Source organism: Pseudomonas sp. NFACC14, from assembly GCF_900106885.1.
Lineage (GTDB): Bacteria > Pseudomonadota > Gammaproteobacteria > Pseudomonadales > Pseudomonadaceae > Aquipseudomonas > Aquipseudomonas fluorescens_AA.
Window position 1 is genome coordinate 227016 of the sequence record NZ_FNOA01000001.1, and the last position, 55024, is coordinate 282039.

A 55024-nucleotide genomic window follows, 5' to 3' on the forward strand; every position below is an offset into this window, starting at 1 on the left:
GGATCTGCACCGACCCCCGGGGTCATCTCCAGGCCACCGGGCGCGACGCCCGTGGGCGCAAGCAGTACCGCTACCACGCGCGCTGGCGTGAGGTGCGCGACGCGGACAAGTATTCGCGGATGCTGGAATTCGGACGTGCCCTGCCGCGCCTGCGCAAACGCCTGGAAGAAATCCTCGCCACACCCGGTTTCAGCCGCGACAAAGTCATGGCCACGGTCATCACCCTGCTGGACATGACCCTGATCCGCGTCGGCAACCCCCAATACGCCCGCACCAATCGCTCCTACGGCCTGACGACCCTGCGCAACAAACATGTCGAGATCAACGGCAGCGCCATCGCCTTCCAGTTCCGCGGCAAAAGCGGCATCGAGCACCAGATCACCGTGAAGGACCGGCGCCTGGCGCGGATCATCAAGCGCTGCCAGGAGATTCCCGGGCAGAACCTGTTCCAGTATCTGGACGAACACGGCGAGCGCCACGCCATCAGTTCTTCGGACATCAACGCTTACCTCAAGACCCTGACCGGCGCCGACTTCACCGCCAAGGACTACCGCACCTGGGCCGGCAGCGCAGCCGCTCTGGCCGGGCTGCGGGCGCTGCGTTGGGAAACCGAGACCGAAGCCAAGAGACACGTCACCGAGATGGTCAAGCAGGTCTCCCGACAGCTGGGCAACACCCCGACCGTCTGTCGCAAATGCTACATCCACCCGGCGGTGGTGGAAGGCTTCCTGCTCGGTGCCCTGAAGGCATTGCCCAAACCACGGGCCCGCAAAGGCCTCAGCGAAGAAGAAGCCGGATTGACGCTATTCTTGCAACGGATGACACAAGCCGCCGAGGCATGCGAGCAGGCGCAATCGGTTTAACGCGATTCACCCGCAACGAGCCAAGCAGGCGGAACATCGGCAGACCAGCGGACTCCCAATTCTACGGCGCAACCAGGCGCAGACTTCAAAAGGGTGAAATCGACAGGAGCTTCAGATGTCCGAACACATTGTCCATTTCCATTGCCAGATCGATCAGGGCACCACGGAACGCTTTCGCGACAACTGCCTGGAGGCCATCGAGAAAGGCGCCGACTCGCTGATGCTCAACCTCTCCACCGTCGGCGGCAGCACCAACTTCGGTTTTACGCTCTATACCTTCATCAAGTCCCTTCCAGTGCCCGTGCGTGCGGTCAATGCCGGCAACATCGAGTCGATGGGCATCGTCATGTTCCTGGCCGCCAGCGACCGCACCACCACCCCGCACTCGCGGTTCCTGATTCATCCGATGAACTGGTATTTCGGCCAGAAATCCGTGGACCATTCACGCCTGCGTGAGTACCTGTCCAGCTTGGACAACGACGTGGCGCGGTACGTGGAGATCTACGTCAAGGAAACCGCCGGTGCCGCCACCCAACTGGATATCTTCAAGTGCCTGTGTGCCGAGGAACGGGTGATTCCGGCTGAAAATTCCCTGGCCTTCGGCATCGCGCACCGGGTCGAACAGGTGGTTTTTCCAACGGATGCCAAGCATTGGAAAGTCAGCGGCGGCGAGGACTGAGTTAAGTGCCCGGCGCGACAACAAGCACAAAAACAAACAGGCTCCATCCCCGTGTTTATAAACACTTCAGACTTGTACAGTTTCAAGCGAAGCGGCTGTATAAGTTTTTTATTCAATCGCTGACCATTCGTCGCCAGCGAAACGCTTTTATTAAACTTCCTTCGCCACTTTCCTTTCACAACTAATGCGAGGCACGTTGCTCGCTTAACCACAATGAGGATTCTCGAAATGGCTAATAGCGGAAACAAAAACCCAGGCAACTTCGCCAACGATCGTGAGAAAGCATCGGAGGCCGGCAAAAAAGGCGGGCACGCTTCGGGCGGCAACGCCGGTGATCGCCAAAAAGGCTCTGACACCAGCCGCAAAGGCAGCCAGGGCGGCGGCAGGAAGTCGTAATCCGCAATACCGTTGGGGCGCACGCCTGCTGCGCCCTGGCGCTTAATCCAATGAGGTCTAGCATGGGCAGTCATGACCGCTTCATCGTCAGTTTCATCGCCAATGGTCAACCGGACAATCGTGTACTGCAAGCCGATACGCAGACGCTCAATGCCCGCGAAGCCGAAGCCCTGTTGAAGATCACCTTCGACGAACTCAAGGACGTTGAGTTGAGTGATATACAAGTTCAAAAAAGAACCCGTCCTACTGAAGAGGAACATGGTGTTCCAGGACACTTCAAACAGCCCTAGTCAATTTTCTATTTATTGTTACCTGCGCTTCTCATCACCACATCCAACTTATTCTTGCGGCGAGGATTTTTACATCCTCGCCTCACTATCCCGCGCCTGTTCAATGAGCATGTCCGGCGCTGGGATCCTTGATCTGCCACACCTGCCCCTTTTGCCAGGCATCCGCGCCGGGGTCTATCGGCGGGGTATCAATACCCGCCCGGGCACGCTTTTTCGCTTCACTGTCCACGTCCATCCGGCGGTCGCGCTCGCGCACCAGCTGCGGGTCGATCTGCCCATCGGCGGTGAAACCCATCATCAACTGCGGCACGCCATAAGGTAGCTCGTTGCCCTGTTCGGTGTGCCAGGTGTGCCAGGTCTTGCCATAGGTGCTCACCAGGTTCTCCATCAACCGGGTTTCCGCCACTTGCGGGATGCCCGGGGCGATCAACTGGCCGGATTTCACTTCGTGCACATGGCTGTGCCACAGCTGTTTCTCGCTGGCCGGCAAACCTTCGAACAAGCGCTGGCTGATGATGTACTCCACGCCCATCAGCTTGGCACTGGAGGTATTGCCATCGAAGATGACGCACTGGAAGACCTCCTCGTTCAACGCCGTGCAGTAGTGATGCGCTTCCATCTGCCCGGACATCCGCCCGTTATAGAAATGGAAGCCATCGAGGTAGGTGTCCAGGGCCCGTAATGGCGGTTTGTCCTGCATGATCCGCGCCCCGGTTTCCAGCGTCGCGGTCGTCGGGGTCTTCGCGGCGCCAAGTACATTAACAGGCGAATCGCTCGTGCCGCCTGCGCAGCCGGTCAATCCAAAAACCGCTGCCCATAGCCATTTCCAGCCGCCATAAACACTTCGATCTGGCATGTTATCTCTCCTTTGCATGACTGATCATGAGAAAGACAGTGCCTGGGGCGGGTTTGATTTTCCTGGCGCCCTACCGACGAACGGCTTGCCTCATCCGGCGCTATAAATATGAAATTTCATATATTCGATTATCCACATATACTCCGGCGCAACCCACCCCGCGCCTATCGGAACCGAATCGATGAAAGTCCTCTTCATGTGCACCGCCAACAGCTGCCGCAGCATTCTCAGCGAAGCGATGTTCAACCATCTGGCCCCGGCCGGGTTCGAAGCCGTCAGCGCCGGCAGCTTTCCCAAGGGCCAAGTGCTGCCGCGCAGCCTGAGCACCTTGCAGGAGGCCGGGATCTGTATCAAAGGCTTGTGCAGCAAGGGCAACGACGCTTTCGAAAGCAGCCCGCCGGACGTCGTGATCACGGTGTGCGACAACGCCGCCAACGAGGCCTGCCCGGTGTATTTCGGCCCAGCGCTCAAGAGCCACTGGGGCCTGGCGGACCCGTCGGAGGTCAAAGGCAACGATGATCAGGTCGGCCAGGCGTTCCACAGCACGCTGGACCGCATCGAAGCCCGCTGCCGGGCCTTCTTCGCCCTGCCCTTCGACCAGTTGGACGCCCAGGCCCTGAAAGCCGAGCTGGACCGCATCGGCACCCTCTGACCGCTCAATTGGCGTTATACGTCTGCTTCACCGTCTCGACCCAGCTTGGGTCCAGGCGCGACTGCTCGGTGTCCAGGCCCAGCGCCTGCATGTTCGCCAGGTGCGCGTCGGCTTCGCGCGCGAGGGAGCCCTGGGCACTGGAGTTGGCGTCCAGCTGATGCATCTGGGCCAGTCCCAGGTGATAGAAGCGCAGCAGCTTCATGGCGGTGGGGTCCCGGGCCTGCACACCGGCCGTCACCTGGTGCATCACGTTGGTGATTTTCATCAGGCTGCGCTTGAGCTGCCAGCCGTACACCGCGGCGGCCATCCACGGCTGCGACCAGAAATACTGGCGCATCAGCACAGCCATCGCCAACACGGCGACAATCACCCCGCCGAGGTTGAAGCGAAAGTTATCACCTGCGGGCGTACCCAACAGCATCACGGCCAGGCTGGACAGCAGCATCGCCAGGGCCAGGAACACCACCGCGATGATCAGGGTGCTGCGGCGGGTCTGCCTGCGGTAGGTGTCGCCATCCCACGGTTTGATCTCGAACATCGCGGCGCAATTTCCTTGTACGGCATCAAAAGAGTCACGCATTATCGCCTGCCCGGTCGATTTAGCTATGCTGGGGCTCATTTTGTATGGCCGCCGACTCGCCGGGCCCGGATCGAAGTCCATGGCGATAGCGCAAGGATCGTGCGATCTTTCGGCGTGGACGTTTTTTTCAAGATGCCGTCGTCGTGTGCATGGCATCGTTTTCAAGGAAAGCTGAATGACTCAAAGACATGTAATCAACGCCTCGGTAAGCCCCAAGGGCAGCCTGGAGACTTTGTCCCAGCGCGAAGTCCAGCAACTGAGCGAAGCCGGTTCCGGCAGCATCTATACCCTCTTTCGCCAGTGCGCCCTGGCCATTCTCAATACCGGCGCCCATGTCGATAACGCCAAGACCATCCTGGAAGCCTACAAGGACTTCGAGATCCGCATTCACCAGCAGGACCGGGGCGTACGCCTGGAGCTGCTGAACGCGCCAGCCGATGCGTTCGTCGACGGCGAAATGATCGCCAGCACCCGGGAAATGCTCTTCAGTGCCCTGCGCGACATCGTCTACACCGAGAACGAACTGGACAGCCAGCGCATCGACCTCAGCTCGTCCCAGGGCATCAGCGACTACGTGTTCCACCTGCTGCGCAACGCCCGCACCCTGCGCCCTGGCGTGGAGCCGAAAATCGTCGTGTGCTGGGGCGGTCACTCGATCAACACCGAAGAATACAAATACACCAAGAAGGTCGGCCACGAACTGGGCTTGCGCAGCCTGGACATCTGCACCGGCTGCGGCCCGGGCGTGATGAAAGGCCCGATGAAAGGCGCCACCATCGCCCACGCCAAGCAGCGCATCCATGGTGGTCGCTACCTGGGCCTGACGGAGCCGGGGATCATCGCCGCCGAGGCGCCGAACCCGATCGTCAATGAGCTGGTGATCCTGCCGGACATCGAGAAACGCCTGGAAGCCTTCGTGCGCGTCGGCCATGGCATCATCATCTTCCCGGGCGGCGCCGGTACGGCGGAAGAGTTCCTGTACCTGCTGGGCATCCTGATGCACCCGGCCAACGAGGACCTGCCCTTCCCCGTCGTACTCACCGGGCCGAAAAGCGCCGCGCCGTACCTCGACCAGTTGCATGCGTTTGTCGGTGCGACCTTGGGCGAGGCCGCGCAGAAGCACTACCAGATCATCATTGACGACCCGGCCGAAGTGGCCCGGCAGATGACCCAGGGGCTCAAGGAGGTCAAGCAGTTCCGCCGCGAGCGCAACGACGCCTTCCACTTCAACTGGCTGCTGAAGATCGACGAGGGCTTCCAGCGCCCGTTCGACCCGACTCACGCCAACATGGCCAGCCTGGGCCTGAGCCGCGACCTGCCCGCCCACGAACTGGCCGCCAACCTGCGCCGGGCGTTCTCGGGGATCGTGGCCGGTAACGTCAAGGACAAGGGCATCCGCCTGATCGAAGAACACGGTCCTTACGAGATCCACGGCGACGCCGCCATCATGGAACCCCTCGACCGCCTGCTCCAGGCCTTCGTCGCCCAACACCGCATGAAACTGCCGGGCGGCGCGGCGTATGTGCCGTGTTATCGCGTGGTGACCTGACCTCTCTGAGGACCACAGATCCAATGTGGGAGCGAGCTCGCTCGCGATGGCGTCGGTACATTCAGCTCTGATGCAGGCTGAATCACCGCTATCGCGAGCAAGCTCGCTCCCACAGGGGGGATTTGTGGTGGCTGCAATGCCGGTGAATGACTCAAAAAACTGTGGGAGCGAGCTCGCTCGCGATAGCGTCGGTACATTCAGCTCTGATGCAGGCTGAATCACCGCTATCGCGAGCAAGCTCGCTCCCACAGGAGTTTCGCGGCGGTCATAGCATCGAAGGCAGTCGCATCAGGCCGGCCTCATCCACCTCAATGCCTAGCCCGAGGTAGTCCTTGATCTGCGGATGAAGGGTGACCACGGGATGCGTGTGCGTTGCCGTCACCACCATCACATCGGCCCCGGCGGCCTCGCCTGCCCGAATACCGGCCTCGGCGTCTTCAAACACCAGACATTCCTGGGGCGTCACCTGCAAGCGCTCGGCCGCCAGGCGATAGCAGGTGGGGTCGGGCTTGCCGTCGCTCACATCCTCGGCGGTCACCATCACTGCCGGGCGCGGGATCCCCGCCGCTTCCATACGCCGCAAGGCCAATGCCATGGGCGCTGAGGTGACGATTGCCCATCGCTCTGGCGGCAGGCTTTTCAGAAATGCCAGCGCACCGGGCACTTGCACTACCCCTTCGACGTCTTCGATTTCTTCCCGGGTAAGCTGCTCGGCCTCGGCCTGGGCATCCACCCCTGGCAGGTGCTGGCGGGCGATGGTGTCGATGGCGCGCACGCCATGGATGGTCGGCAGGAACGTCGCCACGTCCAAGCCATGGCGCAGGGCCCAGCGTGTCCAGATCCGCTCGGTGGCGGCGATGGAGTTGAGCAGTGTGCCGTCCATGTCGAAGAGGAAGGCGCGGTAAGCAAGGTTGGGTAGAGGGCTGGTTGGCATCGGATCCTCGGTGGCGGCATGACGGGTAACGACCACTGTAACATCGCCAGGCACCGAACCCTTGTGGGAGCGAGCTTGCTCGCGATAGCGGTGGATCAGCCTGCATCGATGCCGAGTGTGCCGACGCCATCGCGAGCAAGCTCGCTCCCACAGGGGTGCGGTGGTGGGTTGATTACACCAACCGCTCGATCGGCTGATGCTGCCAGACCCGCTTGTAGTAAAGCGTCTGCAACAACAGCATGCTCAAGTAAGCCACCGGGAACGCCATCCACACCCCTTGCAACCCGAAGTGCGCGTCCAGCAGATACGCGGCCGGCACTTGCACGGCGACGATGCAGAAAATCGAGATAGCGACCGGCACCAGCACCGTGCCGCTGGCGCGCATGATACCGCCGACGATCGCCTGGAAGCCGAACACCAGCAAGCTCCAGAGCATGATATGCAGCAAGTGTTCGGCCTGGACCCGGGCCGCCGGATCAGTGATGAATAGCCCCAGCAGCCAGTGGGATAACAGATAGCCCAGGAGCACCAGCCCACCGGTGAGCCAGAGGTTGAATGCAAGCCCCGTGCGCAGGATCGGCCCCAGGCGCTCCAGGCGGCCGGCACCGATGGCCTGGGCGCCGAGGATCGAGGCAGTGATGGCAATCGACAGCGCCGGAAACTGCACGTAATTGACGATCTGCGTCACCGCACCGTAGGCCGCCGTGGCCTGGGAGCCGTGGCGATTGACCAGCGCCAGGATCACCAATTCCGACAACGAGATCACCACCATCTGCAACCCCGTGGGCAGGCCGATGCGCAACACCTTGCCGAGGATGTCCCTGTCCAGGCGCATCGCCGCGAACAACGCACGGTCCGGCGCCAGGGCATGCTCGCGGCGACGCAGGCGCCACGCCAGCATCAGCATCGCCGACGTCGTCCCCGCCAGCCCCGCCCATGCCGCGCTCTGGATGCCCATCTGCGGCAACCCCAGCCAGCCGCGGATCAACGCTGGCGTGAGCAGCAGCCCGACGCTGGTGGACACCAGCAGCGCCAACATCGGTGACACCGTATCGCTCACCCCGCGCAGCAACTGGGTGAACAGCACGAATACCAGCAACATCGGCAGGATCCACAGCATGACCCGGGCATAGGAAACGGCGTCCTCCAGCACATCGGCCGGCGTGCCGAGCCCTTGCAACGCCTGACGCGCGAAGACACTGCCAAGCACCGCCGCCACCAGGCCAATGATCGCCCCCAGCAACAAGGTCGAACCGGCAATCGCCTTCACCGTACCGGTTTCGCCGGCGCCATAGGCCTGCCCGATCAACACCCCCGCCCCCGCGCCCAGGCCGATCACCAAGGCGATAAAGAAAAACACGATGGGAAACATGCCCGACACCGACGCCAACGCCTGGGTGCCGAGCATCTGGCCGATGTAGATGCTGTTGAACGTGCCGGACATGGACTGCAGGAAGTTGGACAGGACCATGGGGATCAGGAACAGGAGATAGGTTTTCCAGAGGGGCTGGGTCGGCATGGGGACTCTGATGGCAGTTCGAAAATCCGATGCGGGGTAATTTAGCTCAATCCATCGATTCTGTTTCAGAAGATGTCCGTTTTCGTGACGAGGGCGCTTGACTGCGCTGTAGGAGCTGCTGAAGGCTGCGATCTTTTGGTCTTCCACTGGATATTCAACGAGCCTTGGAAGGATCGCAGCCTCGCTTCGCTCGGCAGCTCCTACAGCGCAGTCCACCGGGGGCTAGCGCCCTGGCCAGGGGATCTCCATAGGTCAGGCCACCTCGACAATTTCCCGATCTCGTCTATCCTTAGATAGCACTGTGCCATTATTTTTATCGAAATCGGACGACTGGTCCTCAAGACCATGCCGGCTTTGCAGATAACCAGTTATTCGCAAATTACCTGTCAGCACCACTGTTCAAGGACCGAACCATGACGTCGTACTCTCACGGTCATTCCCTTTCCCGAGCACAACCACGCATTCTCTGGAGCGCCGTGCTGGTGGCCATTGCCGCGAGCATTGGCGTGCTGGCGCTCAATGGCACGAGTGGGCAAAACATCGGTTTGAGTGTGGCGATCCTGGTCTTGGGCGTCGGTGCTGGCGCATGGGGTGCGCGCTCGCAACGCCAACAGTTCGACAGCGCCCTCGCCGCCGCCATCGCCCACCACGACCTGCAAGGCAGCGCGCACCAGGCCCATAAAACCCACGCACAACTCAACGACGTCATCCTCGGTGCCATGCCGATCTGGGCCAAGCAGGTCGAAAGCTCCCGGCAGCAGACCGAGACCGCGATCGTTTCCCTGACCGGCCGCTTCACCGGCATTTCGTCACGCCTGGAAGACACCGTGCAAGCCTCGCAATTGGCCGCCGGTGAACTGGCCGGCGGCAGCGGTGGCGGCGCCGTGCAGGTGCTGGCCCAAAGCGAAGGTGAACTGGTCAAGGTCATCGACTCCCTGAAGGCCACCCAGGCCAGCCGTGACGAAACCCTGGCCCAGGTGCGCAACCTGACGGCCTATACCGGCGAGCTGCGGACTATGGCCGCCGACGTCGCGGCGATTGCCGCGCAGACCAACCTGCTGGCCCTCAACGCCGCCATCGAAGCCGCCCGTGCCGGCGAGGCCGGGCGTGGGTTTGCTGTGGTGGCCGACGCCGTGCGCAGCCTCTCGAGCAAGTCCAGCGAGACCGGCCAGCAGATGTCGGCCAAGGTCGACATCATCAACACCGCCATCACCCAACTGGTGCATGCCGCTTCCAGCGGCGCGGACCAGGACAGCCATTCGGTCAGTGCTTCCGAGCAAAGCATCCAGCAGGTGCTGGAGCGCTTCAAGAGTGTCACCGGCCGATTGGCCGACTCGGCCGACATGCTGCAACGGGAAAGCTTCGGCATCCGCGATGAACTCACCGAGGTGCTGGTCAGCCTGCAATTCCAGGATCGGGTCAGCCAGATCCTCAGCCACGTGCGCGACAACATAGAGGACCTGCATGTGCATCTGCAGCAGGCCAGTCAGTCGCCCGACCAGGCCGTCTCCATCGATGCCCGCCAATGGCTGGCGCGCATGGAAACCACTTACGCCACCGACGAGCAACGCCGCAATCACCACGGCGACTCGAGCGCGCAACAGACTTCACAGGAAATAACCTTCTTTTAGGAGAGCCGCTCATGGCTAAAAGTGTATTGGTTGTCGACGACTCCGCGAGCGTTCGGCAGGTGGTCGGCATCGCGTTGAAAAGTGCCGGCTATGACGTGATCGAAGCCAGCGATGGCAAGGACGCGCTGGGCAAGCTCAACGGCCAGAAAGTGCACCTGATCATCAGTGACGTGAACATGCCCAACATGGACGGCATCACCTTCGTCAAGGAGGTCAAGAAGCTGGCCAGCTACAAGTTCACGCCGATCATCATGCTCACCACCGAATCCCAGGAATCGAAGAAACAGGAAGGCCAGGCCGCCGGGGCCAAGGCCTGGGTGGTCAAGCCGTTCCAGCCGGCGCAGATGCTGGCGGCGGTATCCAAGCTGATTCTTCCTTGATAGCCGGAGGCTCCCATGCCGTTGCACTACGAAACACGGGATGACACTGCCCAGGTGCACATCGACGGCGAACTGACGATCTACACCGCGGCCGAGCTGGCCGCGCAGTGGCTGCCGCACTTGGGGGCAACGCCGCGAATGGCCCTCGATCTGTCGCAGATCACCGAGATGGACGGCGCTGGCCTGCAACTGCTGCTGATGGTGCAGCGCGAGGCCTCCCGGGCCGGGACCCAACTGACACTTACCGGCCAAAGCCAGGCCGTCACGGAGACACTTGCCCTGTGCAACCTGGTTGCCTAGGACGTCGGACACGACAAAGGAAATGAGCGTGAGCATCAATCTCGATCAGGCACAACAGACCTTCATCGTCGAGGCACGGGAACAGCTGCAGGCGATGGAAGAGTCGCTGCTGCAGCTGGAAACCGACCCCGGCGACGATGACGCCATCGGTGCGATCTTCCGGGCGGCCCACACGATCAAGGGGTCGGCCGGCCTGTTCGGCCTGGAACCGATCGTCAGCTTCACCCACATCGTCGAAGACGTGCTCGACCGCCTGCGCAACGGCAGCGTCGAGGTGGACGCCGGCCTGATTGCGGTGTTGCTCAAGTCCAGCGACCACATGCTGGAACTGATCAACGTGGCCGCCAACCAGGGCGGAGCGCTGCCGCCACCGGCCCTGCAACGGGAAGTGGAGCTGTGCCAGATCCTGCAGGAATACCAGGCGCCCTCGCCGGCCGCGGCCCCAACGCCTGCGCGGGACACCGAAACCCGCGAACCTGGCGAAATGCGCCTCTGGCACCTTTCCCTGCGTTTCGGCCAGGACGTGTTCCGCAATGGCATGGACCCGCTGTCGTTCCTGCGTTACCTGCAAACCCTGGGTGAAATCGTCGACCTCACCACCCTGACCGACACCCTGCCCGCCGCCGATGCCTGGGACGCCGAGTCCTGCTACCTGGGCTTCGACATCGCGTTTCGCTCGGCCGCCAGCCACGGGGCGATCAACGAAGTGTTCGATTTCGTCCGGGAAGACTGCGAGATCGAGATCGTTGCCCAGGATGACGACATCGCCCCCCCGGCCAACACCGGCCTGATGACCACATCACCGGAACCGGCCGAGGAAACCACTGCGTTGGTCGCCACCGGCGAGTTGCTGTCCGACCAGCGCAAGACGCCGCGCATGCCCGCCCAGATCGCCACCGACAAACAAGCGGTGACCAGCGACAGCAAGGCCAAGGACACCTACGTACGGGTCAACGCCGACAAGCTCGACGAGTTGATCAACCTGGTGGGCGAACTGGTCATTGCCAGCGCCGGCGCCAGCCTGCTGGCCCGCACCTGCCACAACGACCCGTTGCAGGAAGCCACCTCGTCGGTCTCCGGGCTGGTGGAAGAAATTCTCGACGGCGCCCTGCGCCTGCGCATGATCCCCATTGGCGAAACCTTCAACCGCTTCCGTCGGGTGGTGCGCGATGTCAGCCAGGAACTGGGCAAGGATATCGACCTGATCATCAGCGGCGCGGAGACCGAGCTGGACAAGACCGTGGTGGAAAAAATCGGCGACCCACTCATGCACTTGCTGCGCAACGCCATGGACCACGGCATTGAAACCGCCGAGGCGCGGCTGACGGCCGGCAAACCGGTCAAGGGGCACTTGCACCTCAACGCGTATCACGACTCCGGCAGCATCGTGCTGGAAATCGCCGACGACGGCGCCGGCCTGAACCGTGACCGGATCCTGGAAAAGGCCCAGGAACGTGGCCTGGTGCAGCCAGGTGCCAGCCCCACCGACCAGGAAATCTACAACCTGATTTTCGAACCCGGCTTTTCCACCGCCCAGGCCGTGACCAACCTTTCGGGGCGGGGCGTGGGCATGGACGTGGTCAAGCGCAACATCACCCTGCTGCGCGGCACCGTCGACCTGGACAGCCAGCCCGGCAAGGGCACCGTGGTGCGCATCCGCCTGCCACTGACCCTGGCGATCATCAATGGATTCCTGGTGGGCATCGGTCAGTCGACCTATGTGATACCGCTGGACATGGTCCAGGAATGCATCGAGCTGAGCGAAGACGATGGGCTCGCCAGCCGCGAGCAAGGCTACCTCGACCTGCGCGGCGAGGTGCTGCCCCTGGTCTACCTGCGCGATCACTTCAGCCACGAAGGCCCGGCCGCGCGTCGGCAGAACGTGGTGGTGGTGCGCTACGCCGAACTCAAGGCCGGGCTGGTGGTGGATGACTTGCTGGGTGAATTCCAGACCGTGATCAAACCGCTGGGCAAGCTGTTTGGCGCCCTTCGCGGCATCAGTGGCTCGACCATCCTGGGCAGTGGCGCCGTGGCGTTGATTCTCGACGTACCGGCGCTGCTCACCGAGATCGCCCAGACAGAAAACCGCTACACCCCGACTCAATTACAACAAGCCAACGCTCGCTGACGCTTTAGCACTTCCATGGAGAGGTACTTCCCAATGAAATGGTTCTACGATCTTAGAATCGCCACCAAACTGATCACTTCATTTCTTGTGGTGCTGGCCCTGACAGCCGTCATGGGGGTGTTCGCGATCATCCAACTGGGCGAGGTGAACAGCACCACCGTCGAGATCCGGGAAAACTGGATGCCATCCATGCGTGCTGCCTCGGGCATGCGTTTCTACGGGGCAAACTACCGCCTCAAGGAAAACCGCCACATTACCGCCGATTCCGAACAGGAACGCGCCACCATCGAGCAAGAAGCCGAAGAATCCAAAAAGGCTTTCGAGACACGCCTGGCGACCTATGAAAAACTGCTCTCCAATGCAGAGGACCGCCAGCTGTTCGAAACCACCCGCAATGACTGGGTCGCTTACCTCGCAGTCAGCAAGGACCTGCTTGCACTGTCTCGGCAAAACCTGACCGAGCAAGCCCATGCACTGCTCAAGGGCGAATCCAAGCGTCAATTCGAGCTGGTGGTCAGCGACCTGCAAAAACTGGTGGAACTCAATGACGCCGGCGCCAGCGCCGCCAGCGAGCGTGGCGCAGCGCTGTTTGAAAAATCGCGCCTGTCGATCATCGTCGTGCTGATTGCCGCCCTGCTGGTGGGCCTGGGCCTGGCGCTGTTCATCTCGCGCATCATCTCCCGCCCCTTGAAACAGGCCGCGACCGTCGCCGAGCAGTTGGCCGAAGGCAACCTGAACGCAAAAATCGAAGGCGGCTCCAAGGACGAAACCGGCATGGTGCTCAACGCCATGCAGAATATGGTCGGTAAGCTCTCGCACATCATTGGCGAAGTGCGTAACGCCGCGGACAACCTGGCCAGCGCCTCCGAAGAAGTCAGCGCCACCGCGCAATCGATGAGCCAGGCCACCAGCGAGCAGGCGGCCAGCGTCGAGGAAACCAGCGCGTCCATCGAGCAGATGAGCGCCAGCATCAACCAGAACACCGAGAACGCCAAGGTCACCGATGGCATGGCCAGCAAAGCCGCCAAGGAAGCCACCGACGGCGGCGAATCGGTGCAGCAGACCGTGGTGGCGATGAAGAAAATCGCCCAGCGCATCAGCATCATCGACGACATCGCCTACCAGACCAACCTGCTGGCGCTCAACGCAGCCATCGAGGCAGCCCGCGCCGGTGAACACGGCAAAGGCTTCGCCGTGGTCGCCGCCGAAGTGCGCAAGCTGGCCGAACGCAGCCAGGTGGCCGCCCAGGAAATCGGCGAGCTGTCTTCCAGCAGCGTCGATATGGCGGAAAAGGCTGGAAACCTGCTCAACGAAATGGTCCCCTCGATCAACAAGACCTCGGACCTGGTGCAGGAAATCAGCGCCGCCTCCGAAGAACAGGCCGCCGGTGTGGCGCAGATCAACACCGCCATGACCCAGCTCAACCAGGTGACCCAACAGAACGCCTCCAGCAGCGAAGAGCTGGCCGCCACCGCCGAGGAGATGAGCAGCCAGGCCGAACAGCTGCAACAGGCCATGAGCTTCTTCACCTTGGACACGCCGCCCAAGTCCGCTGTGCAAGTTGCCAGGGTCGATAACACTCCCGGTTCCTCCGGCCGCAAACCGGCGCGGGCACCGGCACCGATCATGCCCAAGGCGTTTGCCTACAACATGGCCACCGCCCCGGACGAATCGGAATTCACCCGGTTCTGATGGCCCGGTTCCACAGGCTTGCTTAAAGGAGAAAAAGCAATGGGCGCCATCGCGACCACACGTCAGACCGCCATCGCGGTCGAGGAAGAAGCGCAATACCTGACGTTCATGCTCGGCACGGAGATGTTTGCCATCGGCATCCTGTGCATCAAGGAAATCATCGAATACGGCAACCTGACCGTCGTGCCGATGATGCCGACCTTCGTGCGCGGGGTGATCAACCTGCGGGGCGCGGTCGTGCCGGTCGTCGACCTGTCGGCCCGTTTCGGCCGGACGAATTCGGCGATCAGCCGGCGCTCGTGCGTGGTAATCATCGAGGCGTCCAGCGCCGACGGCCAGGCCCAGGACATTGGTCTGCTGGTGGACACGGTGTCGGCGGTGCTGGAGATCCCGGCTTCGCAGATCGAGCCGCCACCGAGCTTCGGCGCGAAGATCCGGGCCGATTTCATCAGTGGCATGGCCAAGGTCGATGGCAAGTTCGTCATCGTACTGGAGGTGGACCGCGTATTGTCCATCGACGAAATGTCCCAACTCGCCGAAGCCAGCCCGAACGCGCTGGAAGTGGATGCCCCGTGAACACCGATACCTGCAAGGAACGCACGGCGAACGCGCTGGCGCTCAGTGACCGAGAATTCGGCCAGTTCCAGTCCTGGCTGTACCAGGCCGCTGGCATCAGCCTGTCCGAGGCCAAGAAAGCCCTGGTGGCCGGGCGCCTGTTCAAGCGCCTCAAGCACTATGAGCTGGACAGCTACGGCGAGTATTTCAAGCTGATCATGAACGGCCAGCGCACCGATGAATTACAAGTGGCGCTGGACCTGCTGACGACCAACGAGACCTACTTTTTCCGCGAGCCCAAGCATTTCGATTTCCTGCGCCAACACGTACTGCCCCACGCAACGCCGGGCAAGACCTTCCGCCTGTGGAGCGCCGCCAGCTCTTCCGGGGAAGAACCCTATAGCCTGGCCATGACCCTGGCCGAAGGGCTGGGCACCACGCCCTGGGAAGTGATCGGTTCGGACATCAGCAGCCAGGTGCTGGCCAAGGCGCGCTCCGGGCATTACCCGATGGAACGCGCCCGTACCCTGCCCCAGCCGCTGCTGGTGAAATACTGCCTCAAGGGCACCGGCAGCCAGCAAGGCACGTTCCTCATCGACCGGGCGTTGCGCAACCGGGTCAACTTCATCCAGGTCAACCTCAACGACACCTTGCCGGAGCTGGGGGAGTTCGATGTGATCTTCCTGCGCAACGTCATGATCTATTTCGACCAACCCACCAAAAGCAAAGTGGTCGCCCGCTTGATCCCCCGACTCAAGCCCGGCGGGTATTTCATCGTCAGCCACTCGGAGAGTCTCAACGGTGTGTCCGATGCGTTGAAACTGGTGGCGCCCTCGATTTACCGCAAACCATGAACGCCGCCATCAGAGCAGTGGCCGAGGAATACCTGGCGCCAGGGGAGTTTCGCTTCGCCACCTGCCCGACTCGCCTGCGCACGATTCTCGGCTCTTGCGTGGCGATCACGCTGTGGCACCCCGAACGCAGGATCGGTGCCATGTGCCACTTCATGCTGCCCAGTCGAGTGCGCTGCTCCACCGCACTGAACGGCCTCTACGCCGACGAAGCCATCGAACTGTTCATCCGTCAGGCCCGGGCGCACCGCACCGCCCCCGAGGACTACCAACTCAAGCTGTTCGGCGGCGGGGAGATGTTCCCCGAGCTGCAACGCCATGTGCCCTACGGCGATGTGGCACGACTGAACGTCAACGCCGCGCTGGAAATGGCCGCCCTCTATCGCCTCGACCTGATCGCCCAGGACATGGGCAGCACCGGCCACCGCAGCATCATCTTCGACCTGCGCAGCGGCGATGTGTGGGTCAGGCACCAACCCATAAGGACCCGGCACTGACCATGTCAAAAAAGATCAATGTACTGCTGGTGGATGACTCTGCCGTGGTTCGCCAGGTGTTATTGGCGATTCTCAGCGAGACACCGGACATCCACGTCATGGGCGCGGCGTCCGACCCGATTTTCGCCATGGACAAACTGACCAAGGAATGGCCCGACGTGATCGTGCTGGACGTGGAAATGCCGCGCATGGACGGCATCACTTTCCTGAAGAAAATCATGAGCGAACGCCCCACCCCGGTGGTGATCTGTTCATCCCTGACGCCCCGGGGGGCGGAAACGACGTTGCAGGCGATGGCCGCAGGCGCGGTGGAAATCATCACCAAGCCCACCACCGGGCTGAAGAACTTTCTGTTGGAGTCGGCGCCCGAATTGGTGTCGGCGATCCGTGCCGCCGCCCAGGTCAATGTGCGCAACCTCGGCAAGCGTCCCGCCCCGACGGCGCTGGCGCCGGCGATCAAACTCACCGCCGACGCCATGCTGCCCGCCGCCAACGGCCATGCCATGGCGCAGACCACCGAACGCATCGTCGCCCTGGGTACCTCCACCGGCGGCACCCAAGCCCTGGAAGCGGTGCTCACCGCCCTGCCACGGGTGTGCCCGGGCATCGTCATCGTTCAGCACATGCCGGAGAAGTTCACCGCCTCGTTCGCCGCCCGGCTCAACAGCCTGTGCCAGATCGAAGTGCGCGAAGCCCGTAACAACGACCGCATCCACCCGGGCCTGGCGCTCATCGCCCCGGGCGGCAAACACATGATGGTGACCCGCAGCGGCGCGTTCTACCACGTGCAAGTGGTGGACGGCCCGCTGGTCAACCGCCATCGCCCCTCGGTGGATGTATTGTTTCGCTCAGTCGCCAAATTCGCCGGCCGCAACGCCACCGGCATCATCATGACCGGCATGGGCGACGACGGCGCCCGCGGCCTAAAGGAAATGCTCGACGCCGGCGCCGCCACCGTGGCCCAGGACGAAGCCAGTTGCGTGGTCTTCGGCATGCCCAAGGAAGCGATCAAACTCAACGCCGCACAGCGGGTGATGGGGTTGCAGGAAATCGCCCAGGTGATCTTGCATCGGTAACAGCATTAAAAAGGCAATCAAAACCTGTGGGAGCGAGCTTGCTCGCGATGGCGGCGGCCCATTCAACACGGATGCAAGCTGAACCACCGCTATCGCGAGCAAGCTCGCTCCCACAGTGGAGTTGTGGCGAGGAACAATCCCTCGTCACAGAAGCTTCAACCGCTTGTGCCTATACGGGCGAAATCGTCGCCAGCACGCCGATCAGAAGCGTCAGTGCCAAAAAACCACCTAGAAAAATCGCCATCTTCGCCATGAGCACTCCTGGACCAAAAAATTGCAGTACACGGGCAGCCCGGTAGGCTGGCCGCGTGGTTATTCTGGGGCTGGGCCCGGGTTCATTACAGAGGCACCTGGCGCAGGAAAATACGGATCAGACGAACGCCCCTCCACCCTCCTCGCACAATTTCAGTGAGCAACAAAAGATAAAGCCCTGCCGCAGAGTTCTCTCACCGAAGGGAACGGATATACCAACGTATATTTTCATGTCCCAAGTCAGCGTGGTCATCAACCCGGGCACCACTTAATCTTGCCGGGTACTTAACGCCCCCGCTCAAGTGCGCTTCAACTTCATGACTTCCAATGATCGCCAGTGTGGTCGCAGCCCTGATTTCCAAAGCTTAGATAGAGGTGATCCATGCGCCCTTCATTCCTTGCACCTGCATTGACGCCCTTCAAAAACAGAGAACAACTCCCTGCCCATTCCTGGCGCGCCGACATAGCGTCATTGGGCCTCCTGGTGCTCTTGGCTGCCTTTGTATTCCATGGCCTGGATCAGATGAACCAGCCCCTCGGCGTGCTGGATGCTTCGCCACTGTCCCTGGATCTGGTGCACCTGCCGGAATATGCCTTGCGCACCACGTTGCGCATGTTCATCGCCTTGTTTGTTTCATTGGTTTTTTCCCTGGTCATTGCCACCTTGGCAGCCAAAAGCCGCAAGGCGGCAATGGTGATCCTGCCGGCGTTGGATATTCTCCAATCCGTGCCGGTACTGGGCTTCCTGACCTTTACCGTTGTGTTCTTCATGGGACTGTTCCCGGGCAAGGAGACCGGCGTGGAGTGCGCGGCCATCTTCGCCATCTTCACCAGCCAAGTCTGGAACATGACCTTCAGTTTCTATCAGTCGCTGAGAACCGTGCCCAACGATCTCTATGACGTCAGCCGACAGTTCTCGTTTTCACCATGGCAACGTTTCGTCAGGTTGGAGCTACCGTTCGCCACGCCGGGCCTGGTGTGGAACATGATGATGTCGATGTCCGGCGGCTGGTTTTTCGTCGTCGCGTCCGAAGCCATTACCGTCGGCGACACCACCGTCAGCCTGCCGGGCATCGGTTCATGGCTGGCGCTGGCGATCGAGCAGCAAAACATCGCCGCGATCGCTTGGGCGGTGCTGGCCATGGTTGGGGTGATCATTGCCTATGACCTGCTGTTTTTCCGGCCGATTGTCGCCTGGGCGGACAAATTCCGCTTTGAACAGACCGCCTCCCAGAAACGCCCACGGTCCAGGGTCTATGACCTGCTGCGCTCGACTCGCCTGGTGCCCTTGGTGCTGCTGGCGCTGGGCAGCCTCAAGGCGTCGTTGTTTCTGGAAAAGATCCCGCGGCTGCCGTCCATCCGCTTCAGGACCAGCGCCCGCGTCAGCCGCGCCGCCGACCTGGCTTGGCTCGCCCTCGTCGCCGCGGCCTGCATCGCCGGCATCCTGTACTTGTCGCGTTTCATTGGCAGCACGTTGGGCTGGGACGACGTCGCCAGTACCTTCGGCCTGGGCCTGGCCACCCTGTTGCGAGTCAGCGTGCTCATCGTGCTGGCCAGCGTAGTGTGGGTGCCCATCGGCGTCTGGATCGGCTTGAACCCGCGCTGGGCCGAACGCTTGCAACCCGTCGCGCAATTGCTGGCGGCCTTCCCCGCCAACGTACTGTTTCCGTTTGCGGTGATCGCCATCGTCGCCCTGAAACTCGACCCCGATGTCTGGCTCTCGCCGCTGATGATCCTGGGCACCCAGTGGTACATCCTGTTCAACGTGATTGCCGGTGCCAGCGCCCTGCCGACGGATTTGCGCGAGGCGGCGCGCAGCTTCCACGTGCGCGGCTGGCAGTGGTGGCGCCAGGTCGCGCTGCCGGGCGTCTTCCCTCATTACATCACCGGCGCCCTCACGGCAGCGGGTGGCTCATGGAACGCCAGCATCGTCGCCGAGGCGGTGTCCTGGGGCGACCAGCATCTGTATGCGTCCGGCTTGGGTGCCTTTATCGCCCAGGCCACCACGGCCGGGGATCTGCATCGGGTGGCGCTGGGCGTCGTGGTCATGTCGATTTTCGTGGTCGGTTTCAACCGGTTGCTGTGGCGCCCGCTGTACGGTTTCGCCGAACGTCGGCTTCGAATTGATTGAGGGCAATCTCATGCAAGTGATAGACAAACGCTGCCTGGTGGATGTGCAGCAAGTCGGCCATGTCTACGGCACGGGCGGCGGTGCCGAGCGCCGGGTCCTGGACAATGTCTGCATGCGCCTGGACGAAGGCGAAATCGTCGGCCTGCTGGGGCGTTCGGGCTCCGGCAAATCGACCTTGCTGCGCTCCATCGCCGGCCTGATTTCACCCACCACAGGGGTGGTGGATTTTCCGCCCAATGCCCAAGGACTGGCGAGTTCGGTGCGCATGGTGTTCCAGAGCTTCGCCCTGTTCCCCTGGCTGACGGTGCTGCAAAACGTCGAGATCGGCCTCGAAGCCTTGGGCGTGGCGGCGCCTGAGCGACGTCGGCGGGCGCTGGCCGCCATCGATATGATCGGCCTCGACGGCTTCGAAAGCGCCTTCCCCAAGGAACTGTCGGGCGGCATGCGCCAGCGCGTCGGCCTGGCCCGCGCACTGGTGGTCAATCCGGATGTGTTGTTGATGGACGAGCCGTTTTCCGCCCTGGACGTATTGACCGCCGAAACGCTGCGCACCGATCTGCTGGAGTTGTGGCGTGAGGGGCGCATGCCGATCAGGTCGATCCTGATGGTCACCCATAACATCGAAGAAGCCGTGCTGATGTGTGACCGGATACTGATTTTTTCCTCCAACCCGGGGCGGGTCATGAGTGAGATCGCCGTGGATCTCAGCCAGCCGCGCAATCGCGCCGACCCGGCGTTCCAAGCCCTGGTCGAACACATTTACGTGCAGATGGCCGGCGGCGCGAATGTCGGCTCCGCACGTCAGGAGACCTTTGCAGGCAGCGGCGTGGGCATGGTCCTGCCGTCGATTTCCAGCAATGCCCTGGCCGGGCTGATCGAAGCGGTGCAGGATCAGCCGTTTGGCGGCCAAGCGGATCTGCGCGAGCTCGCCGACGCATTGCGCTACACCGCCAGTGATCTTTTGCCAGTCGCCGAGGTGTTGCAGCTCCTGCGCCTGGCCGACCTGCAGGATGGCCACATCACCCTCCTGCCGGCCGGGCTGCGCTACGCCGAGTCAGCGGTGGATGAGCGCAAACACCTGTTTGCCCGGCACCTGCTTAAATATGTGCCGTTGGTGGGGCATGTGCGCCGGGTGCTGGACGACCGCCCCACCCGCACCGCACCGGCCAGGCGTTTCCGTGACCAACTGGAAGATTTCATGTCCGAGCACGACGCCGCCATTACGCTGGACTGTGTCACGCAGTGGGGGCGCTACGCCGAGTTGTTCGCCTATGACGAAGTGGCCGATCAGTTCAGCCTGGACAATCCATCCTGAGGTGCTGCGGTATAAACTGCGTGGATCGGTCGTTGGAGCAATGCGCGATGGACATTCAATGAGAAGAACCCAGTTGACCCTGCGCCTGCTGCTCCTGCTGGGGTTGGCCCTCGGCATCGCGGCGATCGATACGGTCACCGACCTGGAAATCGCGGTCGGGGTCTTCCAGATCGTGGTGGTGCTGATCGCGGTGAGAATCCTGCCGGCACGCGCCGTGGCAGGGGTAGCGCTGATCTGCATGGTCCTGACGACCCTGAGTTATCGGCTGACGCGTTTTGGCGACACGGAGGCCGGTCTGATCAACGTGCTCATCAGCCTCGCGGCCATCGCCGGCACGACGTACCTGGCCCTGCGGCTCTCGGCCGCCGTGCGCACGGTACACCAGACCCGTGCCCACCTGACGCACATCGCCCGCATCAACATGCTCGGCGAACTCGCCGCCTCGATCGCCCACGAAGTCAACCAGCCCCTGGCTGCCGTGGCCGCCAGCGGCGGTGCCTGCCTGCGCTGGATGGCGACCGAGCCGCCCAACCTGCCCAAGGCCCGGCAGGCGGTGGAGCGGATCATCGCCGACACCCACCGGGCCAGCGACATCATCGCTCGGTTGCGCGGTATGGCCCAGCATCAAGCACCGACGAAGCAGTGGCTGAACGTGGCCGACACGGTCCATGCCGCGTTGCGCTTGATGACGGGCGAGCTGAACGAGCAGAACATCACTGTGCAGGTGCAGGTCCAGGACGGACTGCCGCCGATGCTGGCGGACGAAGTGCAGATCCAGCAAGTGATCCTGAACCTGGCGATGAACGCGCTCGACGCCATGCGTCAGGTTGACGTCGACCAGCGGATTCTGCAGTTTCAGGTGACGCTCGAATCGCCTGGGCAACTGCTCTTTTCGGTATCCGACCAGGGCAATGGCTTGCCGGCCAGCGACCGCGAACGGGTGTTCGACGCTTTCTACAGCACCAAGCAGGACGGCATGGGGATGGGGTTGGCCATCAGTCGCTCGATCATCGAGGCCCATGACGGACGACTCTGGGCCACCAGCCATTCGCCGTCAGGTTCGACGTTTCACTTCACCCTGCCCGCCGTCACAAGGGAATCCGATGAGCCAGACTGACATGCATGACCAGGCCGACTCAAGGGTCTTCATCGTCGACGACGACCCTTCGGTGCGGGCCTCCCTGCAAGACCTACTGGCCTCCGTGGGCCTGACGAGCATGGCCTTCGGCTCGGCCCGTGAATTCATGGATGCCGAACGACCGGACGTCCCGGCGTGCCTGATCCTCGACGTGCGCATGCCGGGCCTGAGTGGGCTGGATTTCCAGCAGGAAATGGCGCGTTTGAATATCCAAGTCCCGGTGGTGTTCATCACCGCCCATGGCGACATTCCCATGTCGGTCAAAGCCATGAAGGCCGGGGCGCTGGAGTTCCTGACCAAGCCATTCCGCGAACAGGACCTGCTCGATGCAATCACCCTGGGCCTGAACCGCGACCAGGAACGGCGCAAGGCCGCGGCGAGTGTCAACGCATTGAAACGTCGGCATGACGCGTTGACTGACGGCGAGCGCGAGGTGATGGACCTGGTCGTGTCAGGGCTGTTGAACAAGCAGGTGGCCGCCCGACTGGGTTTGAGCGAGGTGACCGTGAAGGTGCGGCGCGGGTCGTTGATGCGCAAGATGAATGCGGACTCGTTGGCAACGCTGGTGAAGATGTCGGAAAAACTCAAGGAAGCAGATCGCTAGCGGCCCATGATCACGGCTATCATTGCCGTTCGCCCTGTTGACGGGCGATGTCGCTGCCCCCTCAAGGACTCAGGTATGAACCTTCTGCCGTCACGCTCCACCCTCTTCGTCTCCAGCCTTTTGCTCAGCTCGCTGTGCTTCGCCGAAGGCGAGCCAACCGACGGCAGCCTCATCAAGGACTCGACCAAGGCAGCCGTCTCAAGCTTCATTACCGCTGGCAAGAACCTGTTGGGCGGCGTCAGCGAAGGTGTGCTCGATGGCCGTGAGTCGGTGCAGGGCACCGACGGCGCCGCGATCGTTGCCTCCGGCGAACAAATGAAAGACCGCATCGCCATCGAGGTGCTGAAGCTGGAGCCCAGCGACGAAAACATCAGCGTCACCCTCGGCTTCAAAAACAGCACCGACACCCAACTGCGCCTGATCAACCTCGGCCAGACGGGCGTGCTGCTGGCCATTGACCAAGCAGGTTACGCCAACCGCCTCACCGGCCTGGACAACCCGGATGAAGTCACCATCCCGCCGAAAACCGCCGTGCGCCAGAAGTTCGTGTTTGAAGGCATGAACGAGCCGGTCAGCACCGTACGGGTGTGGGGGCAGGATTACTCGGTCAAAAAATAATGCGGCAACGTATCCGGATGACAGGCCTGGTTCTCGCCATGTGCACGCTTGCGGCCTGCGAGTACGCTTCAGAGCCGGACCCGCTAAAAACCGCCCTGCTCGACGCACCACCCGAACTCGTCTTCAAGGGCCCGCTTGCGGGGCAGTCTGTTCACCTGGTTGTTCACGATTGTGCGGTTTACAAGATCGAGGGCCAGTCGGCGAAAGACTTGGCCTGGGCCGTGGTGCTGGAAACCGAGCCCTACCCTTTTTTCACCCGTTGCGCGCGGCAGTCGCTGAGCAAGGGAGAGGATGGGGTGACGGTTGAGCTGGGGAAAATGGCGTTTGGGGCTGGTGGGTGCTGTGCCACTGGGGGAACCTATCGCACGACCGATGGACGCGGATGGAAAAAGTTGTAGGCGTAACTGCGCCGCTACAACGTCCAACCTCATTGCCTCCCTCCACGACAGCATCAGCTGGCTTTTGCCCCATTACCCAGCCCAACACTCAACGCCAGCACGCTCATCAACACAATCACCGCCCCCACAATCACCATCATTGACGGGCGCTCGGCCAACACCAAAGAAGCCATCGACATCGCCGTGGGCGGTATCAGGTAAAGCGCCATGGAAGCGCGGCTCACGTTGCTGTGCGCCAGCACGTAGGCCCAAGCAAGGTACGCCAGCGCGCTGGGAAAAATACCGAGAACCAACACCGCCAGGTTCACCGAAGCCGAAGCCTGTCGTGCCGCGCTCAACATACCCGGCGCGAAAATGAACAACACGAGCGTGCCCGACCAGACGGTGTAACAAACCAGGGTCAAACCGTCGTAGCGATGGGTATGGCGCTTCTGCAAAGCGAAATACACACTCCAGGACAGCGCCGCCAGCAGAATCAATAGCCCACGGGCGTCCATGTCACCCAAGCCTCGATCCCCCGTGACGACTATGGCAGCGCCAAGCAAGCCGCACAGGACACAGCCCCATTGCCAAGCGCCAACTCTGTCCTTGAAGACAGAATGCGCCAGCAACGTACTGAACAGAGGGGTGGACTGGGCCAGGACACTGGCCGCCCCAGCGCTGACACCCCGCTGCCCGTAATTGAGAGCGATGTGGTGCAGACTCACGGCAAAGAAACCCAACACCGCCAGCAACGGCCAATCCCCGAGACGCGGCCAGGAAATACCCTTCGCCATCGCAACGACGGCCATGAACACTGAAGCGATGAGAAACCGCACCAATGCCAGCTGACCCGGTTCGTAGGCCTGCAAGCCGATGCGAATACCAATCGGCGAATAGGCCCAGCAAAGAATCACGAACATCATCGCCAGGATCACTTTCACGCGGGGTCTGCTGGGGCTCTTCAAGCCGCCAAACGGCATACAACGGGTTTCCATTCAGAGTTCCTGCGCACTGAGCGCCTGGGCTATTACGCCGCAGTATCAAAAATCACCCACCCTCAATACAAGTGACTTAAACTCAGCCAACCATTCACTTTGGGTGAGTTATGGAACTGTCCCAACTGCGCATGCTCAAGACCGTCTGCGACACAGGCAGCATCGCCCGCGCCGCCGAAGTGCTGCACTGCGTGCCGTCCAACATCACGGCACGGCTCAAATCCTTGGAGCGGGAGTTGGGCACACCGTTGTTTTTTCGTGAAGGTCGCGGCTTGCGGGTCAGCCCAGCGGGCGAGGTGTTCCTGGGATACGCGACAAAAATCCTCGGCCTGACGGAAGAAGCCCGCCGCGCGGTCAACCCCAGCCACACGCCAAGCGGACCGCTGCGCATTGGCGCCATCGAATCCAGCGCCACGGGGCGCCTGCCGCAGTTACTGGCCAAATACCACGCGCAGTATCCTCAGGTGTCGCTGGAGCTGAGCACGGGGACTTGGGCGCAGTTGCTGGACGATACCCAGCACCACCGGCTCGACGGTGTGATCGTGGCGGTGGATGTGGAACGGCCGGGGCTCAAGCGCGCCGTGATGTACCGCGAAGACTTGATGCTCATCGCCTCCGAATCCCACGGCCCCTTGCGCAACGCCGCCGACCTGCAAGGCAAGGCCATCTTCATGTGGCCCCCGGGCTGTCCGTACCGCCTTGCCCTGGAGCAGTGGTTGCTACGCCATGACCAAGTGCAACCGATCATCAGCATCGCCAGCTATGGCGCCATCGTCGGCTGCGTCAGCGCCGGTGCCGGCGTCTCGCTGGTGCCTCGCGGGATCTATGAGCAATACCGCCAGGGGGCTGGCTGGACAGGGTATGAACTCCCTGAACTGACGGGCATCGATAACCTTTTCTACTGGCATGAAAACGCTGGCCGGCATCCTGCCAGGGAAGCGTTTTTGACGATGTTGAAGACAGAGTTCGAAGGGTAGTTGCAACCTCGCCACAAAAGCCATTGGATTGGCGGGTATCCCACTGACCATTCTTGTGGCGAGGGGATTTATCCCCGTTGGGGCGCGAAGCGGCCCTAAAAGCTGACACCTCGGTCCACCGACCGACACAAACCCCATGGCGAGGGAGCTTGCTCCCGCTGGACTGCGAAGCAGTCCCGAAACCTGCCAATACGGTGTATCCCGTCAACTCCCAGGGCTTGTTCGAAGGCCGCTTCGCGGCCAGCGGGAGCAAGCTCCCTCGCCACGATGGTTAGACCATTCCTGACGAATCCACCCGCTACGCACCTATGAAGACTTCGCGCGCGAGGCCGTGGCCGGGGCTTGAGCAGCCACGGCGTCGCGTCACGCGGAACGTTTTTCTATCCAGCGCCGGTACTGGCGAGTGCGGCATGCCATGCCAAGCTGCTGCAAGATCAACGCGCGTAACGGCGATACATCAGGATCGGTCTTTCCCTGTCGACTGAGCCTGCGCAGCTGGAATTTCACGACAGCCATGTTGGCCAGGGACGCGACGGCTTTGTTCTTCCACGTGATCGGCGGCAACTGAGGGGCATTGTCCTTGCCTTGGAGCCAATCGCGAGGCAAGTGCGGATCGATGGCCAAGGCCGTTCCGATGCCCACCATGTCCACCCCACTCTGGACGACACTTTCGGCCACCGGACGTCGACGTATGCCACCGGTGACCATGACGGGCATCTTGGCGACAGCCTGGATATCACGGGCGAACTCAACGAAATAGGCCTCGCGCGCCAAGGTGCGACCATCGCGGGCCTCACCCTGCATGGCGGGTGCTTCGTAGCTGCCGCCGGATAATTCCACCAGGTCCACACCCAGGTCATTGAGCCTTTCGACCACCCCCTTGGCGTCGTCGGCCGTGAATCCTCCCCGTTGGAAATCGGCGGAATTCAGTTTGACCGCCACTGCAAAGTCCGCAGAAACCACTGCCCTCACCGCCTTGACGATGTCGAGCAACAGACGCGCCCGGTTCTCCAGGGAACCGCCCCACTGGTCCGTCCTGCGATTGCTCAGCGGCGAAAGAAACTGGCTCAACAGATAGCCATGGGCGGCGTGGATTTCCACGCCGTTGAAACCGGCCTGTTCACCCAGGCGTGCGGTGCGCGCAAAGCGCTGGATAACCTCTTCGATCACCTCTTGAGTCATCGCGTGCGGCGTGGCGAAATGCTTGGATAATGTGCCCAACTCCAGCGGTATGGCCGACGGTGCCCAGGCCTTTTGCCCAAGGTTTGCCTGCATCTGACGACCGGGGTGATTGATCTGCAGCCAGAATTGAGCACCTGCGGATTGACCAATACGCGCCCAGCGTTTGAACTTGTCCAATTGCTGGTCATCCTGCAGCACCACGCCGCCCGGACCGGTCATGGCACGGCCATCGACCATCACGTTACCCGTGATGATCAGGCCGGCCCCACCGTCGGCCCAGGCCTGGTAGAGACGCATCAGTTCTTCGGAGGGCGCCTGCTCGGCATCCGCCATGTTTTCTTCCATGGCGGCCTTGGCGATTCGGTTCTTGAGCGTCGAACCATTGGGAAGCATCAGGGCATCGAACACATTCACGGGGCAGTCCTCATTTGACGTAGGGCCACCTTAAGCTTGAAGTGAACTTTAAGGTCAACCCCCTTTTTTCAGCGCCCGCAACGAGGCTTGGTGATTTCTGGGGTTGTGTTCTGAAACCTGACGAGCCGCTTTTTTCTTGGCAGGCGCCACACTCTCTTCGCGCAATCGGTGTAACAACAACTGCGTGTTGTCCGCGCACCCCAAGCCTTCGGGCTTACCCTCGATACCGTCAATGACCAACAGAAGCTGAGCTTTATTCTGGGCCAGCCGTTGCTGGAGGATTTCGATCTCCGCAACTTTGCGCCTGAGCCCACTAAGCAACTCTTCATGCTGCCAGCCGCTGGCATCGACCGGCAGCAATTGTCGGATTTCTTCCAATGAAAACCCCGCTGCCTGTGCGCCGGTGATGATCTCCAGGACCCACTCCGTCTCGGGGGCATAGTCCCGATAACCGTTGGCCTTGCGCTCGACAGACTTGATCAGGCCGCTCGCTTCGTAAAAACGGATGCGCGAAGGCGCCAACCCGCTGATTTTCGCCAGTTCGCCTATCCTCATGCCCCACCCCAGGAAATCATCACGTTTGTTAACCTTAAATCTAACGTGGTTTAACGGCCAAGCTGTCCTATCCCGCAGTCACGCCCAATTACATGCACAGCTGTACGCGTTCGGTGCTACCACCGATAAACGCTCGGCCATGAATAGGTCACATGAACATCAAAACATCATCCGTCGCTCTACTCGGAATCCTGTCATGCATGCAAGCGTCAGCGTCCTTCGCGGACAACGCCAATGGGAAAACGCTCTATCTTCAGCGATGCGCCGTATGCCATGGCGCGGACATCAAGGGAACAGGGCCGTTGGCCAGGAAAAGCAACCCGCCAACCCCTGACCTTACGACACCCGCCTTCAAGAAACGACTGACCGATTACCCGGGTGTGATTGTCTCTTCAATCATACTTCGCCCAAATGGAAACCTGATTCCAAGGACCTTGCAGGAAAATGGCGTGAAGATCCCGCCGCACCCTTGGAACGTCAAGGACCTGCGTGATCTCCATCAATACATGAGTGACGTCATTTCAAATAAATGATCTTACGGGGAACTGCGCCTCGGCTTATCGACAACAACTGCAATACCAAGGCTTCTCGGGACTGGGTATTGAAGTGTTCTATAGCATCGTCAGTAAAGCGTATTGGCAACACGCTCCGGCAGAGCCTTGTCATAAGCGTCGCCATCGACCTGCGAGGGGCAAATGCGTTTGAACACCTCGCCCGCCGTAGGCAGTGCACTGCGCTCGATCTGCCGCTTCACGTCCCACAATCCCGCCCTGACCACTGCCCTGCTGCACTGGAAATAAACACTGGTTACGGTGACTTCCAGAACGGTTCGAGGGAGTTGCCCTTTTACTGCGAAGCGGGACAACAGGGCTGGCTCGATGGATATCCTGGCCGTGCCATTCACGCGCAAGGTTTCTCCTACGCCCGGCACGAGGAAAAGCAACGCGACCCGGGGATCCTCGACGATGTTTCGCAGGGAATCGATACGGTTGTTGCCGCGGCGGTCGGGCAAATACAGCGTCTTGCTGTCGTGGACATGAACGAACCCCGGCGCATCGCCCCTCGGAGACGCATCCAGCCCTCCGGGGCCTGAGGAAGCGAGGATCACAAAGGATGCAGCCTCGATGAAGGGCTGGTAAACCGGATGGATATGGTCGACTTCCTTGAGGATCGAGGGTGCCGCGACGGGGCCGTAGAGGCTTTCCAGCGCTTGCGTCGTGGTGATATAGGCGCTGTCCCGTTCCATGCTTGTCTCCGTTGCAGATGTTAAAAAAATCGTATTCAAGTGACTGACCAGACCATTGCACAGCGGCTGCCCGGAGCATATCCACGTTGGTATTCGGCATTCAATATGGTCGCCAGTCGCGGTTCCAGGTCTTGGGTGGCTTTAGCCTGGAAACCCATGCTGGCATAAAACGGGGCGTTCCAGGGCACGTCGATGAATGTCGTGAGGGTGATCAAACCCAGTCCGTTGGAGCGGGCATAGTCCTGCGCAACCTCTATCAGCCGCCGCCCCAAGCCCTGGCCCTGCCAGGACAGTGCGACAGACACCTCATGGATATGAAGAGCCTCACCGTAGCGCTCGGCACTGAGAAATCCTTGTGGCCTGCTTTCGTCATCGAGGGCAACCCAGCACGTCGATAACGCAATGAGCTGGCGATGTCGCTCGACGGACATCGGCGGCGACTGCGCCACCCAGCTCAGCTCATCAATGCTGCGGAACGTAAGGACGGCGGACGCCTCGATGACGGACAGGTGTTGTGCGTCGTCCGCCATTGCAACCCGAACAGTCACAGGCATGAATACCCCCTCGGTTGTGTGAATCGACTGACCCGATCAAGAACCTGGCAGGCCGCGCCCATTCGATGGCGCCGCCTGCGCAAGCATCAGCGCAATACCCCCTATGGTCAATGAGCCTCCCTCATCAGCTCGGCCACCGCTTTCTCCAGAAAACCCAGGCAGCGTTCATTCAACCAAGTGCCCTCGGCGAGGCCGGGTTCTGCCAATTCACTCACTCGAAGCAACATCGTTCCCAACTCCTATTTCCTTAGACGCAGCCCTTAAGGCTTGGCATTCATGCGCCCCTGGATCGCCACGCGCAGGCAACCCCAGGCAATAAAGCCGACGATCACGCCCTCGGCGATACCCACCAGCAAATTGAAGGAAAAGCTCAGCGGCTGCTCGGCCCAGTAGAACGTCGTCGAGCCCGTTCGAAAACCACTGACGCGCAGCCGTCCGGTAAAAATGGCCGGCACCAAGGTCATGACGTTAGTCAGTTCCAGTACCGCAAAGAAGGCGCCCAATAGCGTGAGCAAGGCACGTGCAGGCACGCCCAATTTCTCGGTCGGCTCAGGCGCAGCAGCGTCGCCCTTTTCCCGGCGCTGACGGGCTGCCCTTACTGCCTTGCCGCTGGTAGGGGCCGGAGTTGGCCTATAGGGCGCCTTCACAACCGGCGCCGCCCCCTCGACGACCTCGGTGGGCAACGCCACGCCCAAGTAGTCGGCCAGCTCCCGCAGCCACAGGTCCGTGCGTTGACTGCCCGGCACCACCGGAACGTTGTCGGTCGTCAGGCGCTGCGCGGTGCCATCGCGCAGTATCAGCCACAGCTGGGTACGAGCTCGCCCAGCCTGCGGGAGGCGGCGCAGTTCGAGGGATTTGGCAGCATCGATCCGGAAGGCCGATTGCAAACGCTCCCGGCGCCCGAAAAGGTTACGGGTCAGGCGCTTGCCTTCGCCGTCGACCCGCGACAACACCAACGTCTCGTGGACGCCGGTGTACACCACCAGCAGCAGGCCAAGGGCAGGAATCAGCAACCACAGCAGCACCATCAACAGGGCGGACAGTGGATCCACCTCTGCCATCAACGAGGCCCCATCTACCATCACGAACACGGCGAACGCCATGGGCAAGACAAAGGCCAACGCCCCTATCACCCACACGACCAAGCTCTGCACCACGTTGCGCGAATGGATGTGCAGATCACCCTGCGCGGTGCGCTCGAACCGATGTCCTATCAACATGCATGCCTCCTGTTGCGTTGCTTTGCAGACTGTTCGAGGGGCCGGGATGACGATTGGAACGCCTCGGGCCGGGATGGTGTTTCAGAGGCGCAGGATACCGGATGTCGCGGTCTCGGGGTTGGGGTGGGGTTTTCTTCGGTGTGAGTAATTGTTCCTACAGAAATGGATAAAGTCGGTTCGTTTCCTCGGAGAGTTCTCATGATTCCTACGAAGGCCTCGGAATCTCTCACCTTGTTCGTCTTGGGGGCGCAAATCTATAGTTCTTTCCGTCGCCAACCATGGTGATCAGGTTTGGCGACCTGCGGATCGGATAAGTCCTCTAACCAAACGGAGCAATCCCATGCAGAGATACATCCCCATCACCGGTATCGACTGCACCCCAGCCGCCCTGCTCATCGATACCCAGGCACCGCTTGACGTCCTGCACGCAACTGCCGATTACCGCATCCGTACCGTGACCCAGGTATTGGAGAACATCGCGTTTCGCTCCGAGATTGCCAGCGATACAGTGGTGCTTTCGGATTTCGCGCAGTTTTTGGTGATTCCGTGCGGGATGGGTGTGATTTGCTGTAGGTGATTGGGCGACGGCTTCAGGCGCAGGTTGAACGTTAAATGCTCTACGGGCGCTTAAGGCGCCCGTTTTGATGCTGGCATCCACAGGCCATGGCTGGCAGATAGTTTTAACGTAGAGCACCATAAGGGCGGCTTTCGGCCAAAAGCGGCCATTTGCTACCGTCAATTTCCGAGTTCGATGTGGACCGATCACTTCCCTTTGGGCAATGACTTCTCAGGTCGCTTATCGATTTCCATCAAACCCATTTCCTTAATGGTGTTTGCTGCGAATTCGATGAACGCGGATACCGCACGAGGCAGCTGTCGGCGGCTGTGGTAGACAAAATGCACGCCTATTGCACCTGAAGTGTAATCAGGGAGCACTTCCTTCAAGCGCCCTGCATCGACGTGGGCAGCGCTGAGTGCGGCAGGTAGCAGCGCGATGCCCAATCCGGCCAGCGCACCTTCAAGCTGCGCCGAAGCCGTATTGGCCTGAAACGGTCCATCCACTTCGATGGTCGCTGCTTGATTGCCGACACCGCCCAGCCGCCAGGTGGTGCGGGGCCCACCGTGAGACGGTGAAGTGATGCAGTGATGGGCACTCAGATCAGCGGGCTGAGCCGGGACGCCATGCGCTGCCAGGTAGCCTGGACTCGCCACAAGAGTTTGATAACTCGTGCCAAGCTTGCGTGCGAGCAGCGATGGATCGCGATCACCTCCGCGCATGGCTACGTCTATACCCTCGCCCAGCAGATCGACTCGTGCGTCATTCAGCTCGAACTCAAGACGTACTCGCGGATGCTCAGAGATGAATTGTGCGACAGCCTGTGCCGGAAACCAGTTGAAAAAATCCACGGGAGCAGCCACGCGAATGCGACCAGCAACCTGAGCAGAATCATTAGTCACCTGCCCCGCAACACGTAGCAACGCATCGATCTGATCGGCGGATTCGGCGTAAAAGTTGTTGCCGGCATCGGTCAACACCAATCGCCGCGTGGTGCGCTGCATCAGCCGTGTACCCAACGCGGCTTCCAATAGCTGCACACGCCTGCTCGCAGTACTGGGCGGCATGCCGAGACGCCGCCCGGCTTCGGCGAAACTCCCCGCCCGAACGACTTGAACAAACAGTGCGACATCATTCAGATCCACGTGATTACCCCGTTTGTGCATAAGTGAAATTGACTCGCCCATCCCTGGCTGGGCACGAACCGGCTGCTCGCTCTTACATGCACAGCCCGGTGTCAGCAATTTAACTCTATTACACTCATTTATGAACGAGTGCATCTCACCAGCCCATCTTTCTGAATTATCGGAGACTTCCTAAAGTGGGCTCCATGGCGCACAGGCGCCTCCCCCATTCCCAAGGAGACTCACCATGACTACCGTTTCCGTCATCGTTGGCAGCACTCGTGACAGCCGCTTCTCCAGCACTCCAGCCAACTGGATCAAGCACCATCTCGAACAGCGCCAAGGGCTGAACGTCCGCTTGCTCGACCTGCGGGATTTTGATTTGCCCTTCTTCGACAGCGCCATGCTTCCTGGCTTTCCTGGCCGTCCGGCGTATGAGAACGAAAACGTTCGTCGCTGGACTGAACAGATCGCGACCTCCGACGCGTTCGTGGTGGCCACTGCCGAATACAACTTTGGCCCGCCCGCTGTTTTGAAAAATGCACTGGACTGGGTTTACCCGGAATGGAACCGCAAACCTATCGGTTTCGTAAGCTGGGGCAGCGTTGGCGGCGCTCGCGCCGTGCAGCAACTGCGCGAAATCGCGACCGAGCTTCAGATGGCAACGATTCGCACAGCGGTGCATATCCCGGTCAACGCGATTTACGCCCATTTCCAGGGCAATACCGATGAGATCGAGTCGGTATTGCAGGCTCAGGACGATCAGGCAGGTCGCATGATCGATGACTTGCTGTGGTGGTCGCATGCCCTCGAAAACGCCCGCACCGCAACCGTTTGATCAAGGAGATCAGCATGTCCCGCGCCGCTGAAAAAACCACTGTGCAACTTCGTCAGATCACCCATCGCACCCATGGTCGTCGTAACGGTCCAGCCGTACGCCTGATGAGCCCGTCCGACTTTGGTCAGATTCTCAAACCGTTCGTGTTCCTGGATTTCTTCGATATGCAGGGCCCTCCTTTCGTGGGTGAACTTCATCCACATTCCGGGATTGCCACCTTGTCTTACCTGATCGACGGCCGCATGGACCTGATTGATCCGGACGGCACCACTGTCGTCCTGCCCAGCGGCGGCGTCGAGTGGATGCAAGCGGGCCGCGGCATGTGGCACGGCGGCAGCGTAGGTGATGAGAATCATGGCCGGGTGCGTGGCTTCCAGCTCTGGGTCGCCCTGCCGCCCGATTCGGAACTGGGGCCGACCGTCTCAGCTTTCCAGAAATCCGAAGACATCGTCAGCGCTGGACCGGCACGGGTTTTGTTGGGCAGTTACGGGAACGCGCGCAGCGCCATCGACACCCCGTCACCCATGAACTTCCTGGCGGTGAAACTCAAGGCCGGCGAGCGCTGGACCTACGTATCGCCGAGCGGACATACGGTGCTCTGGGTATCCCCCGTCGAAGGGAGGCTGCTGGCCAATGGCGAAGAACTTCAGCCTGAAGAGCTGGTGGCATTTGAACGATGCAGCCATTCAGTCCACTTCGAAGCATTGACGGACACCCAGTTCATTCTCGGTTCTGCCGTGCCTCACAATCACGATCTCGCATTGGGCTACTACTCCGTCCACACCTCACCGCAGGCGCTGAAAGTCGGAGAAGCTCACATCCAGACCATCGGTAAACAATTGGTCGAAGAAGGTCGTCTTGACCGTCGGCATGTCCGATAACACCCACGAGGAGAACGCCATGTCAGCTCGGTCTGCCATCGCACAAGACGCCCTAGCGCAACTGTTCACTGACGCACGATCCCATCACCACTGGACAGACAAAGCGGTATCGGACGAGTCGCTCAAAGCACTTTATGAGCTAGCCAAATGGGGCCCGACCAGCGGAAATTTGCAGCCTGCCCGCATCGTGTTTGTGCGGTCCGAGGAAGGCAAGCGCAAGCTTTATCCCGCGCTTGAGGGCATGGGTAGCAACCCCGAGCAGGTTCGAGCGGCGCCGGTGACGGCCATCGTCGCTCAAGATTCCAGATTCTTCGATGAGGCACCTCGACTATTCCCGAGAATGAACTTCAAGCCGATGTTTGAGGCTGACGCCGCCTTTGCCGAGTCGATTGCCTACCGCAGCAGTTCATTGACCGGTGCGTACCTGATGATCGCCGCTCGTGGGCTGGGGCTGGATGTCTGCCCCATGTCCGGTTTTCACAACGCGATCATCGACAAGGCGTTCTTCAGCGGGACGTCATGGAAGGCCAATTTCATTTTCACCATCGGCCATGGTGATGACACGCGCCTTCATCCACGTGATCCGCGGCTCTCCTTCGAGGAAGCCTGCCGCTTCGAATAGATCCCTTTGCACAATAAAAGGAACAGTCATGAAAACCATCGGCATCATCGGCGCCGGACAAATTGGCAACGCCATCGCTCAGCAGCTCGCACGCTTGAACATCGAAGCCACACTGGCCAACAGCCGAGGACCTGAAACCCTCCACGACCAGGTCAGACAGCTTGGCCCTTCGATCAAAGCAGGCACACGCGAGGACGCGGCTGCCAAGGACATCGTATTTGTAGCAGTGCCCTGGAACCAATTGAGGGAAGCGCTAACGGGTCTGCCGGACTTCAAAGGGCGCATCGTGGTGGACACAACCAACCCACTGCAAAAGCAGCCTTTTGCGGCCATCGACATCGGTGGTCACGCCTCTTCAGCGCTGGTCGCGCAGATGGTCCCAGGTGCCCGTTTGGTTAAGGCGTTCAATCACCACGCCTACTGGAATCTGGCAGCCGATCCCGTTAAAGAGGGCGGTCAACGCATTCTGTTCTACGCAGGCGAAGATGCGGCAGCCAAGGCCGAGATCGCGTCTCTGATCGAGCGTCTGGGGTTCTTTGGCGCCGACATGGGAGATATCGAAACGGGCAGTCGATTCTTCCAGCCGCCGACAGGTCCGCTGGCAGGTCCCAATCTCGTGAAAATGGAATTGCAGGTATGAATCACTTGCTCACACCCACGACGCTTGGCAGCGCATCGCTTCGGAACCGCATCGTCATGGCGCCGATGACACGAGCCCGCGCCAATAGCGATGGGACCCCAGGACCACTGGCTGCTGAATACTACGCACAGCGCGCTAGCGTGGGGCTCATCATCACCGAAGGCACTCAGCCCTCTGATGACGGCCAAGGGTATCCTGCTACGCCTGGCATCTATACGGATGAGCATGTGGCAGGCTGGCGAGAGGTCACCCATGCTGTGCACGCTCAGGGCGCTCGCATGTTCTTCCAACTGATGCACGCCGGAAGAATGTCGCATCCGCTCAACACCCCCCATCATCGGCAGGGTGTGGCCCCCTCCGCCATCGCCCCCGGCGAACAGATCTTTACCTTGTCAGGTATGAAGGATATCCCGGTACCGCGTGCGCTCGACCTCGATGAAATCCCGCAAGTGATCAACCAGTACCGATACGCTGCCCGTCGGGCGCTGGACGCCGGAGCCGACGGCGTGGAGATTCATGGCATCGCCTATCTCATTCATCAGTTCCTGGCGATCAGCAGCAACCAGCGTACGGATCGGTATGGCGGTACGCTGGAAAACCGCGCTCGTTTTGCCATTGAGGTTGCAGAGGCTGTCGTGGAAGAGATCGGAGCGGATCGTACTGGAATTCGCCTGTCGCCCGGGTTTGGCGGCATGGGACTCAACCATGGCGATGAAGGGCCTGATCTGTATCGTTATCTGGTGGGCGAACTCGATAAATTGGGCCTCGTGTATCTGCATATAGTTCATTACGGCGATGACGAACTTCTGCGTGATCTGCGCAAGCTCTGGCGCCGGGCACTCATCCTGAACCGGCCGGATCGGCCACGTGAAGATATTGGGAAAGACGTCGACAGTGGTCTGGCAGACCTTGAATCGTACGGGCAAATGACGCTAGCCAATCCAGACCTTATTCACCGACTTATAAGCGATGCACCGCTCAATGCCGCCGACCCCAGCACCTATTTTGGCAGCAGCCCGCTAGGCTACGCGGTTGGGTACACCGACTATTCATCATTGGCCTGATCGCTTCCCCCTAACGAAGGACAGGCACCCATCCACAAGCCGCCAATAGCTGCCTTCGTGAACGGCTGCTATTGGCCGATTTCTGCCTGTCGTAAGGGGCAGCAAACGGCCAGAAGCAGACAGTCTCCGCCACCCAGCCAAGAACGAAAGGATCGAGGCTAAAGCCTTTCCCACAAGGACATTTGGCTTTCAGTAGAAGCGGTTATAGCCACGAGCTTTAGTACCGCAGTTTAATAGCCTTACGCCGCCTCAACCGGCGCGAACGCCTTGGCAGCGGCCACGGTATCCAAGGATTCGCGCAGCAGCTGAATTTTGCCGTCTTTGGCCACCAGGCGGCCTGCGTACATCTGCCGGTAGATGCGGCCTGTGGCAGGCACCAGGGCCTCTACGCTGTATTCGGCAAACACTTGATCAGGGGTGTCGATCAAAAAGCGCACATTACGGAATTTGAAATCCGGCACTTTACCGAGCAATGAGCCGATAAAACCCTCGATCGCCGCTGGCCCCTTCACGCGATCGAAGACTTCACCATCTCTACCAAGATCGCCTCCGGCGAGGATGTCGCGATTTTCGGTAAGTTCACCTACCGCTCCGTAGCGGTCGACCAGGTGTTTACATCACCGTTTTCCATCCATGCCAAGGTTCGTGACGGAAAGATGACTGACTTCCAGTTCATGGAAGATACCTATGCGTCTGCCAGTTCGTTCCGACAGTCCGGTTCGTGGACCGTGAAGACATCAATGAACGCAGCCCCCTTTACAGTAGGGGCAGATTAACGACCTCGATCGAAGGGCTGAACCCTCGCCGACAATCTGCAACAGACAAGGTAGGCCCCCCCATGAAGATTGATACCCGGCACCGGTACAGCTGGTTCGGGATCAAGAAAGAGCCATGCATCCGTAGCTACACCGCCGATATTCATGTCGTGTCACTTGGCAACAATAACTTCGCTGCTTGCTGGCAGGAGAAGAGCGGTTCGACAGTTGCGAATGTAAAACTCGTAGGTGCTTAACATGATGAACAGGAATGATCTGCGTCGCGCCGACATCCATCTGCTGGTTGTCTTCGAAACGATGATGTACGAACGAAATGTCAGTCGTGTCGGCGAGAAACTGCTCCTGAGTCAATCGACCATCAGCGCTGCCCTGGGGCGTTTACGACACCTGTTCGATGATCCCTTGTTCATTCGCACGGGGCGAGTGATGGAACCTACCTCGCGCGCCCAGGAGATATTTTCCAATCTGACGCCCGCGCTCGACAGCATTGCTGCCGCGCTGAGTCAGTGTCAGGCGTTCGACCCCACTACCAGTGAAGCCACCTTTCATATCGGCCTTCCCGATGACTTCGAATACGTCTTGTTGCCCTGTTTGCTGCGCCGTATGCGCATTGAAGCACCGAATATAAGGCTTGTGGTTCGCCGCGCCGATCAATGGAAATTACCGCAACTGCTCGCCTCCGGGGAGATTTCCCTTGGTATCAGCCATACGTTGCAATTGCCAGCCAATACCCGGTGTAAAGGTTTACGCTCGAGTCATCCGATGTTGCTACGGGCTGACTCTCAGCTCGGTGAACTGGACCTGGACGAGTTCTGCCGTCGGCCCCATGCCGTTGTGTCATCCATGGGTAATGTTATTGAGGATGCCGACCGCGCCCTCCATTTGATTGGGCGTCAACGCAAGGTCGTTCTCGCGGTGCCTCAGTTCAGCGCCTTGCCCATGTTACTTGCAGGCAGCGAAATGATTGTCATCGTGCCGGATTACGTAGCCCAAGCAATGTCTGGCACCTGTGGCATGAGAGCGGAAGCGGTGCCCCTTTCGCTGCCTCAGCAAGAGCTATCGATGGTCTGGAGAGGGGCTGCTCACAATGATACGGGCGAGCGCTGGTTGCGCTCGCGATGCAGTGTTCTGCTGGGGACGCCAGCCGAAGAGCCGGCTCGCCAGAGTCTATCGAGTTCTATGTTGGCCGTAGCCTGAGTCGAATGACTTACAAGCCCTGCCGCAGACCGGGTGACTCGCATCACCCTGACCGTGGACGGAGGGGCGAGCGCATAGGCTGATGGCTCGTCACGCTACGTCGATGACGATTTTGCCGAACGCCCCACGGTCCAAGTGATCGAAGGCGGCCAGGGCGTCGACCATGGCGTAACGAACATCTATGACAGGCTTCAAGCCGATCCGGTCGACAGCGCGTATCAGATTTTCCAGGGCGTGCCGGCTGCCGGTGCCGATCCCATGGACAGTGACGTCCTTGAGCATCAGCGGCATGGCCGGTGCGCTGAGGTCGAAGCCGTCGAGTGCGCCGATCTGGCAGATGTGCGCCCCCACGGCAGCCACCTGGACCGACTTGCCGAGATGGTTGCCGCCCACCACTTCCAGGATATGGTCCGCACCGCGATCTGCGGTCATGTTGTACACGGCTTCTACCCAGTCATCCCGCTGGCGGTCCACATAATGGTCGGCGCCGAGCGCGCGGGCGCGCGCTTCGTTGTCGGCACGGCCCGAGACAATGACGGTGGCGCCATGTGCCTTGGCGATTTGCAGGCCGAACAAAGCAACTCCACCGGTGCTGGTAATGAGCACCGTATCGCCGGCGCGTACACGGGCACGTTCCACCAGGGCGAACCAAGCGGTCAGGCCTGCGACCGGGAGGGTGGCGGCCTCGGAATGGTTCAGCGTTGCCGGCGCCAGAACCAGCCATGCTTCAGGCATCAAGACATATTCGGCCAACACACCTGGGTAGTAGCCGCCCAGGGTGCGGTAGGCAGGTGTACGCGCGTTACCTGGACGCAGGCCATCGATCCAATCCGGAGTGAATACCGAGATGACGCGCGCACCCGTGCTGAACCGAGTGGCGCCAGGCCCCAAGGCGATCACTTCACCCGAAAGGTCTGAACATGGGGTGAACGGGAAACCGAGTGGAAGACCGCGACCGCCCTCAACAACCATTTTGTCGCGGTAATTCAACGCGACAGCGCGCACCTTGACCAGTACCTCACCAGCTTGCGGAACCGGTACGGGTACCGTACGCATCGTCAGTCGTTCACCAATTGCATCGATTTCCCAGCGCTGCATCGTGTTTGTCATAACCATTCCTCTGAAGAAGACCCTCAGTCTGGCAGCGTCGATTGCTGTGTTTAATACCCTATAATCGGGATGTGTTGTTGAGCAGAGCGCATGAATATGAAGGGAGCAGAATTTGCCGAACTCTCGGCGTTTGTCGCCGTCGCGACGGAGCGCAGTTTCCGCCGGGCCGCGGATAAACTCGGCGTGTCGCCATCGGCAATCAGCCATACCATTGCCGCCCTTGAGCAGCGTCTGGGCGCACGCCTGCTCAACCGCACGACGCGTAGTGTGGCACCCACCGAAGCTGGCCTTGCCCTGGTCGAGCGCCTGCGTTTTGTGATGGCCGAAATGGATGAGGCAGTGCGTGCTGTCGCGGCATCGCAGGACGCTCCGAAGGGTTTGGTGCGGATCAACCTCCCCCGGATTGCGGCTCACTTGCTGATCATCCCGCGCCTGGCGGCGTTCTTTCAGGCCTATCCGGATGTGCGGATCGAACTCGTCATCGATGACAGCATCACGGACGTGATCGCGCGGGGATTCGATGCGGGAATCCGGTCCGGCGACCTGGTCCACCAGGATATGGTGGCGATCAGGATGACACCAGACTTGCGCATGGCCGTGGTTGGCGCGCCGGCATATCTCGCCACGCGGGCCATGCCCGCGACGCCGGACGACCTGCGCGGCCACGCCTGCCTGACGTACCGCTGGAGCGACACGGGCGCTTTGTATCGCTGGCGTTTCACAGGACCTGGAGGAGAGGTCGATGTCGATGTGGTCAGCGTGATGATGGCGAACGACACCGACATGTTGCTGGCGGCGGCGTTGCAAGGAGCGGGGCTGGCATTCGTCCCCGAGAGTTACGTGGCAGCCCACCTGCAAAGTGGTGAGCTGGTGCGGATGCTCGATGCTTGGTGCAGACCGTTTGGCGGGTTTTACCTCTACTACCCCAACCGGGCACACATGCCGGCGCCCTTGCGCGCTTTCATCGATTTCTTTAAGCCGGAGCTGCCATCTATAACGATTTAAAGCAGATTGCCATTTACCCACTGGGCTAAACGCTTCGTCACGCAGCATAGATGGAACACCCATCCAAGATTTGTATATTCAGGTGCCCATCAGAAAAATTATCGCTCTACGGCGACGCATTTGATCTCCACGAGAAGGCCGGGGCGAGCCAGTTCACTGACACCTATGCATGTCCATGCACATGTGCCCCGAGGAAAGACTTGATCTTTCACCCGTCTGAAAATTGGCATGTGGCGGTGCATATCGACGTGATAAGTGGTCATTTCTACGACATCTGCAAATTCGCAGCCGCCGGTTTCCAAGACGAGCCGGAGATTTTCCCATGCTGCCAGAAACTGCAGCTCGGGGTCTTCGATAACTGATAAGTCCGGCGTCCGGCCTACCTGACCAGCACAGTAAAGAGTTTTTCCTACCTTTACAGCCGGTGCATAACCAGCATGCTCGAAGAGCAATCTCATGCCATCTGGAACAATGATCTGACGATCAGTCATGGTTGTGGAAGCTCAAAATATGAACGGATACGGAAGCTAACCCAGGTGCCAGAGCGGCGTCCACTCGGGTCGCTACGCATTAATCAATCAAATCTGACAGGTGCGAAAAAGCCGAAAAGTGGGATAGATTTATTATGAAAAATATATCCACCCCCTTTTTCCTGAACGGAACTCACTCGATCTCGGTACTCATTGCAATTCCCTTGTACTGCTCCAGCTCAGCCAGTCGCTGGCTCAGCGCTGCGTGGACACGCCCATAAGCACCGCTGCCTAACAGCAGACGTTTTGGTGCCGGTTCGGCTTCGGCGATCCCCAGCATGGCTTTGGCCATTTTCTGCGGATCTCCTGTCAGGGGGAAAGCACCACTGGCGATCGCTCTACGCACCTCGCCGGCAGGCGTCTGTTCGTATTCCGCCATCACCGGAGGGCGGACCAAGGCCGCGGCAAAGTTCGTACGAGTCGGGCCTGGCTCTACAAGGGTGAACTGAATGCCGAAGGGTGCAACCTCCTGCGCGACTGATTCGACAAAACCCTCGATGCCCCACTTGCTGGCGTGGTAAAGGCTGAAGTTTGGATAAGCCAGTTGGCCGCCCTCCGACGATACTTGCAGAATTCGACCGCCCCCTTGCCGACGGAGAAAAGGCAGGCAAGCGCGAATCAACTGGATTGAGCCGACCAGATTAGTTTGCAATTGCTGATCGATTTGTTCGTCACGGCATTCCTCGGCGGCGCCGAATAATGCGTATCCTGCGTTGCTGACCACGACGTCAATGCGTTCCAGTTCAGTGAATGCACGGCTAACGACATTCCGAATGGCGGATGCATCGTTCACATCCAGTGCCGCTGTCCACAGCCGTTCGCCGTAGCGCTCTTTCAAGTGACTGAGTGCTTGAGGTTCACGCAACGTAGCCGCCACGCGATCCCCTCGTTCCAGCAATTGCTCAACTACCGCCAAGCCAATGCCGGACGAGCTGCCAGTGACTAACCAGGTTTTATTCATCGGTATGTTCTCCTCTGAGCGAGCCGGGCTGGCTTGCGAGGGTCTAACGCTACGCGCCTTGGACTGCTGCTACTATCGAGCAGAATGAGGATGACCTGGTGAAAAATAGCCATGAATGAATTCCCCCTGTCGCTCACTGATGTACGGGCGTTGGCGCTGATCGTTGGTCACCGAAGCTTCCGCAAAGCGGCGGATGAGCTGGGTTTGTCCGCGTCCACGCTGAGCCATTTGATGAGAACCCTCGAGGCAAGGCTCGGGGTTCGTTTGCTCAATCGCACAACACGCAGCGTCGCTCCGACGGCAGCGGGGGAACGCCTACTGAGCCGGTTGAGCCCGGTGTTGCGAGAGTTTGCGCTGGCTGTAGATGAAGTTAATCAGTATCGGGATCTTCCAAGCGGCACCCTGCGCATCAATACAAGCGATCAGGCTGCCCGCGTTTTGATGGAGTGCGCCCTGCCGACATTCCTGCAACGTTTCCCGCAGATGTCGGTCGATCTCGTCACCGATGGTCGCCTGGTTGATGTCGTTGCCAACGGCTTCGACGCGGGCATCCGCTTGGGTGAGTCGATACCTCAAGACATGATCGCCGTCCCGATAGGCCCGGATATTCGGTTTGTAACCGTCGCTTCCCCGGACTACCTCAAGACTCATTCATACCCATTGACCCCGGATGATCTGCTTCGACATCAGTGCATCGGCATCCGAATGCCGAGTGGTAAACCTTATCGATGGGAGTTTGAAAAGCATGGGCAGTCATTGGTCATCGATCCCAAAGGACAGCTGACCCTCGATAACCCGGAAATCATGGCCGACGCCGCCATTTCCGGACTCGGCATCGCCTACGTGCCAGAGCGCGTAGCCTCGCGATCTTTGGCTGACGGGCGACTTGTGAAGGTCCTGGAAGACTGGTGCCCGCCAATTCCAGGATTGTTTTTATATTACCCGGGACATCGCCATATCCCCTCTGGGTTGCAGGCATTCATCGAAGTCCTGAGGGAATGCACCGCAGCCAATCTTGAAAATAATGAGGCCTAGGACTTTCCGCCATTACCTTGTCCGCGCCGAGGGCATGGCGGACATGTTCAGCGCTTACGTGATTGCGCTCGACGCGCGCTGAAGCTGCTGATACGCCGTCACCAGTTGCGCTTGATTGAACGCCAGATTGCGACCGCTGGGGTTGGGCAGGATCCATACCTTAGCGCCCCCGAGCGTCTCCTTTTGCAGTCCCCACTCAATCGACTTCTTGCCGGATAACCCGGCATACGCAGCCTTGCCGAGAAACGCCACGAAGCGCGGCGCGTAACGGGCGATCTTGCGTTCGAAGCTAGCGGCGGCTGCGGTGAATTCCTCGGCAGACAGTTGATCCGCACTCGCCGTCGGCCGTTCGACCACGGCGGTCAGGCCGCAGTGAAATTGCAGGATCGAGCGGTCGTCTTGCGGGCGCACTTCGTGGGGAGTGAAGCCGGCCTGGTGCAACGTGCGCCAGAAGCGGTTGCTGCGTCCGGCAAAGTGATGCCCCTGCTCTGCCGCCAATAACCCCGGATTGATCCCGCAGAACACCACGGACAAGCCTTCCGTGAGGATGTCCTCAAGCCCGTTCAACCGCAGATCACCTTCACCGCATCGCGCGCCTGCCCTGCCAATTCTTCGCGGGATTTACCGGCGCGGGCACGGATCGAGATGCTGTGAAGCTGGGTGAAGCTGGGGACAGACCACGATTTTGAATTCACCTGTGATCGACCTGTTCCATAATCGTGATCTGTCTCATTTTTGTTACTTAGCCATTCGCTAAGCAAGCACGAACTGCCTCAACGCTGCCATCATCGCAATGACCAAAACGGCTAGCCCAATCGCAGACGTCCATTGGGCTGAAGGGCTTACGGAGAACCAGGAGCCTTTAACGGGATATTTCCCCAGGGTCAGGGCTTTCATCAAAGGCCAGCCGACAGGGAAGCAAATTGCTTGGAAAATAAATTCAGCCAGTACATCCAATGGCTCACCTCACAGAGCAGATCCCGCTGAATGACCAGCCTTGAAGCGCAATCATGTGGCTCCAACCTAGCGGTGACAAGGGGAAGCCGATGGGGCAAACGATATCGAGCAAACGACTTGCATATCAGTTGATCTGGCGGAATCACACTCGGTGACTTGGTTGAACGCTTACGCAATAACTACAGAGGCCACAAATGCAGCCTCTCGGAGCGCCAGGCGAAACCGCCTTTAGCATGGTCACACAACTCGCGAAGGCGCCTCTTTAATCGTGAGCAACCTCAGAAATCAACAGTAGCCGACACCTTCAGCGTGCGTGGCGCACCTTGGGTCAGGTAACCACCGTTGGCCGAGGCCCAGTAGTTCTCGTCGGCGACGTTTTCCAGCATCGCGTTGAAGGTCAGCGCGCGGCCCTCCATTTTCGTGCGATAGCGCGCGCCCAGGTCGACGCGGGTCCAGGCGGGGATGCTGTAGTCGTTGGCGCTGTCAACGAACTGGCCGCCGGTGCGCAGTAGCAGGCCGTTCAGGCTCACCCCGGGCAAGCCGGGCACATCCCAGTCGGCGCCCAGATTGAACTGGAATTTCGGCACACCCACTGCCTGGTTGCCATCGTCGCGACCGCCGGCGGTGCCGCTAAGTTCGGCTTTGGTCCAGGTGGCGCCGCTCAGCAGGCGCAGGCCGTCCAGCGGCTCACCGAACAGGCTCAGTTCCACGCCGCGATTGCGCTGCTCGGCATCCACCCGGTAGTAGCCATCGCCGCCGAGCACGCCCTGGGGCTGCTCGATGCGGAACAGGCTGAGGCTGCCGCCGAAGGTGCCCCAGTCGAGCTTGGCGCCTATCTCGGTCTGCTTGGAGCGATAGGGTGCGAACATCTCGCCGTTGTTGAGTGCGGCGGCCGGCGCGGTCGGGCCCTGCTGCAGAGACTCGACGCGGTTGGCATAGAGCGACAGGTACTCGGTGGGCTTGATCACCAGGCCATAGGCCGGCGTGGTGATACTTTCCTGATAGCTGGAGGTGCGGGCACCGCTGGCCGCGCTCCAGGCGTCGGCGCCGATGGACTGGCGGCGCAGGCCCAGGGTCAGCAGCACGCGGTCGTCGAGCACGCCCAGGGTGTCGGACACCGCCAGGCTACGGTTCTGCACCTTGGCGGTGGTGTCCGGGTCGTGGATGTCGCCGGAGACGCTGGTGGCCGGCGGCTCGGCGACAGGCTGGCCCTGATACAGATTGCCGAAGCCGCGACTGCCCGCCGCGGTGGTCTCGAACGCGTTGCGCTTCTCCTGCCAGATGCCGTTGGCGGCCAGGTTAATGCTGTGGCTGACCGGCCCGGTGGCGAGTTCGCCGCGCAGCCCGGTGACGGCGCTCAGGTTTTCCTGGTCCAGCGGCGAATAGAGGCGGCCGATACGGGCGTCGCCATTCGCGCCATAGACGTAGTTGGAGGCGTAGACGCCATTCTCCCGCGTGTATTTGCCGCCTGCGCTCAGGTAGGCGGTCCACGTGGGCGACAGGTCGTACTCGGCGCTGAACATGCCATAGGTGTCTTCGAGCTGCGACCAGCTCCAGGGTTGCGCGTAGTTGTGGTCGGAGTCGGGTGCCGACGGTGTCTTGCCGTTGAGTGTGCTGGTAGGTCCCGTCGTGGTGAGGTAGACCACCGAGCGCCCTTCATTGACCCGTTGCTTCTGGTAACCGAGATCCGCAGACAGGCGCAGACGGTCACCGTGGTAGTCCAGACCGAGGGTGGCCAGACTGAAGCGCGACTGCTCATCATCCACCGCGGTCTCGCCCTCGCGCTGGGCCAGGTTCACCCGTACGCCGAAGCGGTTGTCCTCGCCGAAGCGCTGGCCCAGGTCGAGGTGCCCACCCACCCGGCTGTCGCTGGCATAGTCCAGGGTGGCGCTGCGCGTGGGGGAGTCTTCGGCACGCTTGGAGACCACGTTGATCGCCCCGCCGACACCGCTGCCCGACGGCGACACGCCATTGACAAAGGCGTTGGCCCCCTTGAACACCTCGACCCGCTCGACCGACTCGGTGGAGATGATCTGGCGCGGCAGAATGCCGTACAGCCCGTTGAAGGCAATGTCGTCGCTGAACAGCTGGAACCCGCGCACGACGAACACCTGGGAGAAGTTGCCGAAGCCGAACGACTGACGCACGCCCGGATCGCTGGCCAGCACATCGGCCAGGGTCTGCGCCTGGCGCTTTTCAATCAGTTCGGAGGTGTAGCTGGAGAAGGCGAAGGGCACATCTTGCATATCCTGGTTGCCCAGTACGCCGATGCGGGCACCCCGCGCCGCCTCCCCGCCGGCGTACTCGGCCGGCAGGTCGACACGGCCTTCGGCGAGCCCGCTGATGGTGGTCGGGCCCAGCTCCAGCACGCCCTGCTCGGGCAGTGGCACCAGGGTGATGGTGCCATCGTTGCCGGTCTGGAAGGTCAGGCCGCTGCCCTCCAACAACCGCTGCAAGCCGTCGACCACCGAATAGTCGCCCTTGAGCGCCGGCACCATGGCGCTGCCACGGGTCAGGCCGGCGTCATAGAGCAGCCGCACGTCGGCCTGCTCGGCGAAATCGGTGAGCGCCCCGTCGAGCCGCTGGGCAGGCACGTCGAGCTGGACGGCTTGCGCCTGTGCGGCGGCAATGGCCAGGGGAAGAACGGCTAGCGCCGCGAGGAAGGAGGTCGACCGCATGCTGATGTCCTTGGCTATCAATACGAAGAAGTCGCATTTGCAGGAACGGAAGACGAAGGCGGCGATGATTTCTGAACCATCGCCGCCTAAATATTTTCTTTTTTTGAAGGGACAGGCGCGGGTCTCAGCGGCGCGATGTGACCAGGATCAACCCCGGCAGGCGCACCAGACGCACAGGCAAGGTGGTTTCCACAGCACTCAACACCGCCTGTGGGTCGTCAAGGGCGAACACGCCGGTCACCTGTAGCCGGCGAGCGGCTTCGTCGACAAACAGCACCCGCGCAGACTGGCTGCGCTCAAGCTCGGCGAACACTTGCTCCAGCGGCCGGTCGCGGAACACCAGCTTGCCGCGCTGCCAGCCCAAGCGCTGGCGCCCATCCAATGCCTGCGGCGCCTGCAGCGCCCCGCCGCGCCACTGCACCTGCTGCCCGCCGACCACCGGCAGCGGTTCGCGCCCCTCGCTGGAAGCCAACACGCGGCCCTCGCTTACCGCGAGGTCGACACCGCCCTCCTCCAGACGCACATCGAAGCGCGTGCCGGTGACGCGAATGCGCGCCTCGCCGGCCCTGACAATGAACGGCCGGGCCGGGTCATGGGCGACCTGGAAATCCGCCTCGCCGCGGTACAGCCTGACCTCGCGGCGACCGTCGACAAACTGCCAGTCCAGCGCCGAATCGCCGTTGAGGGTCAACAACGAACCATCGGCCAGACGCACCTCGCGCACCTCCCCCGGCTGGGTGCTGATATCGGCATACAAGCCAATCCAGGTGCCGCGCGGTAGCCACAGGGCGAGCAACAGCATCGCGGCGCAGGCCAGTGGAGCCGTCCACTGTCGACGACGCAGCACGCGCACCTGAGGCTGCTCGGCCGGACGTTCTATCTGGCCGAGCAACGACCACAGCCCTTCCACCTCACGCAACGCCTGCTCGTGTTCGGGCGCCGCCTGGCGCCAGGCCTGCGCAGCAGCGCGATCGGCAGCGGTGGCGCGGCCAGAATGCAGCAGCACCTGCCATTGCCGGGCCTGATCGAGAAGCGAAGGATGAGTCACGGCTGCGGGTCCATCTGCTGCTGGCAGTGTTCGAGGGCCTTCAGGATATAGCGTCCGGCCATGCTTTCCGAGACACCCAGGCGCTCGCCGATCTCACGCTGGGTCAGCCCGTCCAGGCGATTCCACAACAACGCCTGGCGCAGGTGCGGTGGCAAATCCTGGACCACGCGCTGCAGTCGCTCCAGGCGCTGGGCGTCGCTTGCCGCTCGCTCCGGACCCGGCTGGGCACTGACCAATTCGATGGATATCTCCTCCTCGACGGGGCGGGATTTTTGCTGACGGCGGTAGTCGATGATCAGGTTGCGTGCGATGCGATAGAGGAACGCACGAAGATTGCCGATCTCTTGCCCGGACTCGCGTCGGCGAAAGCGCAACCACGTCTCCTGGCGCAGGTCGGCCGCCAGTTCTGCGCACTTCACCTGCCGTGTGAGGAAGCGCAGCAGTTCACTCGAATGGCTCTCGAACTGGCCGTCGGTGGAATGAGGATCGGATGGCCTGGACACGCAAGCGACTCAAGCGAGAAGGAGTCGCGAGAATATATCAAATGATAATGACTTTCAATTACTGAGGGCTTGCGGCATTTCCTCCCCCTTTAATGGGGGTAAAAACGCCAACCCGGCCATTCCCGAGATCCGTTCGGTACATTCCGCTCTAGGCTACTTTTTCATCGTAGAAGGCGATGCGAAGTCCGGGCCTGTCCTTGGAGACAAGGATATTGATGCGATAGCTTCGCCAGCGGCCCTGTGCATCACGCAGCGTAATGTCCGTATCGCCGATGGGGAGGATTTCGGGATCATCCCACCATTGCATCGTTTGCGGGACGGCTTGAAGAACCTCGTTGAGGATGGACTTTAGAATCGGGCTCTTCCCTCCCGTCAGATAGTCGTGGCGCGCCTTGAGCAGGACAAGCCTCGCGGCGAACTGCCAGTCTTGAATCTTCCGTCGGTAGTGGTCGGAAAAGAAAACGATGCGGATCATGTTCGGTCGCGGCAATGCGAAGTCTTCAAACAGGAGCCTTGCCGCTTCGTTATGGGCCAGTACGTCCCAAGAGCTGTCCATTATGTAGGCAGCTTGATCGAGAGCATTGATCATCCTTACGAGCGACTGAGGAAGCTCGGCACTTTCAGCCCCCTCCGCAAATGTCTCACGGCCAGCCAGTGCAAAAAGGTGCTCCCGTTCGGCTCGGTCGAGCCGAAGCCCTCGCACCAATCGCTGGAGGAAGTCGTCCGATACCGCGATGTCGCGTCCCTGCTCGAACCAGGTGTACCAGGTCAAGCCGACACCCGCCAACGCGGCGACTTCTTCACGACGCAGGCCCTTGGTTCGACGACGGCGCCCCTGTGGCAGGCCAAGCGATTCTGGAGAAGTACGCTCGCGACATTGGCGGATGAAGTCCGCAAGCGCCTGTCTGGCCGGCACGCGCGTTAATCGATCAGATGTCACTTCACACCTCGTAAAGCATCACTTTAGTAACAGCATAAATGCCCCATTGTAACAGGATATATTGCGGGTAATCTCTGGGACACGAAGTGATCGAAATGCCAAACTCGGGAGGTTGGATCGTATGCTTCTCTACCAATTTCAAAAAGGCACGAATCCGCGGCGCGTTATCATCTACCTGAGCGAAAAGGGAATTGACGTTCCGCGATATGAACTTGATTACGCCAGCGCAGAGCACAAGTCGCGCGAATACCTCGCAATCAACCCCAGCGGACGAGCCCCGACACTTCTCACGGATGAGGGTGTGCCGATCACCGACTCCGCCGCCATCGTCGAGTATCTGGAGGAGCTGTATCCCGACACGCCAATGATTGGGACGGACGCCATTTCTCGATCAAAGATACGGTCGCTTGAACGCCTGGGCACCGATCTGGTAGTCCGATCTCAACTTTGGCTGTGGAACGTGACCCAATCCTTTCCTGCCAAGGAGCCGTCCCCGTCACCGGAAGTCGCTGAAAAGCTCTTTGGCTACGTCACCGAAATACTGGATGTCCTGGAGACGACGATCGGAGATAACGAGTTCCTGGCAGGAGACAGGCCTTCGATCGTGGATTGCACGGTATTTTCAATTTTTCAAACATGCCGGGAGAGATTCGACCACCCCTTCGGCTCCGCACATCCGCGCCTTGACGCCTGGTACAAGAAGTTTCGCCAGCGGCCGAGCGCCGACTACTGAGAGGCCAGTGATTTGAACACGCCCAAAGCCATGAACCGCGACTCAAAGAGACTGGAGACAAGCGACGGCCCCGTCTTCGCTCCGATCAGACCTTCCAGAATCAGAATGGCAATCGTCATGACTGTATTTGTTTACCCCATCGTGACGCTCCTGCTCTACGTATTGAATCCACTGGCCGAAGACTGGGCTGTGTGGCATCGAACACTGGTTCTAACACCGATCACCGTAAGCCTCATTGTCTTTATCGTGAGCCCGTTGATAACAAAACACTTTGACTGGTTCCTGCGTCCTCGCTCAGCACCGGGATGCATCGTAATGTCTCGGCCGAAACAACCGACTAGGCCGTCGGCACCGTTCCGCCATCGATCACAAACTCACTTCCCGTGATAGATGAAGCTCGCGGCGAAGCCAGAAAGCCAATCAGGTCGGCCACCTCTGATGGGGTCGAGGGGCGCCCGAGCGGGATGCCTCCCAGGGCTTGCATGATGATCTGCTTGCCGCCTTGATAGTCAGTACCGGCTTCCTGCGCGAGTCGCTCGGCCAAGGCGACCGAGGCTTCGGTTTCCACCCAGCCCGGCGAAACCCGGACAACACGGACGCCCTTGGGCGAAACCTCTTTCGACAGGCTCTTGCTGTAAGTCGAAAGCGCAGCCTTGGCCGCTGCGTAGGCTGTCGTAGCTTCCGGCAGCGGCAGCCGACTCTGGATGGAGGTCACGTGGAGGATGACCCCTTCCTTTCGCTCCAGCATATCCGGTAGCAAGGCGCGATCCAGGCGCACGGCCGGAAACAGATTCAGATTGAGCTCACGTTGCCACTGCTCTTCGTCCAGTGCCGCGAAGCCGCCGCCGGGTGCCGAGGAACCACCCAGGACGTGGACGATGATGTCCACACTGCCCAATCGCTGCCTGGTCGCGGCGACGACCGCATCACAGCCTTCCCGGGTCGAAAGATCGGCCTGGACCAAGAGGTTATCCGGCAGCGTACCGCTTGCCTTCCGAGCGGAGGTAAGCACCTGCGCGCCCTCCGCCAGGAACAGCTCGACTACGGCCTTCCCGACGCCTTTGGTGCCTCCGGTGACGAGGACTCGCTTACCACTCAAGCCAAGGTTCAGCATGGCGTGATCTCCAGAGCACCTATTCGATCGCCCTCCAGAGTGAAGACGTGACTCAGAATGCCCTCATGCGTCTGGTTTTCATCGAACACCGTGGCCTGTGGGCAGAAGCAGCTCGCAAGCTGTGATACGTCGCCGCCATTGCTGATATTGAAGTACGTCTCAACGACGTCGGGAAGCTGAAGGCTCATTGGCCGGTCTCCTGGATGGATTGCTGGGAGCGATCTTGCTACCTGACCGATAGTTTGCTCAACTGGGATAAACTTTATGGCCTATCCCAAAATCCAGGATAATTCATGTCAGATACTCGTCTAGGCCTGAGCGAGCTGGACGCTGTCCTAGCGGTTGCCCGCAGGGCTTCGTTCCGACAAGCCGCCATCGATCTCAATGTCTCGACCACCGCGTTAAGCAGCACCATCGCCAAGCTGGAAGCGAGCCTCGAAACGCGGTTGTTCAATCGTACGACGCGTAGCGTGGCCGTCACCGAAGCGGGCAGGATCTTTCTGGAGCAGGTGGGGCCGGCCCTGCAGGATTTGCGTACTGCGCTCGACTCGGTGCGATCTCACAATGCCGGTCCTTCGGGCACGCTGCGCATCAATGCGTTCGCCAGCGCTGCTCGAGCAGCACTGCTGCCGTTGATGATGGAATTCCTGCGGCATCATCCGAAGGTACACATCGACCTTGTCACCGAAGGCCGCCTGGTGGATATCGTCGCTGACGGCTTCGATTTCGGCGTCCGTTCCGCGAGCCTCGTACCGAGCGATATGATCGTGATCCCCCTCGGCCTGCCGCAACGGTATGCCGTGGTCGGTACACCGGCGTACTTCGAGCAATACGGCAGGCCACGGACGCCGCCTGATCTGCTCAACCATCGGTGCCTGCGTGTTCGTTTGCCGAATGGGGCGATTTTTCCTTGGCATTTCGAGCGCGATGGGCAAGTGACCAGGCTCGATGTGAGCGGCCCGCTCACGCTCGATGAGCCGAGCGTCGTCAAGGCAGTGGTGCAGGAAAGCATGGGGCTCGGCTTTTTCATGGAGCAGGACGTTCAGGATGAAATCGAGGCCGGCCAGTTCGAGCGAGTGTTGGAAGATTGGACACCGCCCAGGGACAAGCTTTGCCTGTACTACCCGAACCGCCGCAACCCCTCTGCCGCGGTCAAGGCATTCATCGCCCTGGCCCGCGCCAATCCGTCCGTCCAAGAATGATCGATCTGCCGCGCCTTGGCATCAGGAGATCAAGCCCAGCGTCAATGCCTTCAGGGTCGCGGCAGCTCGGGTCGAGCATTCCAGTTTGCGAAATATGCTTTCCATGTGTGTGCGAACGGTGCTCGGACTGATGTCCAGCAGTCGCGCCACCTGCTTGTTACTGGCGCCACGGCTGATTTCCAGGAGTACATGACACTCCCGTGCGGTGAGTAACGAACTCTTGGGCTGATGAGTCAGACGCTCGCCACGTGCAGCGGCGATAACCGCTTCGCATACAGCCTTGTCGAACAAACCACTGGCGGCCTCCTGCTCCAGCAGTCTGGCCGCCTCCGATTCGCCGTGGGCCGCCCTCCATGGCCTGGCTTCCCTGAGTGCGACCCAGGCTACGGAAGTGGCGAACAGTCGATGCTCGGCACACAGGGCATCCCCCATCACACCTCGAAAGTAGCCACTGCCGTCGAGCCGTTCGTAGGCATGGGCGGCAATCTCCGCAGGCACGGCCAGTTCACTGATAGGCCTGAGCGCCTGTTGCGTCCAGTAGGGAACCAGGTGCACGCGCTCCGCGGCGCTATAAGGAAGCGCCCCGGCGGTGTTCCAGAGCTGGTTGGAAACGGCTGCCCGACCCAGACCGTAGACGAGCGCCGCCTTTCCGAGCGCTGTCAGGGTGGGTTCACCTAGCCCCCACAAGCGTGCAGCCTCCATGGCGACATGCGCCACCCGCCGCGAATGCCCCGCCAGCCAGGGTAGCTTCAAGTCAATCACGTCCCCCACCAATGTCAGTGAGACGGAGCGTTCGGTCTCCCCATGGACCGGGTTTTGAGAACGGCCATCCAGGTCGGCCAGCCACGCCCTGGCGTTATCCATGAGCAACGACGCGAGGCCAGCGGGATAGCGCCGATCCGACTGGTCGCGGATCCAGCGCAGCGCCGCGTCCAAGCCATGTGCTCGACTGAGAATGTCCAGATCACCGGCAAGCACCACCTGATAGGCGACCTCCGGAATGTGCTCATGGGTCAGGCCCAGCGGCCGGCCAGTCCCGTCGTAGGTTTCGAATACGCGGCACAAGCCTGCCTCGACAGCGGCCCCCAGTTCGAGGGTTTCCGCGACTTGGCCAGAGACCTCGCAGTGCACGACGGCCAGCGGGGTCGCCTGATGCACCGCGTTCATGGCCTCTTTGCTCAGGGTCAGGTCGAGCATCGCACGGCGGCCATCGACGTCATCGCCGAGCAGATCCGCAAACCCTTCGGCGTTGGCGGTGCAGCCAGACCAGCGCAGCAAGGCGACCTGCTCCGCCACCCTCAGGTGCTCGCCATCGCCGTGTGAGGCCTGCGCCAGACTGCGCGCCAGTGCGGCAACGCGTCGCGAATGCCCGAGTGGCTGGCCCATGCTGAGGTCCCCGACCTGGCCGATCGCCTGCAGCGCTGCGCTCAATGAAATGTCCAGTTGCAACGCACTCTCCATGAAAATGCCTTGGGGTCGGATAAATGACCGATGCCCACGAAGCAGGCCAGTCAGCAGAATTGAACTCCCACACAGGAGTTCATCCCATGAAAACATTCAGATCAAAAGCCGTCACCCTCGCCTTCGCCCTTGCAAGCACATTGGCCGCCGGTATCAGCCAGGCCCAAGATACAACGCCTTCGGTGGTCATCGTACACGGCGCATTCGCCGATGGCTCCGATTGGGCCAAGGTCGTGCCGCTTCTGCAGGCCAAGGGGGTTGCCGTTTCGGTCGTGCAAAACCCGCTCACCTCGCTTGCCGACGATGTCGCTGCCACGCAAAGAACGCTGGACAATCAGACGGGGCCGGTCGTGCTGGTCGGTCATTCCTGGGGCGGTACCGTGATTACCCAGGCCGGCAACGACAAGAAAGTCCGCGCCCTGGTGTATGTCGCCGCCTTCGCTCCCGATGCCGGTCAAACCAGCGGCGAACAAGGCAAAGGCGCGCCCACGCCCCCGGGCATCAGTCAGATCAAGGCTGACGGCAACGGTTTCCTCTACTTGACCCCGGAAGGCATGGCCAAGGACTTCGCCCAGGATCTTCCAGCGGCGCAGACCGCCGTGATGACCGCGACGCAAGGCCCCATCAAGGCCTCCGCGTTCGAGGACAAAACGACCGTCTCCGCCTGGAAGACCAAACCGTCCTGGTATCTGCTCGCCACCGAGGACCGGATGATCCATCCCGATGTCCAGCGTTCCGCCGCCAAGCGTATCGGCGCCACCCTGGCGCAGGTGCACACCAGCCACGTGCCCCAGCAGTCGCAGCCGGCCGAAGTGGCCAAGGTGATTCTGGAGGCCGTGAAAAGCGTCGGCGAGCAGTGACCGCTGCGGCCCCCTGATAACCCTGAACCCAACCGCTGCATCGATATGGACGGACGCATGAATCATCGGCGTGATCGGAACTACGACTTCATCGTGTGTGGTGCGGGTACGGCGGGTTGCGTGGTTGCGGCCCGCCTTGCCCAACAGGACAACGCACGCGTGTTGTTGATTGAAGCAGGC

General features: G+C 60.8%; 59 protein-coding genes and 2 pseudogenes (2 of these 61 only partly in view). 37 read left to right on the forward strand and 24 right to left on the reverse strand.

Going from position 1 to position 55024, the window contains the following annotated elements:
• The 4 genes from BLU85_RS01055 to BLU85_RS01070 all read left to right on the forward strand — a co-directional run.
• Window positions 1–863, forward strand: partial view of a DNA topoisomerase IB gene (locus tag BLU85_RS01055; protein ID WP_092196660.1) — the 3' portion only. It extends 193 nt beyond the left edge of the window; 863 of the gene's 1056 nt are visible here — the last part of the coding sequence; its start codon lies off the left edge, out of view; the stop codon is at window positions 861–863.
• Window positions 864–978: 115 nt separating this feature from the next.
• On the forward strand, window positions 979–1542 hold the full coding sequence (locus tag BLU85_RS01060; protein ID WP_092196664.1) for an ATP-dependent Clp protease proteolytic subunit: 564 nt from the start codon (window positions 979–981) through the stop codon (window positions 1540–1542).
• Between the two features lie 228 nt (window positions 1543–1770).
• The gene (locus BLU85_RS01065) at window positions 1771–1938 is read left to right on the forward strand and encodes a con-10 family general stress protein (protein ID WP_072406624.1); all 168 of its coding nucleotides are present in this window, start codon (window positions 1771–1773) and stop codon (window positions 1936–1938) included.
• A 62-nt stretch (window positions 1939–2000) separates the two neighbouring features.
• Window positions 2001–2228 carry a hypothetical protein gene (locus BLU85_RS01070; RefSeq protein ID WP_092196667.1) on the forward strand — a complete coding sequence of 76 codons (228 nt, stop codon included), beginning with the start codon at window positions 2001–2003 and terminating at the stop codon, window positions 2226–2228.
• 100 nt (window positions 2229–2328) lie between these two features.
• Here BLU85_RS01070 and BLU85_RS01075 read toward each other — a convergent pair whose 3' ends face one another.
• Window positions 2329–3084, reverse strand: a complete 756-nt coding sequence (locus BLU85_RS01075; protein WP_092196670.1) for an OBAP family protein — start codon at window positions 3082–3084, stop codon at window positions 2329–2331.
• 181 nt (window positions 3085–3265) lie between these two features.
• Here BLU85_RS01075 and BLU85_RS01080 point away from each other — a divergent pair, with 181 nt between their 5' ends.
• Entirely contained in the window at window positions 3266–3736 is a 471-nt protein-coding gene (locus BLU85_RS01080) for an arsenate reductase ArsC (protein ID WP_092196673.1), read from the forward strand.
• Window positions 3737–3740: 4 nt separating this feature from the next.
• Here BLU85_RS01080 and BLU85_RS01085 read toward each other — a convergent pair whose 3' ends face one another.
• On the reverse strand, window positions 3741–4274 hold the full coding sequence (locus tag BLU85_RS01085) for a DUF3087 family protein (protein ID WP_092196676.1): 534 nt from the start codon (window positions 4272–4274) through the stop codon (window positions 3741–3743).
• 217 nt (window positions 4275–4491) lie between these two features.
• On the opposite strand from BLU85_RS01085, the gene ppnN reads away from it, so the two are divergent.
• Complete coding sequence (ppnN, locus tag BLU85_RS01090) at window positions 4492–5865, forward strand: nucleotide 5'-monophosphate nucleosidase PpnN (RefSeq protein WP_092196679.1); 1374 nt, start codon at window positions 4492–4494, stop codon at window positions 5863–5865.
• Window positions 5866–6130: 265 nt separating this feature from the next.
• Here ppnN and BLU85_RS01095 read toward each other — a convergent pair whose 3' ends face one another.
• The gene (locus BLU85_RS01095; RefSeq protein WP_092196682.1) at window positions 6131–6799 is read right to left on the reverse strand and encodes an HAD family hydrolase; all 669 of its coding nucleotides are present in this window, start codon (window positions 6797–6799) and stop codon (window positions 6131–6133) included.
• Between the two features lie 172 nt (window positions 6800–6971).
• On the reverse strand, window positions 6972–8318 hold the full coding sequence (locus tag BLU85_RS01100) for an MATE family efflux transporter (RefSeq protein WP_092196685.1): 1347 nt from the start codon (window positions 8316–8318) through the stop codon (window positions 6972–6974).
• A gap of 719 nt (window positions 8319–9037) precedes the next feature.
• Between BLU85_RS01100 and BLU85_RS01105 the strand changes: the two genes are divergently transcribed.
• The 15 genes from BLU85_RS01105 (at window position 9038) to BLU85_RS01180 (ending at window position 23884) form a co-directional block, all read left to right on the forward strand.
• Window positions 9038–9949, forward strand: coding sequence for a methyl-accepting chemotaxis protein (locus BLU85_RS01105; protein WP_371914223.1), 912 nt, complete (start codon window positions 9038–9040; stop codon window positions 9947–9949).
• Between the two features lie 11 nt (window positions 9950–9960).
• Window positions 9961–10329 carry a response regulator gene (locus BLU85_RS01110; protein WP_003203044.1) on the forward strand — a complete coding sequence of 123 codons (369 nt, stop codon included), beginning with the start codon at window positions 9961–9963 and terminating at the stop codon, window positions 10327–10329.
• A 15-nt stretch (window positions 10330–10344) separates the two neighbouring features.
• Entirely contained in the window at window positions 10345–10629 is a 285-nt protein-coding gene (locus BLU85_RS01115; protein ID WP_092196691.1) for an STAS domain-containing protein, read from the forward strand.
• Window positions 10630–10657: 28 nt separating this feature from the next.
• Window positions 10658–12757, forward strand: a complete 2100-nt coding sequence (locus BLU85_RS01120; protein ID WP_092197757.1) for a chemotaxis protein CheA — start codon at window positions 10658–10660, stop codon at window positions 12755–12757.
• Window positions 12758–12790: 33 nt separating this feature from the next.
• On the forward strand, window positions 12791–14449 hold the full coding sequence (locus BLU85_RS01125) for a methyl-accepting chemotaxis protein (protein ID WP_092196695.1): 1659 nt from the start codon (window positions 12791–12793) through the stop codon (window positions 14447–14449).
• Between the two features lie 39 nt (window positions 14450–14488).
• The gene (locus BLU85_RS01130; protein ID WP_092196698.1) at window positions 14489–15025 is read left to right on the forward strand and encodes a chemotaxis protein CheW; all 537 of its coding nucleotides are present in this window, start codon (window positions 14489–14491) and stop codon (window positions 15023–15025) included.
• Window positions 15022–15858, forward strand: a complete 837-nt coding sequence (locus tag BLU85_RS01135) for a CheR family methyltransferase (protein ID WP_170847538.1) — start codon at window positions 15022–15024, stop codon at window positions 15856–15858. Before BLU85_RS01130 ends, BLU85_RS01135 begins: the two co-directional genes overlap by 4 nt.
• Complete coding sequence (gene cheD / locus BLU85_RS01140) at window positions 15855–16352, forward strand: chemoreceptor glutamine deamidase CheD (RefSeq protein ID WP_092196701.1); 498 nt, start codon at window positions 15855–15857, stop codon at window positions 16350–16352. Before BLU85_RS01135 ends, cheD begins: the two co-directional genes overlap by 4 nt.
• A 2-nt stretch (window positions 16353–16354) precedes the next feature.
• Entirely contained in the window at window positions 16355–17428 is a 1074-nt protein-coding gene (locus tag BLU85_RS01145) for a protein-glutamate methylesterase/protein-glutamine glutaminase (protein WP_092196704.1), read from the forward strand.
• A 634-nt stretch (window positions 17429–18062) separates the two neighbouring features.
• Window positions 18063–19811: an ABC transporter permease gene (locus BLU85_RS01155; protein ID WP_092196709.1), complete on the forward strand. Its 1749-nt coding sequence runs from the start codon at window positions 18063–18065 to the stop codon at window positions 19809–19811.
• A gap of 10 nt (window positions 19812–19821) precedes the next feature.
• Window positions 19822–21126, forward strand: coding sequence for an ABC transporter ATP-binding protein (locus BLU85_RS01160; protein WP_092196713.1), 1305 nt, complete (start codon window positions 19822–19824; stop codon window positions 21124–21126).
• Window positions 21127–21184: 58 nt separating this feature from the next.
• Window positions 21185–22243 carry a sensor histidine kinase gene (locus BLU85_RS01165; RefSeq protein ID WP_092196716.1) on the forward strand — a complete coding sequence of 353 codons (1059 nt, stop codon included), beginning with the start codon at window positions 21185–21187 and terminating at the stop codon, window positions 22241–22243.
• Window positions 22230–22868 carry a response regulator transcription factor gene (locus tag BLU85_RS01170; protein ID WP_092196719.1) on the forward strand — a complete coding sequence of 213 codons (639 nt, stop codon included), beginning with the start codon at window positions 22230–22232 and terminating at the stop codon, window positions 22866–22868. The genes BLU85_RS01165 and BLU85_RS01170 overlap by 14 nt, the downstream gene beginning before the upstream one ends.
• Window positions 22869–22943: 75 nt before the next feature.
• A complete protein-coding gene (locus BLU85_RS01175; RefSeq protein WP_092196722.1) occupies window positions 22944–23486 on the forward strand; it encodes a hypothetical protein in 543 nt (180 codons plus the stop codon).
• A complete protein-coding gene (locus BLU85_RS01180) occupies window positions 23486–23884 on the forward strand; it encodes a hypothetical protein (RefSeq protein ID WP_092196725.1) in 399 nt (132 codons plus the stop codon). The genes BLU85_RS01175 and BLU85_RS01180 overlap by 1 nt, the downstream gene beginning before the upstream one ends.
• Before the next feature lie 53 nt (window positions 23885–23937).
• On the opposite strand, the gene BLU85_RS01185 is transcribed toward BLU85_RS01180, so the two are convergent.
• A complete protein-coding gene (locus BLU85_RS01185; RefSeq protein WP_371914220.1) occupies window positions 23938–24861 on the reverse strand; it encodes a DMT family transporter in 924 nt (307 codons plus the stop codon).
• Window positions 24862–24971: 110 nt separating this feature from the next.
• Between BLU85_RS01185 and BLU85_RS01190 the strand changes: the two genes are divergently transcribed.
• On the forward strand, window positions 24972–25838 hold the full coding sequence (locus BLU85_RS01190) for a LysR family transcriptional regulator (RefSeq protein WP_092196728.1): 867 nt from the start codon (window positions 24972–24974) through the stop codon (window positions 25836–25838).
• Between the two features lie 363 nt (window positions 25839–26201).
• Here the strand turns inward: BLU85_RS01190 and BLU85_RS01195 are convergent, their stop codons facing one another.
• Both BLU85_RS01195 and BLU85_RS01200 read right to left on the reverse strand, forming a co-directional pair.
• Entirely contained in the window at window positions 26202–27434 is a 1233-nt protein-coding gene (locus tag BLU85_RS01195) for an NADH:flavin oxidoreductase/NADH oxidase family protein (RefSeq protein WP_092196731.1), read from the reverse strand.
• Between the two features lie 54 nt (window positions 27435–27488).
• Window positions 27489–27989 (reverse strand): MerR family transcriptional regulator, encoded by a 501-nt coding sequence (locus BLU85_RS01200; protein ID WP_092196733.1) that lies wholly within the window; start codon window positions 27987–27989, stop codon window positions 27489–27491.
• Window positions 27990–28189: 200 nt separating this feature from the next.
• Between BLU85_RS01200 and BLU85_RS01205 the strand changes: the two genes are divergently transcribed.
• Entirely contained in the window at window positions 28190–28522 is a 333-nt protein-coding gene (locus tag BLU85_RS01205) for a c-type cytochrome (protein WP_371914224.1), read from the forward strand.
• A gap of 89 nt (window positions 28523–28611) precedes the next feature.
• Here the strand turns inward: BLU85_RS01205 and BLU85_RS01210 are convergent, their stop codons facing one another.
• From BLU85_RS01210 to BLU85_RS01220, 3 genes are all read right to left on the reverse strand, one after another.
• Complete coding sequence (locus tag BLU85_RS01210; protein WP_092196739.1) at window positions 28612–29235, reverse strand: pyridoxamine 5'-phosphate oxidase family protein; 624 nt, start codon at window positions 29233–29235, stop codon at window positions 28612–28614.
• A gap of 35 nt (window positions 29236–29270) precedes the next feature.
• Entirely contained in the window at window positions 29271–29789 is a 519-nt protein-coding gene (locus BLU85_RS01215; protein WP_092196742.1) for a GNAT family N-acetyltransferase, read from the reverse strand.
• Window positions 29790–30049: 260 nt separating this feature from the next.
• Window positions 30050–31009 carry a hypothetical protein gene (locus BLU85_RS01220; RefSeq protein ID WP_092196745.1) on the reverse strand — a complete coding sequence of 320 codons (960 nt, stop codon included), beginning with the start codon at window positions 31007–31009 and terminating at the stop codon, window positions 30050–30052.
• Window positions 31010–31349: 340 nt separating this feature from the next.
• Here BLU85_RS01220 and BLU85_RS01225 point away from each other — a divergent pair.
• A pseudogene (locus BLU85_RS01225) lies at window positions 31350–31582 on the forward strand (hypothetical protein).
• 189 nt (window positions 31583–31771) lie between these two features.
• Here BLU85_RS01225 and BLU85_RS01230 read toward each other — a convergent pair.
• Window positions 31772–32710 (reverse strand): LysR family transcriptional regulator, encoded by a 939-nt coding sequence (locus BLU85_RS01230; protein ID WP_256572811.1) that lies wholly within the window; start codon window positions 32708–32710, stop codon window positions 31772–31774.
• 226 nt (window positions 32711–32936) lie between these two features.
• On the opposite strand from BLU85_RS01230, the gene BLU85_RS01235 reads away from it, so the two are divergent.
• Genes BLU85_RS01235 through BLU85_RS01255 form a run of 5 tightly spaced genes read left to right on the forward strand, consistent with a single transcriptional unit; the run spans window position 32937 to window position 36734 of the window.
• Entirely contained in the window at window positions 32937–33527 is a 591-nt protein-coding gene (locus BLU85_RS01235; protein ID WP_092196748.1) for an NADPH-dependent FMN reductase, read from the forward strand.
• A 14-nt stretch (window positions 33528–33541) separates the two neighbouring features.
• Window positions 33542–34408, forward strand: a complete 867-nt coding sequence (locus BLU85_RS01240; RefSeq protein ID WP_092196751.1) for a pirin family protein — start codon at window positions 33542–33544, stop codon at window positions 34406–34408.
• A complete protein-coding gene (locus BLU85_RS01245) occupies window positions 34398–35030 on the forward strand; it encodes a malonic semialdehyde reductase (RefSeq protein WP_256572812.1) in 633 nt (210 codons plus the stop codon). The genes BLU85_RS01240 and BLU85_RS01245 overlap by 11 nt, the downstream gene beginning before the upstream one ends.
• The gene (locus BLU85_RS01250; protein WP_139207842.1) at window positions 34966–35670 is read left to right on the forward strand and encodes an NADPH-dependent F420 reductase; all 705 of its coding nucleotides are present in this window, start codon (window positions 34966–34968) and stop codon (window positions 35668–35670) included. Before BLU85_RS01245 ends, BLU85_RS01250 begins: the two co-directional genes overlap by 65 nt.
• Window positions 35667–36734 (forward strand): alkene reductase, encoded by a 1068-nt coding sequence (locus BLU85_RS01255; RefSeq protein WP_092196757.1) that lies wholly within the window; start codon window positions 35667–35669, stop codon window positions 36732–36734. The genes BLU85_RS01250 and BLU85_RS01255 overlap by 4 nt, the downstream gene beginning before the upstream one ends.
• A gap of 239 nt (window positions 36735–36973) precedes the next feature.
• On the opposite strand, the gene BLU85_RS01260 is transcribed toward BLU85_RS01255, so the two are convergent.
• Window positions 36974–37246, reverse strand: a complete 273-nt coding sequence (locus BLU85_RS01260; protein ID WP_256572813.1) for a nuclear transport factor 2 family protein — start codon at window positions 37244–37246, stop codon at window positions 36974–36976.
• A 326-nt stretch (window positions 37247–37572) separates the two neighbouring features.
• Between BLU85_RS01260 and BLU85_RS31050 the strand changes: the two genes are divergently transcribed.
• Window positions 37573–37746: a hypothetical protein gene (locus tag BLU85_RS31050; protein WP_170847539.1), complete on the forward strand. Its 174-nt coding sequence runs from the start codon at window positions 37573–37575 to the stop codon at window positions 37744–37746.
• Window position 37747: 1 nt separating this feature from the next.
• Window positions 37748–38707, forward strand: a complete 960-nt coding sequence (locus tag BLU85_RS01270) for a LysR family transcriptional regulator (protein WP_092196763.1) — start codon at window positions 37748–37750, stop codon at window positions 38705–38707.
• Between the two features lie 90 nt (window positions 38708–38797).
• Here the strand turns inward: BLU85_RS01270 and BLU85_RS01275 are convergent, their stop codons facing one another.
• On the reverse strand, window positions 38798–39817 hold the full coding sequence (locus BLU85_RS01275; protein ID WP_092196766.1) for a zinc-dependent alcohol dehydrogenase family protein: 1020 nt from the start codon (window positions 39815–39817) through the stop codon (window positions 38798–38800).
• A 90-nt stretch (window positions 39818–39907) separates the two neighbouring features.
• Here BLU85_RS01275 and BLU85_RS01280 point away from each other — a divergent pair, with 90 nt between their 5' ends.
• Complete coding sequence (locus tag BLU85_RS01280; RefSeq protein WP_218190000.1) at window positions 39908–40822, forward strand: LysR family transcriptional regulator; 915 nt, start codon at window positions 39908–39910, stop codon at window positions 40820–40822.
• 98 nt (window positions 40823–40920) lie between these two features.
• Here BLU85_RS01280 and BLU85_RS01285 read toward each other — a convergent pair whose 3' ends face one another.
• On the reverse strand, window positions 40921–41313 hold the full coding sequence (locus BLU85_RS01285; RefSeq protein WP_092196769.1) for a RidA family protein: 393 nt from the start codon (window positions 41311–41313) through the stop codon (window positions 40921–40923).
• 172 nt (window positions 41314–41485) lie between these two features.
• Entirely contained in the window at window positions 41486–42313 is an 828-nt protein-coding gene (locus BLU85_RS01290) for an SDR family oxidoreductase (protein ID WP_092196772.1), read from the reverse strand.
• Between the two features lie 111 nt (window positions 42314–42424).
• On the opposite strand from BLU85_RS01290, the gene BLU85_RS01295 reads away from it, so the two are divergent.
• Complete coding sequence (locus BLU85_RS01295; protein WP_092196775.1) at window positions 42425–43348, forward strand: LysR family transcriptional regulator; 924 nt, start codon at window positions 42425–42427, stop codon at window positions 43346–43348.
• A gap of 54 nt (window positions 43349–43402) precedes the next feature.
• Here the strand turns inward: BLU85_RS01295 and mug are convergent, their stop codons facing one another.
• From mug to BLU85_RS01325, 6 genes and pseudogenes are all read right to left on the reverse strand, one after another.
• Window positions 43403–43915: a G/U mismatch-specific DNA glycosylase gene (gene mug, locus BLU85_RS01300; RefSeq protein WP_092196777.1), complete on the reverse strand. Its 513-nt coding sequence runs from the start codon at window positions 43913–43915 to the stop codon at window positions 43403–43405.
• A pseudogene (locus tag BLU85_RS31595) lies at window positions 43912–44007 on the reverse strand (TetR/AcrR family transcriptional regulator); the annotation flags it as partial. The pseudogene BLU85_RS31595 and the gene mug, both read right to left, overlap by 4 nt.
• Before the next feature lie 576 nt (window positions 44008–44583).
• Window positions 44584–46983 carry a TonB-dependent receptor gene (locus BLU85_RS01310; RefSeq protein ID WP_092196783.1) on the reverse strand — a complete coding sequence of 800 codons (2400 nt, stop codon included), beginning with the start codon at window positions 46981–46983 and terminating at the stop codon, window positions 44584–44586.
• A 124-nt stretch (window positions 46984–47107) separates the two neighbouring features.
• Window positions 47108–48031: a FecR family protein gene (locus BLU85_RS01315; protein WP_092196786.1), complete on the reverse strand. Its 924-nt coding sequence runs from the start codon at window positions 48029–48031 to the stop codon at window positions 47108–47110.
• Window positions 48028–48534: an RNA polymerase sigma factor gene (locus tag BLU85_RS01320; RefSeq protein ID WP_072406686.1), complete on the reverse strand. Its 507-nt coding sequence runs from the start codon at window positions 48532–48534 to the stop codon at window positions 48028–48030. Before BLU85_RS01320 ends, BLU85_RS01315 begins: the two co-directional genes overlap by 4 nt.
• A gap of 148 nt (window positions 48535–48682) precedes the next feature.
• Entirely contained in the window at window positions 48683–49474 is a 792-nt protein-coding gene (locus BLU85_RS01325; RefSeq protein ID WP_092196789.1) for an MmyB family transcriptional regulator, read from the reverse strand.
• Window positions 49475–49595: 121 nt separating this feature from the next.
• Between BLU85_RS01325 and BLU85_RS01330 the strand changes: the two genes are divergently transcribed.
• Window positions 49596–50207, forward strand: a complete 612-nt coding sequence (locus BLU85_RS01330; RefSeq protein ID WP_092196792.1) for a glutathione S-transferase family protein — start codon at window positions 49596–49598, stop codon at window positions 50205–50207.
• A 337-nt stretch (window positions 50208–50544) separates the two neighbouring features.
• On the opposite strand, the gene BLU85_RS01340 is transcribed toward BLU85_RS01330, so the two are convergent.
• Together BLU85_RS01340 and BLU85_RS01345 are read right to left on the reverse strand one after the other, a co-directional pair.
• Window positions 50545–51321: an SDR family oxidoreductase gene (locus BLU85_RS01340; protein ID WP_092196795.1), complete on the reverse strand. Its 777-nt coding sequence runs from the start codon at window positions 51319–51321 to the stop codon at window positions 50545–50547.
• Window positions 51315–51509, reverse strand: coding sequence for a hypothetical protein (locus tag BLU85_RS01345; protein WP_092196800.1), 195 nt, complete (start codon window positions 51507–51509; stop codon window positions 51315–51317). Before BLU85_RS01345 ends, BLU85_RS01340 begins: the two co-directional genes overlap by 7 nt.
• Window positions 51510–51614: 105 nt before the next feature.
• Between BLU85_RS01345 and BLU85_RS01350 the strand changes: the two genes are divergently transcribed.
• The gene (locus BLU85_RS01350) at window positions 51615–52523 is read left to right on the forward strand and encodes a LysR family transcriptional regulator (protein WP_092196803.1); all 909 of its coding nucleotides are present in this window, start codon (window positions 51615–51617) and stop codon (window positions 52521–52523) included.
• 21 nt (window positions 52524–52544) lie between these two features.
• On the opposite strand, the gene BLU85_RS01355 is transcribed toward BLU85_RS01350, so the two are convergent.
• Window positions 52545–53984, reverse strand: coding sequence for an HD domain-containing phosphohydrolase (locus tag BLU85_RS01355; RefSeq protein WP_092196806.1), 1440 nt, complete (start codon window positions 53982–53984; stop codon window positions 52545–52547).
• Window positions 53985–54070: 86 nt separating this feature from the next.
• Between BLU85_RS01355 and BLU85_RS01360 the strand changes: the two genes are divergently transcribed.
• Both BLU85_RS01360 and BLU85_RS31260 read left to right on the forward strand, forming a co-directional pair.
• On the forward strand, window positions 54071–54844 hold the full coding sequence (locus tag BLU85_RS01360) for an alpha/beta hydrolase (protein ID WP_092196809.1): 774 nt from the start codon (window positions 54071–54073) through the stop codon (window positions 54842–54844).
• Between the two features lie 57 nt (window positions 54845–54901).
• Window positions 54902–55024, forward strand: the beginning of a protein-coding gene (locus BLU85_RS31260) for a GMC family oxidoreductase N-terminal domain-containing protein (RefSeq protein ID WP_256572814.1). Its footprint extends 432 nt past the window's final position; 123 of the gene's 555 nt are visible here — the first part of the coding sequence; its start codon is at window positions 54902–54904; its stop codon lies off the right edge, out of view.

Excerpts from the sequence above, each read along its gene's own strand:
- BLU85_RS01340 (WP_092196795.1), bottom strand. The coding sequence starts at position 51,321 with ATGCTGAACCTTGGCTTGAGTGGTAAGCGAGTCCTCGTCACCGGAGGC.
- BLU85_RS01105 (WP_371914223.1), top strand. The coding sequence starts at position 9,038 with ATGCCGATCTGGGCCAAGCAGGTCGAAAGCTCCCGGCAGCAGACCGAG.
- BLU85_RS01345 (WP_092196800.1), bottom strand. The coding sequence starts at position 51,509 with ATGAGCCTTCAGCTTCCCGACGTCGTTGAGACGTACTTCAATATCAGC.
- BLU85_RS01160 (WP_092196713.1), top strand. The coding sequence starts at position 19,822 with ATGCAAGTGATAGACAAACGCTGCCTGGTGGATGTGCAGCAAGTCGGC.
- BLU85_RS01065 (WP_072406624.1), top strand. The coding sequence starts at position 1,771 with ATGGCTAATAGCGGAAACAAAAACCCAGGCAACTTCGCCAACGATCGT.
- BLU85_RS01240 (WP_092196751.1), top strand. The coding sequence starts at position 33,542 with ATGTCCCGCGCCGCTGAAAAAACCACTGTGCAACTTCGTCAGATCACC.
- ppnN (WP_092196679.1), top strand. The coding sequence starts at position 4,492 with ATGACTCAAAGACATGTAATCAACGCCTCGGTAAGCCCCAAGGGCAGC.
- BLU85_RS01215 (WP_092196742.1), bottom strand. The coding sequence starts at position 29,789 with ATGCCTGTGACTGTTCGGGTTGCAATGGCGGACGACGCACAACACCTG.
- BLU85_RS01290 (WP_092196772.1), bottom strand. The coding sequence starts at position 42,313 with ATGAATAAAACCTGGTTAGTCACTGGCAGCTCGTCCGGCATTGGCTTG.
- BLU85_RS01100 (WP_092196685.1), bottom strand. The coding sequence starts at position 8,318 with ATGCCGACCCAGCCCCTCTGGAAAACCTATCTCCTGTTCCTGATCCCC.
- BLU85_RS01220 (WP_092196745.1), bottom strand. The coding sequence starts at position 31,009 with ATGTTGATAGGACATCGGTTCGAGCGCACCGCGCAGGGTGATCTGCAC.
- BLU85_RS01130 (WP_092196698.1), top strand. The coding sequence starts at position 14,489 with ATGGGCGCCATCGCGACCACACGTCAGACCGCCATCGCGGTCGAGGAA.
- BLU85_RS01095 (WP_092196682.1), bottom strand. The coding sequence starts at position 6,799 with ATGCCAACCAGCCCTCTACCCAACCTTGCTTACCGCGCCTTCCTCTTC.
- BLU85_RS01355 (WP_092196806.1), bottom strand. The coding sequence starts at position 53,984 with ATGGAGAGTGCGTTGCAACTGGACATTTCATTGAGCGCAGCGCTGCAG.
- BLU85_RS01360 (WP_092196809.1), top strand. The coding sequence starts at position 54,071 with ATGAAAACATTCAGATCAAAAGCCGTCACCCTCGCCTTCGCCCTTGCA.
- BLU85_RS01125 (WP_092196695.1), top strand. The coding sequence starts at position 12,791 with ATGAAATGGTTCTACGATCTTAGAATCGCCACCAAACTGATCACTTCA.
- BLU85_RS01210 (WP_092196739.1), bottom strand. The coding sequence starts at position 29,235 with ATGGAACGGGACAGCGCCTATATCACCACGACGCAAGCGCTGGAAAGC.
- BLU85_RS01085 (WP_092196676.1), bottom strand. The coding sequence starts at position 4,274 with ATGTTCGAGATCAAACCGTGGGATGGCGACACCTACCGCAGGCAGACC.
- BLU85_RS01270 (WP_092196763.1), top strand. The coding sequence starts at position 37,748 with ATGATGAACAGGAATGATCTGCGTCGCGCCGACATCCATCTGCTGGTT.
- cheD (WP_092196701.1), top strand. The coding sequence starts at position 15,855 with ATGAACGCCGCCATCAGAGCAGTGGCCGAGGAATACCTGGCGCCAGGG.
- BLU85_RS01165 (WP_092196716.1), top strand. The coding sequence starts at position 21,185 with ATGAGAAGAACCCAGTTGACCCTGCGCCTGCTGCTCCTGCTGGGGTTG.
- BLU85_RS01350 (WP_092196803.1), top strand. The coding sequence starts at position 51,615 with ATGTCAGATACTCGTCTAGGCCTGAGCGAGCTGGACGCTGTCCTAGCG.
- BLU85_RS01190 (WP_092196728.1), top strand. The coding sequence starts at position 24,972 with ATGGAACTGTCCCAACTGCGCATGCTCAAGACCGTCTGCGACACAGGC.
- BLU85_RS01330 (WP_092196792.1), top strand. The coding sequence starts at position 49,596 with ATGCTTCTCTACCAATTTCAAAAAGGCACGAATCCGCGGCGCGTTATC.
- BLU85_RS01245 (WP_256572812.1), top strand. The coding sequence starts at position 34,398 with ATGTCCGATAACACCCACGAGGAGAACGCCATGTCAGCTCGGTCTGCC.
- BLU85_RS01070 (WP_092196667.1), top strand. The coding sequence starts at position 2,001 with ATGGGCAGTCATGACCGCTTCATCGTCAGTTTCATCGCCAATGGTCAA.
- BLU85_RS01170 (WP_092196719.1), top strand. The coding sequence starts at position 22,230 with ATGAGCCAGACTGACATGCATGACCAGGCCGACTCAAGGGTCTTCATC.
- BLU85_RS01310 (WP_092196783.1), bottom strand. The coding sequence starts at position 46,983 with ATGCGGTCGACCTCCTTCCTCGCGGCGCTAGCCGTTCTTCCCCTGGCC.
- BLU85_RS01250 (WP_139207842.1), top strand. The coding sequence starts at position 34,966 with ATGACACGCGCCTTCATCCACGTGATCCGCGGCTCTCCTTCGAGGAAG.
- BLU85_RS01175 (WP_092196722.1), top strand. The coding sequence starts at position 22,944 with ATGAACCTTCTGCCGTCACGCTCCACCCTCTTCGTCTCCAGCCTTTTG.
- BLU85_RS01155 (WP_092196709.1), top strand. The coding sequence starts at position 18,063 with ATGCGCCCTTCATTCCTTGCACCTGCATTGACGCCCTTCAAAAACAGA.
- BLU85_RS01075 (WP_092196670.1), bottom strand. The coding sequence starts at position 3,084 with ATGCCAGATCGAAGTGTTTATGGCGGCTGGAAATGGCTATGGGCAGCG.
- BLU85_RS01295 (WP_092196775.1), top strand. The coding sequence starts at position 42,425 with ATGAATGAATTCCCCCTGTCGCTCACTGATGTACGGGCGTTGGCGCTG.
- BLU85_RS01280 (WP_218190000.1), top strand. The coding sequence starts at position 39,908 with ATGAATATGAAGGGAGCAGAATTTGCCGAACTCTCGGCGTTTGTCGCC.
- BLU85_RS01285 (WP_092196769.1), bottom strand. The coding sequence starts at position 41,313 with ATGACTGATCGTCAGATCATTGTTCCAGATGGCATGAGATTGCTCTTC.
- BLU85_RS01115 (WP_092196691.1), top strand. The coding sequence starts at position 10,345 with ATGCCGTTGCACTACGAAACACGGGATGACACTGCCCAGGTGCACATC.
- BLU85_RS01275 (WP_092196766.1), bottom strand. The coding sequence starts at position 39,817 with ATGACAAACACGATGCAGCGCTGGGAAATCGATGCAATTGGTGAACGA.
- BLU85_RS01200 (WP_092196733.1), bottom strand. The coding sequence starts at position 27,989 with ATGAGGATAGGCGAACTGGCGAAAATCAGCGGGTTGGCGCCTTCGCGC.
- BLU85_RS01060 (WP_092196664.1), top strand. The coding sequence starts at position 979 with ATGTCCGAACACATTGTCCATTTCCATTGCCAGATCGATCAGGGCACC.
- BLU85_RS01080 (WP_092196673.1), top strand. The coding sequence starts at position 3,266 with ATGAAAGTCCTCTTCATGTGCACCGCCAACAGCTGCCGCAGCATTCTC.
- BLU85_RS01145 (WP_092196704.1), top strand. The coding sequence starts at position 16,355 with ATGTCAAAAAAGATCAATGTACTGCTGGTGGATGACTCTGCCGTGGTT.
- BLU85_RS01185 (WP_371914220.1), bottom strand. The coding sequence starts at position 24,861 with ATGGAAACCCGTTGTATGCCGTTTGGCGGCTTGAAGAGCCCCAGCAGA.
- BLU85_RS01110 (WP_003203044.1), top strand. The coding sequence starts at position 9,961 with ATGGCTAAAAGTGTATTGGTTGTCGACGACTCCGCGAGCGTTCGGCAG.
- BLU85_RS01235 (WP_092196748.1), top strand. The coding sequence starts at position 32,937 with ATGACTACCGTTTCCGTCATCGTTGGCAGCACTCGTGACAGCCGCTTC.
- BLU85_RS01205 (WP_371914224.1), top strand. The coding sequence starts at position 28,190 with ATGCAAGCGTCAGCGTCCTTCGCGGACAACGCCAATGGGAAAACGCTC.
- BLU85_RS01255 (WP_092196757.1), top strand. The coding sequence starts at position 35,667 with ATGAATCACTTGCTCACACCCACGACGCTTGGCAGCGCATCGCTTCGG.
- BLU85_RS01180 (WP_092196725.1), top strand. The coding sequence starts at position 23,486 with ATGCGGCAACGTATCCGGATGACAGGCCTGGTTCTCGCCATGTGCACG.
- BLU85_RS31050 (WP_170847539.1), top strand. The coding sequence starts at position 37,573 with ATGAAGATTGATACCCGGCACCGGTACAGCTGGTTCGGGATCAAGAAA.